Raw genomic sequence first — 57,671 nt, forward strand, 5'->3', positions numbered from 1 at the left:
GAGCAATGGCAAGAGTCGTTTTTTTCATCATATGAAACTCATGTTTGTCAGAATGACGTCATGGTATCGAACGGAAAAAAGCAAGTTGCACTGTGAGTGCGGAAATATTCTGATTGCCCATCTTCAGGATAAAATGCTGATGATTAGGCATATTGGAAAACACGTTCTAGATATACAAAAAACGCCCCTATTGGAGGGGCGTTTTACTAGGTTTGGAGCAAACTAGATTTGGTAGTTGAATTCAATTCGATGCTCACCATCTTTGAAGTTTCCATGCTCAGTCCAATTCGCAAAGTAGCGAACGTTGAAGCGTGGTGTGAACTGATAAGACGCGGCAACCTCATGAGCTAATACTGAAGATTCACCTTGGAATCCATGCTCGGTATACGCTTTTGAACCTGACAAGGTTGTCATCCACATTGGGTTATAGTTCAGCCAAATCTTGTCGGTAATTTCGATTTTGGTATAGGTACCGACCAAACCAAATGTACCCGGCACAGAGTAACCGCTAATCACTTCACCATTATCACCTTCGACGTTATTTCCAAAGGCGACACCAAGACCAGCTAATGGATAGAACTGAACTGGACCTAACTTTGGTAGTGCTTGGATAAAGCTGTAGGAGAAGGAGCCTGCTTCATTATTAAAGTCATAGTTAGCGTCAAACTGAGAGCCGCGACCATTGGTCATGTCAGCTTGAAGTCGACGAAAGCGAAGGCTATCTACACTATCGTTTGCGCTATCGCGAAAACCTAAGGTATCACCCATCGCCCCTTTGATCTCAAACACGTTCATGCCCATAGTGGTATCACTACCGGTATCGAACGTCTGACCCATTTTAAAGTTTAAACCACGATCCGTGATGCCTGCTCCTAGCTGGGTGTAAACCGCTAATGGATCGGACATGTCTTGCACTTCGTCGGCTTCACTCGCTAAAGATACAAAACTGGTGGTTGCCAACAGAGCGGCGATGGTTACGGATGTTTTCATTGATTCGGTCTCTACAGAAACGGATTTAGAGCGCTATGTTAGATTCGACCGAAAAGTGATGTTGCACAGAGAGTGCATTTTTTGAACAAAACTGATAACCGTGAGTTATCAAATAAATAACCACAACCCCATATATCATAATTTGGGGTATGTATATTCTTTACGCGTGAAACTCAAAACCGCTACGGATTGGCTCAAAAGAATCAATAAAGGCCCGCTTATGAATATCCGAAATGTTTTGAAAAATACCTATTTGATTAATGACCAACTCACCGACGACCTACTTTCGAGAGGACAGATTACGTCACTACCTAAGGGGAAGTTTCTGTTCTTTCAAGAGCAGTCTGCCGAGTACATTGCAATCCCCATAACCGGCATACTTGGTTTCTACCCTGTTGTTGAAGATGGCGCTAACGTCAGCTACAACCTCATCACGCCTGGCATCATTTTTAACGATGTTCCATATATACTTGGGGGCGGAAGCCAAGCCGATGTTCGTGCCATTTCTGACTGTAAGGTACTTCTACTCTCCTATTCACACGTTAAAGAACTAATGGACTCTTGCTGTGCATTTTCAAAAATGCTCAATCTATCGCTCGCTCGCAAGCAAAGGTTCTGTCTGACCTTGTTCAATCTCCGTGGTGAGAAAGACAAATCAGCCAAGATCCAAAAAGCGCTCGAAGCTATATCCGAAGTTACCAATGATGGCGCAATTCCTGCCAACATTGGCGTCTTGGCTTCGCTGCTCAACATGTCTCGAAACACGGTTGGTCAGTTTATTAGCCGGGCAATCGCAAATAATGAGCTAATAAAGTCTAGCTTTGGCTATCGCTTGGTTGCCAAAACTGCACTTGCTGCATAATAATTTGTTTAACAACAATAGGATGGAGATTGATTTTGGACTTAAATCTCGCAAGAACATTTGTGCTCGTTTTTCAGCATCAATCATTTACAAAAGCAGCGGATATACTGGGAGTCAGTCAACCTGCAGTAAGTAAAGCCATCCGCAAACTCGAATCAGATGTGGGTGATGCCTTATTCGTTAAGTCGGGACGAGGTATTTCCCCCACCAGCCGCGCAGTATCACTGGCTACCGACTTTCAACGAGCAATCGACATTATCGATAATGCTGTATTTTCTAAGAATCGACTCTCTATTTACTGTGTTGAAGCGCTTATGCACACTCTTGGAGATATTGAAACAGCCACGTTCAAAGTGCCTCCTTTCGATCAAGAGTTACTGTTTGATCAACTAAGGGCGCAACAAATCGATCTGGTTATCGACACGACAACCACCAAAGACTCTGCTTTTGAAATCGAATCGATCCATAGCGAACCTATCGCGGTTATTTGTCGTAAAGATCACCCTAAGATAATCGGTGATACATTTACTCGAGAGCTCTATTATCAGCTTGAGCATATCGAATACAAAGCGACCAGAGATGGGCGGTCTTTTTTAGAGGTTTTTGCAGAAGAACCGCTTGAACACAGAAACGTCGTACGCCAAGCTTCAAACCAAGCCACGATGGCAATGTTAGCCGCAAAATCTGACTGTATCGGTTTGGTATTTCAGTCTTTTGCCAAAGAGTGGGCAGATAGACTCAACCTGAAGATACTGCCTATGCCGGTAAAATGTCGAGACGTTCCTATTCACATGATTTACCACAAGCGCCGCATTCAAGATCCTCAGCATCAAGCGATTCGCGAGCTCATTAAACAGCGCATTCATAGCATTTAGGTTATGAGCCCAGTTATAAAGCAAAAGATACATTCCCACAAGGAATGTATCGCATAACCCCCACCCCATTTTTCCTTCGTCTGAATTCCTTTTTAATAGACCTATATTGGGCAGCATGGACTCACAAACGCCCATTCATCTTAAGCGAGTTGCTGTATAGGAACAGTCGCCCGCCCAAAAGAAGATAGAACCTATGATCAATAGACTCCTTAACAAAACCTCTATTGCTACATTGCTCGCTTCCGTCAGTATGTTGGCAACAACCCCTGCGCTTGCCGCCGAAGAGGAAGCAACCGTGAACTACACTGGTCGTGACAAAGTGGAATACGATTATGCTTACGCATTAGGTGTGCAAGCGACTGTTTATGGCTGGGCACCAGTAATGATGGATGTGGCGCTTGAGCTGCAAACTTCTGTTGATGCGCCAATGGATAACGGTCAAGCACCCGTCAACCAGATTGGCCCAATCACGCGTCTATGGGACCACCGTGACCGTTCATACACTACGCCAAACAATGACACGCTGTATCTTCAAGCATGGGCTGATCTAGAAGAAGAGCCTCTAGTGCTGTTTGTTCCTGAAATCAAAGATCGCTACTGGATCGAACAAATTGTCGATATGTACACAGAATCTGTTGTTGACCTAGGCAATGCAACGGTTGGCGATCAAGGTGGTTACTTTGTGCTTGCCAAGCGTGGCTACGAAGGCGAGCTGCCTGAGGGTGTTGAAGTTCATTACTCAAACACACGTTACATCTGGCTTGCAGGCCGTCTAGGTGTTGAGAACGCTCAAGACGAAGAAAAAGCACGTGAGCTGCAATCTCAGTTCCGCCTAATGCCACTATCTGAGTACCCGAACGGCGGTGTTCAACCAGAGCCAAAACACGCAACTGGCGCACCAACTGTGCAGTTCCCACAAGGTCTAGCTTGGTTCGAACGTCTAGACAAAGTACTAAACGAAAACCCACTAGCTGAAGACAAGCCAGTACTGGAATCATTCGAATATATCGGTATCGGTAACGACGGCCTTGCAAACTTAAGTGACATTCGCAAACACGCACTTGAGAATGCTTTTAAAGACGGCTTTGCCATCATCCTAGATGCTGCGATGCACAGTGACACGCCAGTGAATGGTTGGAACTGGGAATATAAAGCAGGTGCTTATGGTGCAGACTACTTGCAACGTGCAGCGATCAATATGAACTCTATTGGTCTTAACTCTCCAGAACGCGCTATGTATCCAAAGCGCTATGTAGACAGCGAAGGCGAACTACTACACGGTGAGAATAGCTACACAGTGACCTTCCCTGCAGACATGCAAGTTAATGAAGAGATCGGTGGATTCTGGTCAGTCACTATGTACGATGCGCAAGATCGCTTCATGGTTGAGAATGCGATTGACCGCTTCAAGATCGGTTCTATGACTGAAGACTTGGTGTACAACAAAGATGGTTCATTGACTATCACTATCTCTCACCAAGAACCAACTGACGCAACAGCGCGTGCGAACTGGCTACCTGCTCCAAACGACAGCTTCATGCTTCAAGTTCGTTTGTACGAACCAAAAGAGTCTGTGTACACAGGTCAGTTCTCACTACCAGAAATGTACAAAAACAACTAATCCTTGTTGATGTCAAAAGCCGCTGAAAAGCGGCTTTTTTTTCGGCTATAGAAGCGCTTTGCAACTGGAGTGCATTTCCAAATACCTTCTACCGATATACTAGTCGCACAATAGTTAATGATTCCAGTAAAGCAATTTCAGTGGTTTTTCTGGTCCATATCTTCATACGCATAACTGTTGGTCTCCACATAAAACGCACTTTTGCCATTGTCGCTCTGCGGCAATGGCTTTTTTTTATCTACAAAAACATTTACCTAGACAAACAGGTATTAGAACAATAAGAGAGTGTGGGAGAAATCGTTTGGAATTAAAGGTGAAGAGTAAACTTGGAGAGGGGAAACGCCAGTTGCTTGTACATCAGAAGATATCTAGCGCTTCCCCAAATGAAATGTGTTATTTCAGGCAAGGGAGATCATAGCGATCACGACGATAGTTATTGCACGTTCAGTGCAAAAACCGTGTAAAATTCAATAATTCTCGAAAATTAGTACAAAGTTTTTGTAATTTAGCTCTCGGTTGTCTCCAGCCCCACCAGCATCAAGTCACCAGCCATTACGCCAGTACTCGCTGTAATGCCAGCAATCAAAACAACGACAGCATATTTGCTCAATAGAATGCCGTAGCCAAGGGTATTTACGATTCGGTTCATTTGTGTGGTCCTCAAAGTTTGGTATTTTCGCTCTGTACAAAAATACCGCACTTTATTGACCTCGGATGCAACCTAGGTGCATTTACCACTTGTCTCCTCGATAACCAAATCGAGCTAAATAGTGCCAGACTTTTTTTATTTCTTGTTCGTCATAGTATTGCTCAGTTACCGCCTTCCCCAATAAGGCAGCATCTATAACACCATTGACCGCAATGAGCTTGGCAAGCTCAATGAACTCCTGACCTCGATAGTCTGGAAACTGAGCCATATGTTCTATCGTAAGCTCATACCCATCATGCCATTCGATAACAACCCCAAGGTCTCGAGCTTGCTGCTCGATTGGCGTTGAACGGAATATAGGATCGAGCACTAAGCTCTCCACGTCTTCACCAAGAGAGAGCTCGCCATGGATATGAGCCTCTATATAATCATCAAGACGATCCACTTGCGCTTGAGTCGCCATAGCAACGAGATCGCTGAGTCGATCTGAGGTCGAAAAATCTTCAGGATCAAAATAACTGTCTGGGTAACAGAAGGTGGTGCGCTCGAGTACATGAGGTTTGAGTTTAAAAAAAGCCGAGCCAAATCTTGGGGAGGCACCCATTGGATACTGACGATAGTTTAGCGCACCATACTTAGGTCTCAGGTTATCGGGAGCGTCATCGTACGCTCCATCAAATACTCTCTTTTCCCACTGCCAACGCTCACCACCTTTGTAGGCGGTTAAGCCACCGTTACTGGTTTGGGTTTCGAACTGAGACTTTAAAACACCTGATTGTGCCAACGCCAACAGCAGAGGTGTGTTGTCTGCGGTTAATCGGTCAGGGTGGAAGTTGATCGTGATAGTGAATGCTTCCTGTACGGACATCCCTGTCGATTTATTACGGACATTGGTAAGGGCTACATCGACTGGGTTACTACGGCTCATGCTTGCTCCATCTTCTATCTATCGACACTCAGTCTCTGATATTTCTTTAAGCAAAGCAACGGAGTAGATCACCTAAGATACTACCCCGCAACCATCTACTCTTTCTCTAAGTACGCTTCGTCTTGTTTCTTATAGAGCATTAACGTCGATTTAATTCCGACCGATTTGGCAGGCTCTGGAGGTAGCCACATAGGTAAACTTTCGTCAGCATGATCAAACCACGGATGAACCTTGCCTCGGTATAGAGTGGCAACAACATCACCAAATAAAAACGCCAGATTGATGCCGTGTCCATTATAACCAAGCGCGTAGTAGATGTTGCGATGCTCACCCATTACGCCTACTGCTTCTTTGCTATCGCCAGTCATGCCCAATACACCATTCCATACGCGTTCGAACTTAATGCCTTTCAACGCAGGGTACAGTGTCACAAGTTCCGTCATCATCATATCGCTGACAGCATCTAGATCGCCCTTGTAGACTAAACCGTCATTGAACTCATATTCTGCATTGCCCCCACCAATTACGATACGATAGTCTGGAGTGAGCACTAAATGAAACAGTAAATTGCGTGTATCGAAGTATGGTATTCCAGGCTGCCATTGAATGGCATCAAGCTGTTCTTTGCTTAAAGGCTCTGTCACTGCACTTTGCGCATGCACTGGGAATACTCGACCGCCAAAATAACCCAGCTTCGAAGTAAAGGCGTTGGTCGCTAATACGATATCATCGGCTGTAACCTTGTGCTTGTCAGCAACACTTAGGGTGATTTGTTTACCCTCTTGAATGTCGGTCACCGGACTGTGCTCATAAATGGTAACGCCGGCTAATTCCACCGCTTTTCTCAGTGCGTTAACCAACTTCATAGCATGCACCTGACCACCATTAGGATCGTAAACTGCCCCAACATATCGATCCGTACCGAGCTCTTCTTCAGTCTCATCTGCATTCCAATACTCAAGCGGAATACCCAAGTCGTTAGCAGTCTCTACGTACTCTTGATATTCGGCGATATCCTCTTCATCAAGAATCGCTTCTAGATATCCATCAAGAACCAGGTCAGCGTCGACACCCGTTGACTTCACCAGAGCTTCAAGCTTTTTCATACTAGTTACAGTCAGGTCATAGTGACGCTTGCTCGCCTCACCGTCTTCATAGAAGTCCATCTCTTCTGAACCAGGCAGCACCATGCCGCCATTGCGGCCAGACGCCCCACTACCCACCTGTTTTGCTTCGAAAATCACGATATTGAGAGCTGGGTTCGCCTTCGCCAAATGCCAAGCGCTTGAGAGACCACTGTAACCACCACCAATGACGGCAATGTCCACTTTGATGTCTTGGTTTAACGGCGGGTTATCTTGCTTAGGTTTTTCATCAAACCAGTAGCTGGTGTTGGGTTCAAAATCGCTTTTCGCAGGTCCACAGGCTAAGAGAAAAAAAGTACAAAGGAAAAGCGTCAAAGTGCGCTGGAAATGACTTAGGTTTGCCATCAAATTCTCCAAGTGGAATCGTAATTTCAGTAGACGATATACCAAGAATAATAGCTCTCCGTTTCCTGAAAGTCGTGTCGACAAACTTCACACCTTTCAAAATCGTTGTCAGGAATCATATCTATATATAACTAGCAATGATAAGACCTCGATTTCAACGCGATAGACCTTGGAGAACAGGGGAAAGGGTCGATAGATACAGAGTAAATAACTACTAACTACATTTTGGAAAGCGATTAAGCACACTTAACTATTCACCATCGAAATATCACCACTAAATACCGAGAGATCATAGAATCTAAATCCGTATCGATATGGTTATCTTTTCTGCACGTTCACTTTATGGAACTATACCCATCCCATTGAATATAAAACGAACTCGAAAAGCCTAGTATGCATACGTAGCTAGCTTTCCATACGATAAGGACATCAGCATGATAGGAAGAATTACCCAACTGTTTCCTGTTTGGGCAGTAATGTTTGCAGCCGCCGCTTATTTTTCACCAGAACTGTTTGTTGGTCTCAAAGCGCAAATCGTTCCACTGCTGACAATCATCATGCTTGCCATGGGGATAAGCTTGTCTCCCAAGGACTTCATTAATGTTTTTCAGTTTAAAAAAGCAGTCGGTGTCGGCGTACTATTGCAGTTTCTTGTGATGCCATTAACCGCACTTCTCATTAGTTACCTACTCGGCTTCAATACTGAGCTAACAGTCGGAATGGTTTTGGTGGGCAGCGTTGCGGGCGGAACTTCCTCCAATGTGATGGCTTTCTTAGCAAAAGGGAATGTCGCACTCTCTATTTCAATGACGGCGATATCAACGTTACTCGGCATCATATTAACGCCGTTACTGATTCAACTATTGGTCGGCGAGAGAGTGGATGTTCCGGTATCCGCGATGCTAATGAGCTTAGTGAAGATTGTCCTGCTACCCGTCGGCATTGGTCTGCTCATCAACACATTTGCTCACAAAGCCGTCGCTAAGGCAAACGCCCTACTTCCACTTATCTCCATGGTCGCCATCGTCTTAATCATTGCCATCGTAGTGGCTTTGAACTCAGAAAGCCTAAGCCAAGTCGGGCCGTTAGTCGCGCTTGCGGTGATCCTTCACAACAGCATTGGTCTTACTGCTGGTTATTACTGCTGCCGTTTGCTCGGTTTCAACGAATCCACTTGCCGCACGATCGCCTTCGAAGTTGGCTTACAGAACTCTGGCTTGGCGACCGCATTGGCAATGAAGTTTTTCTCTCCTGCGTCTGCGATAGCCGGCACTATCTTCTCGGTTTGGCACAATATTTCAGGTTCACTGCTTGCTGGGTATTGGGTCCGCAAGAAAGAAACTCCAGCTAAAGACACTGCGGCTTGCTAATAGGATGCGAGCAGTGTAACTCCCATTACGCTGCTCGCTCAAAGTCAAGATGACTCACGTCCTGAAAGACGCGTAACTCAAACAGGTTCAGAACAGAGTACAGGTGCTCAAAAATCTCGGCCTGTACCGTTTCAAAATGCCCCCAGTCTGTATTTTTTGTAAAACAGTAGACCTCAAGCGGGACACCTTTAGAAGAGCAATCTAGCTGACGAACCATCAAGGTATGGTCTCGATTTATATCGCCTCTTGAGCGCAGATATGCCTCTATATAAAGTCGAAACAATCCAGCATTGGTCAAGCAACGCTTGTTCATATTGTCACCCAACTCATGCAACTGATGAGATTCACAGAGCTCTGCTATTTGGCGACGCAGCAAAGGGACCGTCGCAAGCTGATTGACATGGTTCATGTCTAAAAACTTGATGCTATTGGCATCCAACGAAAGGCTACGTTTTATCCGTCTCCCTTGTAGAGTCATGCTTCTCCAGTTCTTAAGGCCAACATTAAGTATTTCATAAGTCGGAATGATTGAAGTCGTTTTATCCCAGTTCTCTACCGTGATTACGTTGAGAGTAATGTCTTTAATTACACCATCTGCATCGTACTTATCGACTTCTATCCAGTCTCCCTTACGTACCAGCCTATGAACATTGATCTTAATGGCCGTAACGGTTCCTAAAATACTGTCTTTGAAGATCAGTAAAAGAACAGCAGACATTGCACCAATACCGCTAACTAATGCCATCGGTGGGATATCAAGCAAAATAGCGATCATCAGCACTAACATGATCGCCGAGCTCGCTATCTTAATAAGCTCAACAAAGGGCTTGATCGGTATCCCATCTAAAGACTCACTGCGAGAGAATTGCGCTTCTAGGAAATCTAAAACCGAATGAACAACCAAAACAGAGAAAAGTAACACTCCAATCTCTGCCAGTTTGCTATACCACCCCTGCACCGAAAAGTATTGGAACCAAAAGATACTAAATACAAAACCCACTAAGTATTGAACACGATGTACAAATTTCACTTCATACTTCGCTTTCACTCTATTTGGATTCATATCTAGAAATCGAGAAAGTATTGTCCTTACAATCCAGGGGATTAGGCAAAAAGAGATGGTCGTTGCCGCAATCTGAAAGAAGTGCTTTTCCACTTCAGTCAACGACAGATAGAGTGACTTTAGAGTTTCCAAATAATCCATAATCCTTTACACCGATTTTCGCTAAGTACGAGCGCAAACTTATCTCAGCTTACTGAGTCAGTCTTTTAAGTTCGCCTTCAAGGTCCGATACCGCTTTTTGAGTTTTAAACTCTTGATACATAGCTGTTTTATCATCAGGGTCAATGTTGGTACCACTCATGCTTATCATGTCATTGAAATAGCTTTCAAGAACTCTATTATCGATGGCAGCCATTGCACAGACTTGCTTTTCACCATAGATTTCACCAACGTCAAGTTTAACGATCTTTGATTGGCGAAGTCTCGATTCAGAGATCTGCTTGCTAATCGTCACAAACGTTTCCGAAACACTCGTTCCCTGATTGTTGCTTACTAACTCAGAAACATGTCGGTCCATGGTGCTCGCTTTCATGTTAATGGATTGAATCAAACTTGATCGCGCTGCGCTTTCCGCGCGCCTTTTATCGATATTAAAGCTTCCTGAAGAAGAGGCGCAGCCCACTGCAGCGAGACCGTCTGCAAACTCTGGCTGATATACCCAGCTCTCTAAACCATCAGCGAATGCACTGAGTGGCAAACATGTTAGTGCTACTAGGGCGATATTTTGTTTTATTTGTTTAATCATTTTATCTAACCACTGTAATTGAATTGTTTGTTATCTTTCTTATCTGGAACGGACTGCCCTCAAAGAGAGATGTATCTGAGGTAAGCTCATTAGCAACAGACTGCGGCAAGGAAAAAGAACGAAACTCGATAACATTCCCTTGTTCATTACCGCCAACTTTTGGCTCTTTATACTGAGGGTTTTGGGCTAGCCAACGAGATACCTCTGGCATAGTCGCCGTGTTTGGCATTTGGACACTAATTATCTTGCCACCTCTAGCGGTCAGCGACTCAAAGCCCTTTTCGAGCATAGATTGAAAATCTTCAGCCCCGCCCTCTAAGTGCACAGATGCGAGGCGTATCTCGACGTTATCACTGTCAGGTAATGCGTATTGCTGAGGTGTATTATTCCAATGAGACAGTGGGATCCAACGCTTATCAAATAGAGTAAAAGACATTGATAGCTCGGCTCGTTTTTCTCTTTTAGTTAAAGCCGAGTCGAGCTTTAAGATCATGTCTGCATCTTCAAGCTTAAGTGCTGTCTTGACCCTAGACCTTTCCAATATTTCCAGTACCTTCGCGCGAATCTGGCTATTCTCTACATGAACGAGGACTGTCGGTTGATTGAGAAGCAAGTAGTGATTCTCTGCTATCTGTTTTAGACCTCTCAGGTCAATGGATATGTCCATCAGAGCTTTAGTTTGCTCACCCGTACTTTGGTGTTCTAGTAACACCGAGTCCTGAATAAACTGAAGGCTCGCCGAGTGAATAGCACTAGCGTGCCCAGAATCAATACCCATACCAGATAAGGCTTTTTCAATCGCTAATATCTGAGCTTTAGATTCTGCAACATGCAAAGAAGCTTTGTGCTGTGACTTTCCAGCAATGACCTCTACCCTGAATACATGATCGTCACTCGATTCATCCCATACCCAGTCACCATCATCACTATCATTTTTCAATAAGCTTGCTATGACATCGACGCAGGTTTCACTGCCTTGTAAATAGGTATCACCCATTTGAAAGTTCAAAAAACCTTTACCTGAACTGCCTGTCACTTGTTCAGACCAAAGTCCTTGCTTAATCTTTCTTTTCTGACTGTAGGACGTGCTGTCCAAAGCCTTCAAATACGATTCAACGGCGTATTTGGGTGCCTCTTCGATTGCCGATGACTTAGCGGCTGCGCCTCTGCCGTGAACACAAGATTGGTATGCAACTTTCAACTCAGGCTCTTGCCAAATGAGCTCATTTGCCATGACGCCCTGAGTCAAAAAGAGGGCGCTAGTTAGCGCCCACTTTATCGTTTCCATTACAAAACTCCACCGGATGTGATTCGGCTCGCTAGGAAGTCTTTCGGCGTACCCACGCTTACAGCGAACAGTTTCGCGTCACGAGCAGGACGGTAGATGCCTTCCTCAGCCTCTCCCTTGATGCGTTTCGCATCTTTGGAGCTCTTCCACTTAACGATTTTTCCCTGACTTTCGATGTCACTTGGGTTAACTCTCGCCACACCCACAGGTTCAGCAAACCCAAGGCTGTACTCGAATATCACCATAGTTTCGTTAGGTAAAATTCCAGCATTCTGGCCTCGGTCTAGAGAGATACGGTCACCTTTAACCCCCAATACCTGTGCAGTCGCCGGCACTTCAGATAACATTCTGCTAAGAGCGATACCGAATCCTCGCGAAGACATATCATTCAGGACCGCGGAAACTGCATTGGCATCATAGATGTCAAAACCACCTTCAATCTGACCAGATTGCATCCAGAACTGCATCTCGCTCATTGGCTTAACATCACCAGTACGAACCTTGATCTTTCCAACGTTCGGGTAACTGATTTTTTCCTGAGTGTAAGGGTCAACAAAACCGATAGAGAAATCGAGGCTCAAATCTACGAGGTTGGTAGAGCCGCCAGTGATCAACTCGCCCGTTTTAACTGCATCAATCGTCATCGCATAATCAGGGTGAAGAACACCATTTTTCATACGGCGCGCTAGCTCAGCATCTGACATCCCCGCCATGGAATCACCAAGAAACTTAACGGTTCGCTCATCGCCAGTGACAATTCTGAATCGATTCAGACCAACCAGTTGGTTCTCAAATTGATTCAATAATTGGCGGCCATCATAAGCACGAACGGAAGCCAGCCAGTCATTGGGATTTTCAGTATCAGCTGTGATTGGGTCTGCCATATACAAGCGCAGTACTTTCTTGCTTAGTGGGCAATCTGGATGTTCGTTATTTACCTCAAATGTGCACTTATCAAGCCCGCGCGTGTTGTAATAAGCGGGAAGCTCTATATCACTGTCTTGAAACTGTTCAGGAGCTTTCGCATATTCATACTCTGATGCCCCTTTGTGTGCATTGGTTTTTACACGACTCTGTGGTGCTTGAGTACTTTGACAACCCACGACTACCAAAGACAACAGGGCAACTGTAATTCCATTAAGCTTCGTCATTGCTCTGACCTATACGTTCCTTGATAGCCTTGTCCGCTGCGTCCATATCTTTGATAAACTGTTGCTCTGCGCTAATCAAGCCGTTGCTATCAGTGATTAAGCCTACTCGCGTTTGCATTTCATCTACAACGAAACCAATTGGATGTTCTTCGGGATCAATCGCTCCTTGAATAAACTTATACGCTTCAGCTTTCGCTACCGCAGTCGCGTTAGACGCGGCGAGGTTCGTCACCTCTATCGCCTGTACGCCAAGCTTGACGGCCAACTCGAGGTTAGCGTTGAAGATTTTGCTTTGAGCCTTGGTATAGTCGTTGTATTTCGATTGCATCTTAGGGTCATCATTTAGAAGCTGAACAATCTCTTCTTTTGATTTATCTGAGTGCATCGCAAAGAATTGCTGAACATCTTTGTGCTCTTTACGAATGTTTTGATACTCGCCGACTACCTCACATTGACGTTTAGTGACAGACAAAACGCCTTTTGAAGCTTGGTCGAAAGCTGGCGCATACTCGGTATAACCTTTGGTATTCTCCACACAACTTGCTTCGATATCTGCAAGTAGTTCTTCGCGGTTGTCCCACATAGAGACGTTGCTTGCACAACCAGCCAAAATAGTGCTTCCAACTAACATTGTTAATAGCTTGTATTTCAAAATTACACTCCTAGTATTTTATCAAGTGGCTCAGATCCTAGCTCTAATAAGAACTTCTCATAAATCGCGTCCTCGGCTTTTTCATAAGATTCAGATGCTGGGCTTGTATAGTTATAGTTTTTTAAAATGATCGGCTGAACCATGCCTACCTGACGAAGTTCAACGCGAATCGAACGGTTAATCCGAAACTGTCCATTTTTACTGGCTTGCTTTCGCTTACCAGATAAAACGATTTGATATTTGGTCCCGGTTTGAGAAGTCACTCCAACCTGTTGAGCAATCTCAGTCAAATAATCAGATATATCCGTCGTACTTCTATCAGAAATCACTTGGATATGAGCTCTAGACTTTTGAATTGATGCTTCATGAAGTAACGGAAGTAGCCTATCTTGGTAGTGAGAAGCGTCACTCTTTGTAATACCTTGCAACGCACTAGAAACCGTATAAAAAGATGCCAGCTCTTCTCTTATCGACAACATATGTTTTAGTGCATCAATGGGCTCACTAGTTTTTGCCAACTTAATAATGTTCTCTATTCGCGTAATATCACTATTAAGTTTCGAGTGATACGCATTTGCTAGTTGATGGGTGTCAATACTAACCAAGACCTCATACAAATCGCCGCTGACTTGCTTTTCAACTCTATAGCCATATATAGGGAGTCGGTCACTTTTCATCACCATTAGTTCACTGAACTCTTCGTTCGTTTCACCATTTTTAAACTCAACCAGTGAACGAGTTTCCACTGAAATGTTGGATACCATTTTTTGTGCAATATTCGCTACAGCGCTGCGTTCAGCTTCTTGCATACTGTGACCTGCGCCCAGTCCATAAATAGTGGAACCTGAATCAGAAGGAATATCTAAGCCAGCATTCACTGTGAGACTAAGTGATAAGGCAAACAATCCAAACAATCTCACTCAATAATCTCCGCACTGTAGTCACGCTGACGCTTAGTAACCTTCTTCAGATAATTGATGGTTTCGTCGTATGGGAGATTATTAATTAACGTGTTATAAACCTCATCCGGTGTCATGGCATTTATCTTCTTCGCCGCAGCTTTTATTCGACGCTCTCCAAATGCTTTGGCTACATTGCCCGCTCCTGTGTTATAGGCAGCGATAATGCAATACTCTCGACTTTTGGGATTAGTGATCTCTCTTAGATATCTTGTATTGAGAATATCCAAATAGCCTGTCCCAGCCTGTATATTGTATTCTGGCTTATATAAATCTCGTTCATTCATAGGTGCATCGATCTTGTGCACAAATCTATTTACATCATGTCCGGCACTTGTTGCGACAACTTGCATCAACCCAAACGCTGGTATTGGTGAGCGAGCTGCGGGATTAAAACTAGACTCTGTATGCATGACAGCCAATATCAATTCTGGCTTAATATTAAATTCTTCACTTTGCTTATAGACATCATCTAGGAAAGGTTCAATACGTCGCTCAAGACTGCTGCTCGGCATTTTGACACTAAGACTCACGACTTTCTTAGCAGCAACTGGCTGCTCTTGCGCCTCTTTGCGTTGCTTCTCATAGGTTTCATTTACCGAGGCCATGCGCTGCTTGGCTTCGACAACAAGGGCTTGCTGCTGAGCTTTAACGATTGACTCATCGACTTCTACATCAGCCTGCATAGCCAATTGGTCAGCTTGTCTTTCGATTTCGTTGAGTTGAGCTTCCGTCTGCTCTACGATTTCTCGAAGAACTTTCTTCTCATTTTCAACATCATAACTAACTACCCTCTCGACAGTGTCTATCTTCGCAGTGGATTCCAGAATATGGTGATCAACCTCAGCTCCAGCAAGCTCGGACTTGAGCAATTGAGACACTTCCTCAGCGCTAGCATTGGCATCGACTAACACCTCGACGGTGACAGTGTCGTTATCATAGTCAACGATAGTTCGCGTATCTTTCTGAGGGTCCTGCTTGACGCTGTAATGGCTGGCACCAATTTTCGTATCGCCCCAACTAACAAGAGACGCTTCACGCTCCGCATCCCATTTCTTCAAATATGCACTTCTCCAGGCCGCATATTCTTGCATGTGTGCGATATACCAAGCTTCAAATTCAGCTTGTTCTTGCTCTGGAGAAATGAAGGCTTTAGAAACTTCGTTATCTAATTCTTCAAACGGATCAATAGCTGCATTGGCATGCAAAGCGAGGCCAACACACAGGGCAATTGTGTAGTATTTCATTTTAAGCCTTTAAGAAAAGTAGGCGCTATATTCAAATTTCGATAGCAACATTTCGATAAGCAGAGGTTCGGTTAGTTCACCAATGACAAATGTATTGGCTGAACGGCTACGAATGGCACTTTTTAATTCCTGCTCTCGTTTTTCATCACCTAGAACAAATGCGTCATCCAACTTGGAAATCTTCTTATCCATGTCGCTGTCAAAGGTTATATATTGAAAAGAACCAACCATTAACGTGTTGTACATGGCATCTCGACCAAGGGATATGGAGTCAAGATAGAAGTTTGAATTCCCACTTTCAAAGTAGCTTTCATCAGGTACAGATATAACTCTGCTCAAAGATTGTTGGTCCAACTGCGCGTTGCTAAATGGTATATTTACATTAAAATCCGGCACTAAAGCTTGGATTGAATAACTTGCAACTCGCCCTTGCTTTACCGCTACGCTTAAAAGAAACTTTCGAAAGTTGTAGTAGTAGAATCGTACTTCTTCATCAATTTTTGAGCTTTTAACTGCTTGTGAAACACCCGTTAGAGAAGATAGATACTCAAAAGAGTGTCCAACATTAATCTTATCGATAAGGTTGTACTCGTTGGTATTCGTAAAGGTAGCTTCCACTCTCTGGTAGTTACTGATTATTACAGCTTCAGTGTCACTCCATGTACCAATAGATACGATAATCGCGGCAACAGAAAATGCCACAGACTTAGCCTTTGAAAGGTGCTTGCTATATTCCATTATTCAACTGAGTTGCTTATTTATATTTATGTTTTTACGTTATCAGAGCGACTACACCCATACAAGTGTTTGAACCAATGTCACAAAAATCGCCCCTTGCTCACTTTGCGACCAACCATCGAACAAAACCCTAAAAAAACCATGGTCATCGTATTTTTATATTGTTAAGTATTTTATTATTTTTGCCAAACTATAATTTTTATCCATAAAGCCAACATTAAACAAAATGATGCGCATATTATAAAGTTAATCACCGATCACATTTTGTTTGCCTTATTGTTATTAACCATCGCATATCAAATAGCCAGAGTTAGTTTGTATATAACATAAATTAGTTTATATTCATCACAAAAAGAAACCTTGAGCGATGTTAGATACATACAGAAAACAGACACACTTATTAATGGCAGTTATGCCACCTCATAAATAATAATCAAAATCGATAAGTGCTGCCTTGTTGCTGTTCGGAATAGAAGCCATTTTATGTCTATATAAACTAAACATATTCTAGTTACTCGGGCTATCTCTCTATGATGTGCCAGCACTGACTTTTTGCACAAAGAGATTTCACGAGCCGTGTTACACAATAAAAAAGCCACCCAAAAGGGTGGCAAATGAACCGAAGCAAGATGCTATCGTAAGTGGACTCGTTAAATTGAGTAGAAGAAGTACAGCTGTGATTTCATTCTCAGGATAATTCCTCGGATGACGTCAAGAAATGCAAGAAAGCCAATGGGTTTATCACCGCTAACCCAAGCGAGTCCCACTGCCCCAACCGGAATGTCATAGCCCTCTGTCTCGTGGATCTTCAAACGAACAAAATGATGCTTGTTGTTAACGTTCTGACCTGTCGTTGTTCGCACTGATTGATCCAGAGCCAACAGTGTTCCTTGAGATTCACCTGTCGCTTCAACAATACCTTCAACTTCGGCGGCAAATACATGACCGGGGTAAACCGAGGTTGAAAACTCTGCAGCTTGACCTTGATGGATATTACGAATCGCCTGATGGTTGACTCGCATCAGCACATACTTTTCATTGGTATACATCTGCAAGCGAGGCACTCGCGACAGAAGCTGACCTTCTCGAAGAATGAAGTTGGTAACAAAACCGTCCGCTGGCGCGTAAACCTTGGTACTGTCTAAGTCCCATCGGGCGCGTTCTACGTTCTCTTTCGTGTTGCGAAGCTCTGCGCGTTTGCTCTCAACAGCAAGCTCAGATTTATTGATAGCGAGCTTAGCTTTATCTGAATCCACACGTTTCTTTTCAAGTTGTGCCTCGATAGTCGTCACTTTATGACGCGCTACCTCAACCAAGCTCACCTGCTTATCAATGTCACTCTCAGTAATAGTGTTGCTCACAACCGAGTTCTGCTCTTGAAATCGTTTGAGCATTTTTGTCTGTAATTGGTAATCCACCAATGCAGCGTTTAGTTGGCTTTGAGAGGTCTCAACCGCTTTAAGTGATGATAAATACGTAGACTTCGCTATTTCAACATCTTGAATTGCACTATCAAGGGACACGTCAGCGGCATCGTGTTGGATTTCAGCTTGATCCAATGCAATCTGGTAGGGTTTTGGGTCTATTTCATAGATAAGCTGCCCTTTTTGGAGCTGCTGATTGGGCTCAATATGAAGTTTTGTCACCTTACCAGAAACATTCGATGAGTCTGGGCGCAAGTGAATATGCGGAGCTTGAACCAATGACCCACCCGATAAGTCCATCGGCGTATAGTTAATCAGCCCTACCCAAACAAACATCAACCAACCAACACCACCCACATAAGCAAAGCTTTTGGAGAATTTATTCCAGGGCATACCAATTAGCCTGAGCAAATAGATGAACAGTGCCCAAACCGCTAGACCTTCTAACATGCGTCGCTCCCCGATTTTTCGCTGTTCCAAATATCCCGTAATCGGACTATGGCTTTTTCCATATCCACAAATGCAATGATGACTGCCAATACCCAAACCCAGTGCCAGATAAAGCCAATCCAGGTGAGCGCGGTAATGAGCCCAAGTTGGTGATGGTCGCGACTATGCGCTTTGTTAATTGGAAGTTCATGGATCCGCCAAAATCCATAGATAGCAGCGCCAATACTGGCAACTAACACGACGGCTGACACAACATGAAGCGCAGTATCAGCCCCCGTTCCAACGAAAGGAACACTCACTAAACTCATTGATAGCTCTCTTAGTTAAATCGAGCTGGAAGTGTAAGTGAGGATGAAATAATTAGTTACATTGTGATAGATTCTATCAAAATACCGCCAATTTCGATGACATCAATACCAAGGGAAGATTCATGTTTCGCAACGTTCACTTTGTAAGAGTAATGGGAATCAAAGGGTTAGTTGATCGCCTTCAGCAAACTTACGGCATTACATCCGATGACCTCGGTATTCCGCGCTCTGTATTGGAATATGAGATGAACCTGATTCCGATCTCGGTCCTCAATCAGTTTTATGAAAACATAGAAGGTATTACTGGTGACCCTGATGCAGTGCTCACACTCGTGCGACAGATGGATCTCAGCAAACTGGGATCGTTGAGTCATTGGTTCTTTGCTGGACATGATTTGGCGACAACGATTCGTCGTATCAACGCTGGCATTACCTGCATTCAATCAGGCGCTTTTTTTGGTGGTGAGATCGTCGGCCCCATCGTTAAGTGGACCTATAGAAACGACTCGATAACTGCCAATGCTAAAGCTCAAGATGGCGTACGTGTGGCCAACTTCATGTTAAACGTCCTCAGGCATTATTTGGGGAAAGACTTTATACCGGATAGAGTTTGCCTTCCCGGTTCACTGGCCAACAAAAAGGAATATGAAGCCCATTTCGGTTGCAGTATGGAATGGGGTCATAACAAAACCGAGGTTTGGCTACCAAATCGCTTGCGTTTACAAGGCAATAAAGTGCCTACATTACCTGCCGAGAGACTATCAATGAGTTTTGCCGACTTAGATGGTTATCTCGACATGCCTGATCCTCAAGATCATACCAAAGTGCTCTACGAAGTCGTTAATTACTCTCGACACTTTGGTTTGCCAACGCTCGCCAAGGTATCACAGCTGTTAGGGCTATCCGAACAACAACTGCAGCGTCGGCTACAGTCTTCAGGCCTTAATTTCACCTCTATTGTGGGGTTTGTGCTTTCAGGAGAAACCGTTAAACAAATTGTGTTGGGTGTTCCATTAGAGACCATCGCAAAAAGAATGGGATATACCAATATGACGAGTTTTAGTCGTATGTTTAAAAAATACCGTGGCGTCACCCCCAAACAATACGCACAACATTACGCCGACGCTTATTGAATCACTCCGCTAGCTACCAGCACAACAATCGAGCTTTCCTATCAAAGAAATAGGGACAAGCAATCTGAGTTTTTACCGCTTCGATGCCATGCTTACAGCATAACGTAAGACCGAGTTAATGGTCATTGAGGCGCACTAAACTTACTCAGCTCATTGCTAAGCCAGTTTGGAGGAGCGCTTAACTGTTTCGCATTCAGGAGATAGATATGCACGGTGAACAAACTGGTAATGCTGGCAAATGCCCAGTAATGCATGGTGGAAATACTATGCTTGGTGGAAATACTAGGCTTGGTGGAAAAGCGACCAAAAACCTTGATTGGTGGCCTAACCAATTAAACCTAAAAATACTCCATCAGAACGACACCAAGTCAAATCCGCTTGATCAAGATTTCAATTATCAAGAAGCGTTTAAAGCGCTAAATCTCAAGGCGGTAAAAGCTGACCTCGAAGCGCTGATGACAGATTCGCAAGAATGGTGGCCAGCGGATTATGGTCACTATGGTCCCTTCATGATCCGAATGGCATGGCATGCCGCCGGGACATATCGAACTTCAGATGGACGCGGCGGCGCTAATACTGGCAATCAACGCTTTGCCCCACTCAACAGCTGGCCAGATAACGGTAACCTAGATAAGGCCCGTCGCCTACTATGGCCAATCAAAAAGAAATACGGTAACAGCCTCTCATGGGCAGACTTATTTATCCTCGCGGGTAACGTTGCTATCGAGTCAATGGGACTGCCCACTTTTGGCTTCTCTGGCGGTCGTCAAGACATTTGGGAGCCAGAAGAAGACATCTATTGGGGTGCAGAAAGCGAATGGCTTGGTGACGAACGTTATTCCGGTGACCGTGAGCTCGAGAAGCCACTGGCCGCAGTACAGATGGGACTTATCTACGTAAACCCAGAGGGACCAAACGGGGAACCCACTATCCTTGCGTCTGGTAAGGACATCCGCGATACCTTTGCTCGAATGGGTATGAACGATGAAGAAACCGTTGCGCTAGTCGCAGGTGGACACACCTTTGGTAAAACCCACGGCGCGGGCTCTGAAGAAGAAATGGGACCAGAGCCCGAAGCCGCACCTCTTGAAGAGATGGGTTTTGGCTGGAAAAACAGTTTTGGCACAGGTAAAGGTGACGACACCACAACCAGCGGCATTGAGGGTGCATGGACACCAAACCCTATCCAGTGGGATAACGGCTACTTTGACATGCTGTTTGGCTATGATTGGGACCTCGTGAAAAGCCCAGCGGGCGCATGGCAATGGGAGCCGATTGGTGTCGCCGACGATCATATGGCACCAAAAGCGCATGATGCCTCTCAAAAAGTTAAAACCATCATGACAACGGCCGACATGGCAATGCGCATGGACCCTATCTATGGTCCTATCTCAAAACGCTTCCATGAGAACCCAGATCAGTTCGCTGATGCCTTTGCGCGTGCTTGGTTTAAACTTACCCACCGCGATATGGGTCCAAAAAGCCGTTACATCGGGGAAGAAACGCCCGCTGAAGACCTGATTTGGCAAGATCCACTGCCGAAAGCGACCTTCGAAACACTCTCAGATGGAGATATCACTGAGCTAAAACGAGCGATTCTATCGACAGACCTCACGGTATCCGAACTTGTTTATACTGCATGGTCGAGCGCATCCACATACCGAGGCTCGGATTTCCGTGGCGGTGCAAACGGTGGACGTATTCGCTTAGCTCCACAAAAAGACTGGGAAGCTAATCAACCAGAACAACTCGACAAGGTACTAACAAAACTGGAGTCCGTTCGTTCCGAATTTAACACTCAGGAGCGAGGTATTTCGATTGCTGACTTAATCGTTCTTGCTGGTAATACCGCCATTGAAAAAGCGGCGCAAGATGGAGGCTTCGCGGTTGAGGTGCCCTTCTCTTCAGGTCGAGTCGATGCGAACGATGAACATACAGACACCGAATCTTTTGCGGTATTAGAGCCTGAGGCTGATGGTTTCCGTAACTTCTCGAAGAAGCTATTTACGGTGCCTGCCGAAGAAATGTTGCTTGATAAAGCACAGCTGCTTGGACTCTCTGCGCCGGAAATGACGGTACTGATTGGCGGCCTAAGAGTACTAGGTGCCAACCATAACGGTACATCACACGGTGTGCTGACTGACCGAGTCGGTGTGCTCAGCAATGATTTCTTCGTGAACTTGGTCGATATGGCGACAGAGTGGAAGCCAGTATGCCCTCACAACAGCGCTTACTTAGGCACTGACCGAGCAACAGGGGAGAAAAAATGGACAGCCACACGCGTTGATTTAGTCTTCGGCTCCAACTCTCAACTGAGAGCACTTGCTGAGCTTTATGCATGTGATGATGCCAAAGAGAAATTTGTTAGAGACTTTATCGCGGCATGGACGAAAGTCATGAATGCTGATCGATTTGATCTTAAGTAGTTTCTCATAACTCGTTGACATCAATTATTGGGGTGGCATTACGTCACCCCTTTTTTGTGTTAGCGGTTCATCACTAAGTTGTAGCCATTGCAGATACAACTGACAGGTTAGTCTTGGCGTTAAGATGGTCAATATCGAACCTTGTCCATCAACGAACTCAATAATGGACTAGGCTTAATTTCGACAACACAGTCTGACAGAGGGACAACCTATGAGTCGAAAGCTAGTAAATGCGACTAACCTTTATATGGAAGGGATCAGAGATGGACACGCACGCCAAGCCGTCACTAAATACACAGGGGTTCGCTACACCCAGCACAGTACTGGTGTAAGAAATGGCATTGAAGGCTTTGTCGAGTTCTTTGAGCCCTTTATCGAGCGCTGTCATGATAGAGATATTCGAATCGTTCGCTCGGTCGTTGATGGTCAGTATGTGTTTGTGCAAGCCTACCAAAACATTAACAAAGGCGAGGCATACTGGGTCACCACTGACCTTTTTGATACCGATGAAAATGACAAGATCATCGAGCATTGGGACGTAATCTCAGCGTATGTCGAAAACTCAAACGGTGATACGGACCAGATAGCTGGACCAACAGAGCCGAATGACCTCGATAAAACAACTGAGAATAAAGAACTGGTTCGAACATTTCTTTGTGATGTCATGGTCTTAGGTCAATCCGATGCGGCATCTAAGTATGTAGACTTTCAGAACATCCCAGTCCACTCAGAATCAACCGTCGATGAACCTCAAAAGTACGTAGGTTGCTATGACCAAGTATTCAAAATCATAGGTCAAGGCAATACTGTCGTCGCCTACAGTCGAGTCCTCTACCAAGGCCAAGAGGTCGCTCGTTTCGATATTTTTCGGGTGCAAGATGGAAAAATTGTCGAAATGTGGGTCAACCAAGAACCTGTGCCTCCAAAAGATGAATGGGTTAACGGTGGAAAGTTCTAAGCCCCTCTTATTCTGAGATTCATCCCCTGACGACTCAAGGAGAGTATGTTTCGATACAGGGGATACCTTATATCGAATGTTTGGAAAGCACCTTAGGATGACCATCTTTAGCCACTAAATATCTACTACGCGATCGCCTGTAATGATAAGATCACCGCATCAGAATTACCGAGAAACCCTATGTTTATCCATCACGTTAACGGCATCGATTGGCTAGTGATTACCGCTTTTGAAGAACTAAAACCCATGTTTATAGAAGATGCGGGGGCGATTCCCTCTTGCTTCTCGACCACCAGCGAACTGAGCTTAATTGACCAAGCTAAGCGCACTTATGGGTATTTGCCAAGGCTCGACGGGGTAATCACCGATACTGGCACGTTTCAAAGCCAGAGCAATGAAGAAGATTTGAACCCGCAGCTTGCCTGTATTGTAGAGGGGCGTGGTCGGGTGTTTATCTATCACGGTGGCTTTGTGGCGTTTGTGGATGACGAGCAAACCTTTATTACTCGATTGGGCTAAGAGTTTCCCAGCGAAATAGTATCCCTAGGAGCTCATGCGCAAGAGTTTCGTCGATTACAATTAGATTCCTACCTGAGTAGGAATCACAGCTATGAGCTAGAACTTGATGAAATGCAGATAGCAAAACGCCGCTAATAAAAGCGGCGTTTTTAATGGTGATGCTTGCAACATAAGTCTGCATAACATGACCAATCTTTCAATGAGTTACAAGGTAATTTGCAGCATAAATTCGCATAGGCTTGCATCAAAAGCCGGCAAATTGTTACCGGTCTCGAAATTACACGTAGTAAACTTACAACCATTTAAACATTACTAAAGTACCAAAATCGCTTGGTGATCACACACAAATCAATTCGCTCCCTAAATCGTTTTTGGACAAAACCTTGTTAGAGTATCGAATCTAGCTTGGTCGATATAGATTAGAACAAGCTTATTGAAAGCTTAAACACTTTTATGTTTGGAGTGGCAGTTTTGAAGATTTATAAAGAGGAGGGTTTTAGCCCTCCCCTCTAAAGGTTAAATGAACAGTACAATAACCAAAGCTGACGCTCTAATAATTGCTGCTACATCCACACTAACCTGAAAGTTCCGAGTCTTAGCAGTAAACATAAGCTTCGCCTGATAGTTCTCGGGCCGACCCAAGATGAAATCCTGAGATTTACGTGGCTGGCCACCACGCACACTAGACGATTTGCAGTCATTCCAATGCGATTTTTGCTTTTAGTACGAGTAAAAGCATCAGAGTGTCGTACCACCTAAATTTAAGGTACTAAGCCTTGCCCATCCCAGAAACCAGTGCACTCCTAGTGTCAGTCACAGCCTCGCTTTCAGACACCTAATTCGATTATACTGACTCAGAAGTCGTATGCAATTCCGTTGATAATACATAACATTATGTTCTTAGGTTTTGTAGGGAAAACTAACACACCTAGATTCTGTAGAATATTTAGCACATGGAATTTTCGAGTTAGAAAATGCCATGTGTTAAAATTCAGATTGTGATGCTTTGGGACAGAACTCTCTTAGCCGTTTTAGGCGATGGCTACCCATCGGATAGTTCAGAACGAAATCAGTCACCGTACCCTAAGGTGACTGACGTGAAAGGAAACGACAAAATCTGCGATGCTATAAAATTTTGTTTATGCAAAGTTCATGAGAAAGTACTCAGAAGATGAATAAGCTTTCAAAGCTAGATTCTGTGTTATTTATCAGTGTTTTTTAATAAAGGGGCAATAGATTCAGAATTACTCAAGTCAAGTGGCACAAAACGTCTTGAGTCGCTACGGTTAAAAACTCTTACTCTATTTGTTTGGAGGTTAAGTTGAAGGCCAATTCCCCATACATCACCAGAGTGTGGGCGATTATCCATCAACTCTCCTGTCAGTAGTTCTGATATTGCATTAAGAGGACAAAATACAAATAGGTTTGGTACGATTCGTACAAGAAGGAAAGCCTTGCTTGATAGTCGGTCAAGGTTCACTTTTCTCAGGTCAAACCAATAGCTTCCAGCAGTATTCTCAGCTACTGATGGAGAAATGATACTAATGGTTCCTCGTTGAAATACCGTAGTATTGGAGTACTTCTTAAATCCCTGCTCAGTCAGAACGCTAAGATTATGGTTTCGAGTATTCTCTTTGCTATTCATTGTTTAATGCCTCAAGCAGATTGAGTTAATAACATCATCATTCGCCTAAACAGAAACATTAAAAGGCGGTTTTGTGTATGCTGACTTCGCCCGATTGACCAGAACCAATTCTAAAAGAGGCTTCTTTACCATTTCTCAAGTCTGCTTCAACTTCAGCTAACCCTCCTGCACAAAGACCATTCGGCTGTGCGCTGATGATAAATGTATCTTTGTCCAGAAATACTATGATTTTTTCTTTTGGGTTTAAATCAGTTAATGGGATTCCATCCAAGTATACGCGGGTTGAACATGCAGCCCCCATAAACCCAGAATCGCGCTTGATAGTAACTTTCACTTTACTCGGAGAGTTCTGGGTAAATGATGTTGAATACACCTTGTTTTGCCCTACGTGTACAGATTCTGAGTTGCTTACAGGAGATGTTGCACAACCTGAAATCGACAACAATACCAATAGAACACAGCTTTCAGTCCTAGTCATATTAGCCTCTTGAGGTTAGTTGTTCTAACCTCAAGCGTAGACTAATAACTATACTCATCAATGACAATTTGGCACTTTATATCTAAGGGAGTCACAGCCAGTGACGAGTAGTGACTTTCATTAGACGTGAATAAAATAACAGAAAATTACGGATAGTAAGGAACACTAGTTTTGCACGGACTTAGGAGAAAGCTTTCATGTCTTCCTAGCCTCTGTTCCCTCAGGCAATGCCGATAAAGCAAGGACAGAGTTTATTGGCTCAAAACCTCGCTATATAGTAAAGGGGCAGAAGTGTTTTAGGGCAGTCGCACTAAGGCGCTCTTGTCCCAAAGCGTGGCTCTGTGAAACGTTTTTGGACAAAAATGTTTTAGGTGTGCAGATCTAAACCATTCCGTTCAGATTAGAAAAGGTATCTTGAAACCTTAAACGTGTACTATACACTTGCCTTTTGAAGCTCTTTTACCCTTTCAATGACTGGGGAAGTCGGACTTGATTTCGATATTATTGAAAAGTGCTTATTGACTTCGGCCACGCCCGCCTCGTCGATAATCATCTGCTTTGTAACTTTAGATTGTTCGTAGATTTTTGACTTTTCAGTAGCCTGTTCTAATTCATCTTCGATTGACAGGATATCTTCTGCGCCCATGTAAGTAGTCGCAACTTGTACCGTAAGATAATCATTTAGATAGAACCCATTTTTGTCCATGAACTGGCAAAGAGGCAATATGACAGAGCTTACAAGTTGCTGTCGTTCATCTAGGCTCAACTCTTTGTTAGCCATTACTTCATGGATAACATCACTGGCTGATACAAACATCGAGAATAGCTCTTCATGTACTTTCAACCGCCTATCAAATACTTTATGAGAATACACTTCTATCCTGTTTTTACGTCGAAAGTACTCACTTAGAAAGGCCCCAATAATGATGCCAACAAACCCGATTAATGCACTTTCCAATGTTAATTCCTCTAAGGCTGTAACGCTTTACTAACGGGCGATAATGCTATACCGCCCAACCTAAATATTGTGCCATAAACACGGAGCTAAAATTGTGACTGGAACCGACAAGCGATAGGATAGCCTATTAAGTAATTTGTTGAACGAAGCCGCTCTGCGGCAGAGTAAAGCGCACAACCCACCATACTCCTAATAACCCCATCACCCAATGGGCAACATAGGAGTAAATATCATGACACCCGCTGAACTTGAACGCTACAACTTCCTTTATGACCAACACCTTACCAATCTTAAACTGCAAGGTAAACGGCCTGCCACCATCGATGCCTACTCTCGTGCAGTACGTCGAATTACCCAGTTCTACGACTGCTGTCCCGACACCTTAACGACTGACCAACTCAAGCATTACTTCGCAAGTCTCATCGAAACCCACTCTTGGAGTACCGTAAAGCTCGACCGCTGTGGGCTGCAGTTCTTCTATCGCTATACTTTGACCAAAGAGTGGGAGTGGCTCGATATTGTCAGGCCACCTCGTACCAAAAACTGCCCGATGTCTTAACCCCACCACAGGTAGCATTGCTAATCACGATGACACGACAACGGCGCTATCAGGTGTTCTTTCTTACCTTGTATTCCATGGGGCTACGACTGAGGGAAGGGCTGAGCCTAAAGGTGCAAGATATTGATGCCCACACCATGCAGGTACATGTTCGTAATGGAAAAGGAGGCAAAGACCGGTTGGTGCCACTTCCACAGCGCACACTAAACGCACTGCGTAGCTACTGGCTGACTCACCGTCACCCACAGCTACTCTTTCCTGGTAAAGAGCTTATGACTGATAACCCTATGGACAGAGGTGGCGTACAAAAGGCCATGAAGTTGGTCCTTAAAGACTGTGGTATTAGTAAGCCCATCTCACCGCACTCGCTTCGACATTGCTTTGCAACTCACTTACTTGAGCAAGGTCTGGATTTACGCTCTCTGCAGATTTTGCTAGGACACGGTAGCCTCAACACCACGGCTCGCTATACCCGTATGACCCAACTGAAACAAAAAGATGCAGCGCTGGCAATTAACCAGCTTACCGATGCACTCGTCATTCAATGGGAGGAAGTATGAGCATCTTTATCGACCTACTCCGCGCCCATCTCGATGTTTTTGAACGTCATTACGACAACCAACTCACAGCTGACATGCGTTCAGCTATCCAAGCCATGCTCCGCTGCAAAACAGAGCAGCAAGGTCGCTCACAATGGTATTGTGCTCACTGCCATCATGACGACCGGCTGCCACTCTCATGTGGGCACCGACACTGCCCCCAGTGCCAGCACCGCACCACTTCTGATTGGCTAGAGCGCCAAAAACAGAAGTTGCTGCCTGTTCATTACTTTATGGTGACCTTCACGTTACCTTACCAGTTAAGACCGTTGGCTAGGCGAGCCCCTAAAACCCTCTACAGTGCCATGTTCCAAGTGACATCGAGTGTGCTCAAAAGCTTTGCCCAAAGACAGAACAAAGGCGCGCTCGGATTCACCGCCGTACTGCATACTCACAGCAGGCAGCGAAATCTGCATCCCCACCTACACGTGATTGTCGCAGGTGGGCGGTATGACTCATCAAGAGAAGTATGCCACAAAGATAACAAGCAATACCTGTTTAATGCCTTCGCTCTGGCTAAGGTATGGCGGGCAAGGTTGTTAGAAGTGATAGAGCAACATCCACAGTTGTGGCTCCCCAAGCGCCTCCCCCACAAATGGGTGGTTGACTGTCGATGTGTGGGAAAAGGCCAGCCAGCACTGGAGTATCTATCACGTTATCTTTACCGAGGCGTATTGCCTGATAGCGATATCATCAAGGTAGAAGAAAACACAGTGACGTTCCGATACAAAGAGAGCCAAACCCAACAATGGAAGCTGCGAACACTACCCACTCTTCAGTTCTTGATGCTCATCTTACAGCATGTACTTCCCAAAGGATTGCAACGAGTTCGTGACTATGGCTTCTTGCGAGGACAGGCTCGACAAGCACTTAGGCGTATACAGCGATTGCTGCTTGGGCTGTTTTATCAGCTCCCAAACCTTGAGCCTGTGACCAAGAATAAAGCAACACGCTTCTGCCCTTGCTGCCAGCATGAGATGGCTTGTGTTGGGGTCACTCGACCGAGATAGCCGAAAGGCAGACAGAATAAGGATAATGTTGAAGTACAAACCGGGAGAAAACGTAAACGCTAGAGACTGACGGACAACAGCTAACCTTCTGATAAAGCTATACTCTTGGCTTTATCATGGCAGCGCTCGCCTTGAAAAAATCATCAAGGTGAGAGCACCGCAGACAAAGATCGCACAATTTACTTATATAGAGGCATCGGGCTTGTTCAACACTTGGGATTAAGCGCTGGCTTCGCAGCGTTTAATCCTTATTTGTTAAGCTTTCAGCTCTTCAATAGTTTCCTTTATCGGTAGTTGGTTTTCAAAATACTGTCTAAAGGCAACATGGATATCTTGAATCCAATGCTCACTATTATTCGCTTCTAAAAACTTCATTGCTTTTTCAGGAATGGGAGCTTTTTGATAATGAAACGTGGCATTCCTAAAAAGACGTAAAGCATCTACGAAATCGTCTTGTTCCAGCAATGAATCGATTGTTTCATCGGAACAGTCTAGTTCACGATAGCCTTCAATAACAACGAAAAGTAATGAGTAAAATACTGAAATACGGCGGAAAGATGAGTGAAATTGTGAGAGCGTTTGTAATTCACTCGGAAAACCTTCGTCGACTTTGATATCAGCATTGATTACAACATTCACAGCATCAGCATTTAACCAATGTGAATGTAAAGCAACCATACATGAGTCCATACTATCTCCTTGAAACGCTTGTTGAACGAAGCCGCTCTGCGGCAGAGTAAAGCGCACAACCCACCATACTCCTAATAACCCCATCACCCAATGGGCAACATAGGAGTAAATATCATGACACCCGCTGAACTTGAACGCTACAACTTCCTTTATGACCAACACCTTACCAATCTTAAACTGCAAGGTAAACGGCCTGCCACCATCGATGCCTACTCTCGTGCAGTACGTCGAATTACCCAGTTCTACGACTGCTGTCCCGACACCTTAACGACTGACCAACTCAAGCATTACTTCGCAAGTCTCATCGAAACCCACTCTTGGAGTACCGTAAAGCTCGACCGCTGTGGGCTGCAGTTCTTCTATCGCTATACTTTGACCAAAGAGTGGGAGTGGCTCGATATTGTCAGGCCACCTCGTACCAAAAAACTGCCCGATGTCTTAACCCCACCACAGGTAGCATTGCTAATCACGATGACACGACAACGGCGCTATCAGGTGTTCTTTCTTACCTTGTATTCCATGGGGCTACGACTGAGGGAAGGGCTGAGCCTAAAGGTGCAAGATATTGATGCCCACACCATGCAGGTACATGTTCGTAATGGAAAAGGAGGCAAAGACCGGTTGGTGCCACTTCCACAGCGCACACTAAACGCACTGCGTAGCTACTGGCTGACTCACCGTCACCCACAGCTACTCTTTCCTGGTAAAGAGCTTATGACTGATAACCCTATGGACAGAGGTGGCGTACAAAAGGCCATGAAGTTGGTCCTTAAAGACTGTGGTATTAGTAAGCCCATCTCACCGCACTCGCTTCGACATTGCTTTGCAACTCACTTACTTGAGCAAGGTCTGGATTTACGCTCTCTGCAGATTTTGCTAGGACACGGTAGCCTCAACACCACGGCTCGCTATACCCGTATGACCCAACTGAAACAAAAAGATGCAGCGCTGGCAATTAACCAGCTTACCGATGCACTCGTCATTCAATGGGAGGAAGTATGAGCATCTTTATCGACCTACTCCGCGCCCATCTCGATGTTTTTGAACGTCATTACGACAACCAACTCACAGCTGACATGCGTTCAGCTATCCAAGCCATGCTCCGCTGCAAAACAGAGCAGCAAGGTCGCTCACAATGGTATTGTGCTCACTGCCATCATGACGACCGGCTGCCACTCTCATGTGGGCACCGACACTGCCCCCAGTGCCAGCACCGCACCACTTCTGATTGGCTAGAGCGCCAAAAACAGAAGTTGCTGCCTGTTCATTACTTTATGGTGACCTTCACGTTACCTTACCAGTTAAGACCGTTGGCTAGGCGAGCCCCTAAAACCCTCTACAGTGCCATGTTCCAAGTGACATCGAGTGTGCTCAAAAGCTTTGCCCAAAGACAGAACAAAGGCGCGCTCGGATTCACCGCCGTACTGCATACTCACAGCAGGCAGCGAAATCTGCATCCCCACCTACACGTGATTGTCGCAGGTGGGCGGTATGACTCATCAAGAGAAGTATGCCACAAAGATAACAAGCAATACCTGTTTAATGCCTTCGCTCTGGCTAAGGTATGGCGGGCAAGGTTGTTAGAAGTGATAGAGCAACATCCACAGTTGTGGCTCCCCAAGCGCCTCCCCCACAAATGGGTGGTTGACTGTCGATGTGTGGGAAAAGGCCAGCCAGCACTGGAGTATCTATCACGTTATCTTTACCGAGGCGTATTGCCTGATAGCGATATCATCAAGGTAGAAGAAAACACAGTGACGTTCCGATACAAAGAGAGCCAAACCCAACAATGGAAGCTGCGAACACTACCCACTCTTCAGTTCTTGATGCTCATCTTACAGCATGTACTTCCCAAAGGATTGCAACGAGTTCGTGACTATGGCTTCTTGCGAGGACAGGCTCGACAAGCACTTAGGCGTATACAGCGATTGCTGCTTGGGCTGTTTTATCAGCTCCCAAACCTTGAGCCTGTGACCAAGAATAAAGCAACACGCTTCTGCCCTTGCTGCCAGCATGAGATGGCTTGTGTTGGGGTCACTCGACCGAGATAGCCGAAAGGCAGACAGAATAAGGATAATGTTGAAGTACAAACCGGGAGAAAACGTAAACGCTAGAGACTGACGGACAACAGCTAACCTTCTGATAAAGCTATACTCTTGGCTTTATCATGGCAGCGCTCGCCTTGAAAAAATCATCAAGGTGAGAGCACCGCAGACAAAGATCGCACAATTTACTTATATAGAGGCATCGGGCTTGTTCAACACTTGGGATTAAGCGCTGGCTTCGCAGCGTTTAATCCTTATTTGTTAAGTTCCGATACCGTAGCAGTCATAACCTACAATTTTGAATAACGGTTGAAAATCTAGTGTGTTGCTATCATCAACCGCTTTCCATGATTTTTGCACTTCGTCTGGGTTCAACCCGCCAACGGTGAAAGCATTTGTCACAATTTCTCCAGTGTGTTCATCCTGAAGACCGTTCAGTTCTTCAATAGGTAAATGCCCAAGGTATAGATTTTGTTGAACAAGTAACTGCACTGTCAGTTTAACGTTCACCTTATCGCCATAACCATTATCAATAAATACTTTTTCTTCACCGAAAATAGATAGCGGTTCATGCTGTCCAGGTTCACTTGGAAGTAGCCCTTCATCCCATTTTTGTTGAGCAGTCTCGATGGCACTACCTAATATAGTTCCTTCTTCATTTGCAACACTCAGTTTATAGAATTCTTGAGGAATCATTAGCGGTTTAGGATCTGAGGAACTAATTCCGAAGGACATGTATGAGTTTCTAAAGTCACAGATAACAGGAGCTGTTACACTAGCTTTCCATTTATGATTTCCCGTAGAAACTGGCCTATATAAATCAATTTGTAATTTCTTTGCTCTTTTTAATGCAGATTTAGTAAAGCCAGAGGGACAAACAAGAGCTCCCTTTTGGGCTTTAACATCTTGAACCAAACCATGGAACTCTTCTACACCTTTAACATCAACCGGCTTAGCGTAGTCTTTGCAATCAATAACAATTCGCATTGTATATTGCCCAATACTTTGTTCGACAAGCACATCAATTTGTCGTTTTGTTTCGCTTTCAACGCCCTCGAGCATTACGTTGTGTTTTACAACAGCATCTGGAGCTAGTTGTTTCTGTATCATGACAACTAAGTTTTCCAGTGCTTTCCAATCTGGGATGCTATCTATATCCACACTAACTATTCCTTATCGTGTAATTTAAATAGGAACTTAACGCCTTGTTATGTGCGCTACTCAGCCTTTTGTTCATTAACCGAGTTTCCCGTAAAACGGTAAACACGCTTTGTCACTTTACGACCTTGACCACCTAAAGCTACGCTAAGAGAGGCACCATCTGTACTAGCGTCAAGTCCTCCTCTGCCTTCACCCTCGTAATACTCTTCTATTTCAACCTCGTTAGCATTCTCTATGCGATATGCTATGGCTAACTCTTGAGCAACCTGAGCCTGCATTTTTGCCATATGAAGTGATAGCTCTTGGCGTTTTGCCTCATCAAATAATTTTTCTAGCTCACCACTACCCGCAGCTACTTCCGTATCTTTTGTCGCGTCCAATAAAATGCTTGAAACAGCCCCAACAATTGGAGTGGAAGCTATTAATGCTTCAGCAGCTGCCTCGAGAATGGCTTGCGTTTTCGTTTTATCCATTATTCCCTCCGAGCGAATAACACTTTGTAGACGGACTTTTTTCGTCTTTGCATTCCGTCTATGTTGCTGCCGTTTACTATGAAACTCAACTAGTATCAACCTGTTATGTGAATCGACATATAGTTGTGGGGGCGAAATAAGAAAAGATTTCATATAAGAGACCAAGGTACGGATTAGGTTAACTTGGTCTATTGATGTACTGCTTCGGTGTTCCGTTTGCAGATTCTGAGACGGTTTGGGGCAACTTTACGTTAAACTCCCCAACGGTATGAAGTTCTGAAAGTGGAGCCTAATTGCCTCCACTTATTGCTATTTAGGCATTTCGCGATACTGAAATTCTTCTTCTCGAAGTTGAGCCAGTTCAGATCTCGCTTGTTCTCTAGCTTCAAAAGCCTGTCGATGATCGGCTTCATCACACTCACCAGAGTGCAGCTTTTTTACTACAGCTTTATATTCAACATTTAACTCGTTCAACTTCTTTTCAGCAGCTTCAATCCTGGCAACAGCGTCACTCGATAAATTTCGATACTTTAGAAACTTAAACATATAACCTCCTAGCTCTCCTTAGATTTAAGCTACTATGAACTAAGATCTCAAACTGAGCAAACAATCAAAAAGCGCGAGAAATCCTAACCTTAAAACGAGATTCGACAAAACCGTGTATTTGGTTATGCTAAATCAGTATTCAACGGGTTCCAGCTGTTATCAAACAGTCCAGCCATGTCCGAGAATCATAAAGGGGCACAATTTCTTCAGACTGATTTGGGCAACAGGCTGTTGCCCTATTAGGGTAAATGGCAGTTGTTGATTCTGCAACTGCTGAGGATTCCTCGGTAGTTGCTTGATGAGCAATATACATGTTTTGCACATTAGCTAATTCTGTTGCCAGTACTATGCTTTCTGAAACGTTTTGGGGCAAACGTGCGCTGCAGTTATTTATTAATAGGGAAGTGATTTTCCTCATACTCTTCAACCAACGCAGCTAGCCTTTCAAGCTCCTCAGCTTCAGGAGTGCCTGGTTCGGTTGCATCAAACAGTGATTCAACTCGCTTCAATGCGGCCCTGTAATCACTTTCAGAGATGCCAGGCCCTAACTCATCTAATGTTACCTTCGCTAGTTCGTCTCTATGCGCAGTATGAGGGGTAATCCCCTTGACCAGTTCTTTTTCAGATAAACGTTTTTTGCTCATAGCTCGTCGTTTCCATTCAAAATGCGACTAGATAATTTATAGCATACTGAGTTATCAGCTATACCGTAAGCCTTGTCCTGAAACAAGCAATTAGGCAAAAGTGTGTAGGCTCAGCTATAATTGGGTAACAACGGAATACGCAGTCATACCATCGACTAGCCCTTTTTCGACCATCTACTTCTTATTATCCTCAGTGATGTTCCATGCTGGGGCCTTACCTAAATCCTGCAAAACGTCGCTGAGACTATTCTCCACAAACAAGCTATGATAATACAGAAACACCATATTGGATTAGCAAGGAGTTTGTAATGCAGTTGGCTAGTAAGATTGTACAAAGCTATGTAAATTGGGTTGATAACCATATTGTCGAGATAGCCTACGTTGGCTCTATCTTCGCTGTTATCCTGACGTTGTTCTTGAATTTTTTGTAATCTGCTCAGTTAAAGATATCTCCGTCACCAATTACCAGTGTCCATTATGACTCAAACTGTACTAACTTCATTCTCTGTACCATCAATGCATTTTAACGATGCTTTATTTGAAAATAATTTAATTACCAAAAGCAACTAAAAGAAAAACCATCAAGCCGAAACTCAATGGTTTTGATTGTCTACTGCTTGTTCAGCAGGTAGGTTGCTTTCTTCCTGACCTATTCTTAGCTGCCTATGCGGCGGGTCACCGGGACGAATAAGAAAGGATTCGGATAGCTATTTTCTTAGCTGCCTATGCGGCGGGTCACTATAAACTATAGACCCTAATTGACTGATAAGAGTCTATTTACATCACAAAAGCCAAAATTAACCCTTTTCTACAACACCATTGTAACCCATTGTTTTTATTAATCAAAAGAATAGCTTTAGAAAAAGGGTTAAAACTGAATATCTGGCACCGTGCCGCGCCTATCTTGATTAGTAGCGAAACCATAAGTGTTAAAATTGGCCGCGTTACGTTCATCAACCCACTCTTTTTGGACATGTAAAATGAAATCCTGTTTCGACGAGCCGCTTGAAATTGGAATTCGATGAAAATGCTCAAACTCTCGCTCTTCGTCTGCGACTGGGAATGACTCTTCACCTGCCAACTCAGCTCTAGCCATGCTGCGTTTCATTCTTCGTTTTTTGGAGCCGATAAAGCTTTTTCCTATTGTCTGATTCCGAACAAACCTCACTTCAGCCACCCCCTCTGGAATCGCGCTAACGGAGAATATTTCGAAAAGTTCTTCTTGTACCATGACTGAGAAGTAAGGCTGAAAAGACAGTCCAATCAAAAGCTCTTTATCCTCGGAAACAAAAGCAATGGTGTTACCGATGGAATTGACTCCCCAGCTCGGAAAATTAACTCCAATTTGGTTCATGGCCTGTTTATTATTGACCATAAATTTGTGCATTTGGCTAATACACCGCCCAGCAAGTAGACCACAGTCTGCCTGTGTTGGAAGGTAGCGTATACAGAAGTAATATCGTTGCTTCATGCTCGCCTCACTTAGCTTTACTACTTGAACCGTTAAATAGACCACCCTTGACCAGTACAGACATAATGAAGTGAACCTCATTAGGAATAACTTGGGTTTCGTTCATTTTTTTGGTCCAAGCCTCTGTGTCTTTAATCAAATGATAGAAGTCATTTTTTAGCGCAACATGTCTTCTCGCAATCACATACTCTCGGTCAGCACCATACTCATTCACCCGCAAAGGTTTGTCTGCATCTTCATGCCACCAATCATCGATTGATTGCAGCGCTGCGCCCACTTTCTGTCCGTGAAACGCAACGGTTTCTTTACCATTTTGCAGTTCTACCGTTGCTAATTTTTTAGTCGGCACCCCATCTTCTCTGCTGTCTAGAAATTCTTGGCTCGGGTATATTTCATCTCCCCATCCAACAGACAGTTTGGCTCGAATATCCATGTAGAAATACTCAGAACGCTCTGACAACGCACGAGTAAGATAAGCCGTCAACAGCTTAAGTCTTTGCGTAGATGGTTCATCCCATTTACCATACCAAGAGAGCCTAGTAGCATCCTCCACCACTATCTTTCCATTGTCGCTCGTCGTCACCTCAATGGACAAACCTCGACACTCTTCATTTCGCCACAGCCATTTACCTGACAAAATATTTTTGGCGTAACGGTGCGCCAGCTCTTGGTAGCCATTAAGCTCTTTATAGGTAGCGGCAAGCGACAGCAACGCATCGCGAACACCATCATCATTGCAAACCTCTGGGCTTAGGGAGTTGGCTCGAATACGAAGAGAAAAAGCGCAATAAATATCATCTACCCCAGGGGTAACGTAGCACTCTTCAATATACTGAGGGTTGGCGTAAGCTAAATCTTGAGGGGCCACGTTTTTAGGAGAGAAATTACTGCCTTTATACGCTTCAGCATATCCTCCTTTTGGTGCTCGTAACCGTGTTCTATCAACACCAATAGGACACATCTCATCATTCTTTGATAAGTAGTAAAAATACGCCTTCCCTGAGGACAGAGAACGGACATAGTTAAGCTGGCTACACAAATCCATAAGCATCTAATTCCTATAGTTTTTTATAAGAATAGTTTCGCCACTGGATTCTAGCGACCAAAACGCTCGCTCAAAATAGTGACCTCGCCCACTAAATCGAACTTCGATCGGATTTACTCGCTTAGCAATCCCTAACGCATTCTCAGCATAGGCATGATGTTCTGTTATCGAGTTCGCACGAACTGTCGGTTTTTCTAACAAGTGATAACCTAGGGAAACTGGAATGTTATCGCTATCGTCGACAATCTTTTCCTCAAGTTCATCAAAGTTACTAGGTTGCTGCTCACTAGGATACAGCCAACGCCCGCAAGCCGGAGCGCCCTTGATAGTATGAAACAGTTCAGATCGGCTGCTAAACGTTGTCAACCAATTAACTTCAGCTGAAATCTGCGGCTGAAATAAATACCCTCCCGCAAAGGCCGTTGGTAACGTTGCTTTTAACTCAGATAAGTAGTCTGACAATCGCTCGCTACCATTGACTCGAATCACCATATCTATCTCTAAATCGGCTAACCTCTCACTGCGGATCGTCGACCGTTTGGCATTAGAAACCGTTCGCTTAGTTACAACAGAGTTCGGTTCGGTCAGTTTTGCTGTAGATTGGATATCTTCGCTTCGAATGAAAAATGAGAAGCTCGAAAACTCAAACGGTGAGTCGCTTCCAATCAACCGATTAAGCTCTCTTTGATAGTAGTGCATGAAGCCCCAAATGGCCGTAAGTGATGGTGCTCCACACAAATATGGGCAGCTCATCGCCACGGCATCTTGAACTCGCATGGAAGAAAGATAAATGTATTGCTCGCTTTGGACCGTCTCATCACTAGTGCTTGGTTTGCTCAATTGGCTAAGTACCCACACTATCTGAGCTTTAACAACTTGTAGCAGCCGTGGGTGGTAGGCGAACTTATGAGTAAACTTATTCTCCTGAAACGCATAGTGAAGCCGATGGTTGAATTGCGTTGCGAGTGATTTCAGCTCTACTTCAGGCAGCGTCAAAAAATCATGGGCTAAAGGATCGTCATTTTCTAAAAGCTGTTCGCTTGGGGTTAAATCTGCTCGGTCTCGCAGTTCAATCAATGGCAGCATCCACAGCGCTATCTGCTTTCTTAGGATCTTGCTTTGAACGTTACGCGCTTTGTCTCTTTGCTTTTTGGTTTTAAGGGGTTCGGCGCCAGTCATCCTATTGAGCACCTGACAAATCTGATAATTCGTCACCTGATAGTCGTCAAGGTAATACCCTGTTTTGTTACGACTTGCCGCTAGCGTCCCTTGTGGTGCTGGTTTAATCTCAAGCGGATAGTTCATCACCTTCATAAAGCCCCCAAGACTCCCACACAAGCTACCAATACTGGCAGAGTTGGGCAGTGAAGAGGTTACAAAACTAAGCTTGCTGTTTGTATCACGAGCGCGAACTTCTAACTCTCGCTGTATTGAATTATTCACAACTGGCGTGATGGAAACATAATCATCACCACACGGAAGTCGCATTTGCTTACTATACGAACTGACTGATGTTGGAAAGGTTGAATCTGGAACTTGTGCGTTAATCGCCTTTTGCAAAGAGACGAGTGATTTGACCTCCAATCCAAATTCTTGCAATAACGCCAACCAAATCGGCTGTCCTTCTCGCACTAACGTGAGAACATTGGTTGATTTGGATTGCCAACGAAAAGGGTTCAATAACCACAATACATGTCGGTAGTATGCTGAGTTGTGCGTCCAGCCTAAACTCGGTTCAAGACTTCTTCCCGAAATAAACACTTCTTCCGTTGGAAGCGGTTTTGCGATGAGCCTTTGCTCTCTTACGCGGCAGTCCGGAAACTTCAAATTGTGCGAGTGAAACCATTTCAACTCTGCCAATGACGACTCTATGTTTTCTGAATCGCTCAAATGCTGCTTCGCACGGAGTTTGTCTAACCAATCCTTGCATTTATCGCCTTTATGATGAGAGCTTAAGTTAACTAGTACCGTTAACGCCGCTTCCTCAAACCCATCAACTTCTACGTCGGCAGTGTAAGGCATAAACCATTTTTTCATTGCCGCTTGTTTTACCGCAACATCTTCGATTACCAGAAAATCTGCAAATTTAGTCATGTTTACCACTCCGGTAAATAAACGCTGAGCCCATCGGTTTCCGAGCACATTCGAGTTAACTTTGTTTCTACAACGCTTCTTAGAGTGAAGGCGGACTCATGGCTGGCTATTTTGGTGTGCATACGCGGCCTGATAGCCGCCTTGATTTCACCGAACTCATATAACCGATACACTTCATCCGTAGTGCAGGAGAGCAATGTAGAAGCTTCTAGAGGGCTTAATAGCACATCTGCGACATTTCCCTTAGATGATGCCGGATTGTCTGCCACAAGCTCTGAGAGATACTTGAACACCTCAACCAATACAACATTTTTGCTTAACTCGCGGCTCGGTAGCTGGCGACAATCTTTGAGTAAACTGCCAAACGCCTCTGTGAAAAACAGCTTTCGCCAATCCTTGGTTCGAACAACATCTGCTTTTTCAACCAACGCATCTAAATCTTGCTTCAGTTTTTCTGGCCACGCCGAGCAATATTCAATAAAGGCATCAAAGCTAATCTCACCTAACTCGCCGTATCGGTTTACATACCAAAGCAAGACACCATAACGCTCTGATACCGTTATTGCTTTGCTCATCAATCCCGTTTCAACAGAGTTCTCTCCAATTAACCATTTTGCCGTAATTAACTCAGAATTCGGTCCAGCTTCTACTTCGCTTTCTCGCAGATCGAAACCACACTCACAATGTGTGATGCTCTCGGTATTTTGATATTCAAGTAACGATTTGCACTCAGGACAGCGAGCCATCAATTCACATTGATGTTTTTCACAAGCTTGGATAGGAACAAAGTGCCAGCTTTGTCGAATATAAGGTGCTTCCGCCAAGCAAAGTGGACAGATCGGCGTAAAACGTTTTCGAAGAAAAGTGAAGGGGTAATCGATTCCAAAACGGTGAACAGCTTTATAATCAGGAGAGAATATAGATTTGGAGTGATTTAACGCAAGCCTGAGTGCGCCATGTCTATTAAGCTCTAATCGCTTTTCAAGTTGGATGAGCACTCTAACCCGCATCTGGCTTGTGGTTTGAGCGTGGTAGGTATTAACGCGATTGACCTCTAACGGGAAAGCACCGGGAATAGCCTCATGAGAGTTTAGTGTCTCATACCAAATATCTTCAGCGAAATGAGAGTAGCGCTCATAACCTTGATATTGGCTCAAGCGTAACAGAAAGCTTTCAAGCGATTCGTCAGGGTAAAGCTGAATGTCCGTATCCACATGCCACCACTAAAACTTAGAAATTCTAAGTTTTAGTATTTCAGCTAATTGCAGAAAATCAAATTCCTCTAGAGCGAATTGTGACTAAAAGCCGATCCTTAGCTTTCCACTTTAGTAGCTATTTCTGCTTCAATTAATACTTGCAAAGACCTGCTCCACTCTTTTCTCTTAACGGAACCTGAGTTTTTTAAATGCCAAACGTGTTTCGTTAGCTGATTCCTAATCGTAACCTTCCATTCTTCATCATTTGGAAGCACATCCAATATCTGTTCAAACGCAAATAGCATCTGTGCTACAAACCAACGGTACTGAATATAATCTTTTTGATTAACTTTTATCACTTGCTCATCTGCGTAAGCAAAATCAGGCGATTGTTGGCACAACTCCAAAAACTTTGAATAAGCAGAGTACGCAGTGGCTCTTCTCGCTTCCTCTTTTGAGCTGGTCCATTGCCGATAAGCAAAAAAGGCAGCTACAATTGCTACTACGCAAGCAATGATATTAGCCCAACTTACCCACAGACTAACGTCAAGCAAGGCGGCCCAACCAGTTTTAAAGCATGTCATTTTTTATCCTCTTGCATCATTACACCAGCAGGCTGTGTTTTAACAGCTTTATCTGATTTCATCCCTTTACCCACATCGTCACGCCTAAAGTCATACATATTCATTTCAAAGGTGTTAATGGATACTTGGTTATTCCCGTGACTATGAGCAATTAGGCGGTGATACGGTTCGCTGTAAGGGGCTTTTGCGCAAGAACCTCCGTACTCACCTGAGTTAACTAACACCACAGGTTGGAACATATGGTAGTGAAGTGCGTCAATCATAGTGTCAAACGTATTTACATCTCGATTTAGTGCACATACAACATAAGCATTGGACTTATCTCGTAAGTCAGCACTTAAAGATATATCTGTGGCGTCATAACAAATTGAGCCTGTTAGCATAAAGCCTGTATCGTTAGGAAACCTAGGATGCTTTAATTCAAGCATCAATTGATACGGTCGCCATGACTGAATATGACCTTTTTCAGCAGACATCATATTCTGCTTGCCTTGGAACCGAATAAGCTCCTTTTGATTAGTATTTGCCTTTGGTGGTACGATCCAGACGGCACAGTTATTTGGCCCTTGAACACCCTCCTGTTCAATAAAAACTAACCCCGCATAGATGATTGCATGACTCTTGCGCGATAGATCAATCAGAATATCCATATCATCTCGATGGACTGATAGTTCAGGCCATACGATTAAATCAATTTTTTGACCTCTCTCATTCCGTTCCTCATCAGTTACACGCTGGGCATCAATATGCTTGCAAACCAATGTAGCCACATCGGCTACGTGCCTTCGATGAATAGACTGAAACTTCTTATCATCTAACATCCAACCGTAATCATCAAAATCACGAATCCGAGGCAGCTTTGACTGAACCATTGCAACAGTTAATTCACGCTTGTCCTCCGTCCAATCAAGCATTACTGATTCAATCAAACTAGGCATATTTGAGTGCCTACAGTACATTTTTTCTAAAGTACTTAAACGTTGAACAATTAGATTTTTAAAAGAGGCGATGGTCCATTGGTTAGGCCATATATAACCTTGGTCGTTAACATTGATACCAGGCCAAATGAGAAGCTTAGATATCAATGTGGTCAACCAATGAGAAACTTGTGCAGATTCACCAACTATAGCCTGTGGTGTATTCATCATCCCCAATGTTCTTTTATCTGGACTCGTTTTAATTCCTCTATAACCAAGTTTTGCTGTTATAGATGAACCAAATCCAGACCAATCTATATTCCCAACTAATGCAGAGCGGGCGCAAATGGCGATTTTTTGGAGCACACTAACTTCAGAGGATACTCCGGTTAAGTGAGGGCTTAGCTGCGACTGAGATTCGGTAAGTGCTAGATTGACTGTTAATTTAGTATTGAACAGTTCTAGCTGAGGAGTACGATGAAAACTTGCACCTTCGAGTGCCACTTTGGTTTGCCTAACATCTATCAGTTGACTCGTATTGGCTTCAAGTAATTGCTTAGGCTCTTCCAGCAACGACAACATCAATTTGAGCAACATGACTTCATTCGCAAAAGGATTATCACTTCGTTGAATAATGCTTAGTAATGACTTTTCTCCACTGATCTTATCCAATGGTCCCAGCGAAGCTTTACAATCAATCGCATACTGCTTAGCAAGTGCTTTAGTACTCGCTTGTTTTGCCCATTCAATACCAAGAGAACGAGCATGCCTGATTAAGGCTATGAATAGAGTTAGATTTTGCGAAGCAATCTTGGTTAAGATAGCCAAGCAAACATCTGGTCTTAACTTTTCCAAAAAGCATGAAATCGAACGATTCAAAGATTTGCTGTCATCGCTAAGTTGTGCCGCAAGCAACACATTTGCTGCAACTCTAGACGCATTTACTGTACTATCGACTGAAATATCCCTAAAGCCTTTGATAAACTTAATAATCATATCGTGATCAGCATTACTCGAACTTTCTTCTAGGTTCGAATCTAGCCTACAAAGCAGTAAAAACTGTGCTTGCTCAAGCAACAGATCAAATTTGCCCTCACTATCATCTGTATCTTGGCAAACCAACATTGCTTTATGTTGAAGGTGTTCAAAATATTCGTCATATTTAGCATGACGTGGGATATATTTAGGGTCTAAACGATGAATTACAGCTGCACTATGACGAAATACTTCTGATAGGCAGTATCGCGCAACCGATTGAATTTTAATCTCAGGGTCAATTAACTTCTTGTTTAACTGCTCTAAAACAGGCTCCAACAAACGACTACATGGATAAAGCTCTAGACCTTTTTTTAGTAGTAACACGAGCGAAGGATCATGTGACCATGCTGCTATCAAGCGTCTCGCTAATCGCTCTTGTAAATAATCCCAATCACCTGCAATAACGTTTCCATTAGCATCAACTTCATGAGCGCTGAAATTACGAATGCCTTTCAGTAGCTTGGATATTTTATTGGCGGCAAAGCGCTTGATGGTATCATCACGGACATCAAGTTCGCTTTTATTTATTTGAGCGAGCCTGTTTGGAGTACATGTATCACCTTGTTCCAGTATTTGGTCATTGGCAACGATAGATAGTAAAGATTCAAGCTGACCTAGGGTTTCTTGAGACTCATCAAATGCAATTGGCCCGCTAAGTTTTTTCTGAATATGGGTAAGCTCCCTAGATATTCCCGCTACACGTGGCTGATAGCGCTGTATTTTAGTTTTAGCGTCGTTTAACTTCAGGTCATCTAATTTAGATTCTTTGATGACTTCTTTGATAGCTGCAATGACGAGCTCTTCTACATCAAATTTAGAAATCGAGGTATCAGGAATTGTAGATGTCACAGATACAACCAATCGCATGTCATCAACATATCTGCAATAATCAACCAAAGTAACTTCAATCTCAGCGTTACGGATTGTAGGCTCTAATATATTCCCAATTAAATCCCTAAGGTTTTCGTCAAACTCAAGCATGTATACGTTAGCTAAAAAGCCGCCAGCTACTAAACCCTGTGGAATTCCTTTCGGTGCAGACATCACCTCTTCATTTTTACAAACCTTATTATATTCCGTAGCAGCGAGTTTGCTCCACTCCCAAGTTTCAAAGGCTACCAGCAGTTTATTAAGATGTTTAACTTCACCTACGGGTTTAGCTTCCACGTTACCAACAGTTTTTATGAGCTCGCACAACTTTTTGCGGTTAACCAAATCAAAAAACTTGGCGAGGTCCAAATCTAGAATGAATACTTCATGGTTATCATCAAGTTCAGCTCTCGCTTTCTTTGCAAAATAGAAAGGGCGTTCTAAAAACTTTCGGTTATCAACAAAAAATTTACTGTAAGTGGTAGTGCCACCATAACTATGCTCCGCATTACCCTGTTCATCGTAGCGGCAATAAAGGCGATTACCGTAACTCACCACTTCTTTTTCATGAACAAACTCTAACTCAGTGCTGGGATCACCTTGCCTCGTTTCAACCTGATTACCTATACACATCATCAACAAAGTCATCATACTTTGTTCACGAATAGGCATATGTGCAAGTGGTCTCAGTGAAAATGCTATATCTGCAGGTTTTTCAATGATCTTTTTAATTTTTTCAGGCTTCTGATTGTACTCATCCAAAGCTTGGTTTTTCGGCTTCCATGTTAAGCATTCTTCTGAACCAAATTCTGTCTTTTTGAACTCCCAGTTATGTTGCTTAGGTGCGGGGACAAGCTCTAAAGGCTGAAAAGTCAATTCATCTTGTTGTAAATCATTGCACCACTGCTGTGCACTTTCCAACAACGATAATGCCGACAAGTCCAATTCAAAATTGTCGGCATACCAATTAGCAGTACGGATATATTGATGACTTTTTTTCCATGCAAGCGTCATCAACAAACTGTCCGTTAAGTATTCGTCATCTAAAGCAAGCTGCTCATATTTTTTTGCAATTATCGGCATGGTCTAATTCCCTAAACAGCCTGTTTAACAATAATGTCTGTGAAGTCAAATTGAGTGGTTTGAGAGTCTTTTAAGCGAGCTATGAGTTGATCGGACATGACATGAAAAGATTCACTTTGTTGACCATATCAGTTTCGATCAGCTTTGCTATATTGATGTCCTTGACCATATTGCAGACTCGAAGAAACGTATTGATGGTTCAGTATATAACAAAGTTCATATCAAACTGAATGTATTACCTTTAGAATCATCTTGTTATTTGTACTCTTGCTCACACTTTGACCTCGATTGTCCTAAGCTAACCATTTTATAGCCTGTTGAAAAATGCCGAAATGACACGCTGCCTGAATTGGCCAAGCTTTAGCTCTTCTTGCGATAGAGTTGAATTCGACAGCCCAACTGACTGTGCTCCCGAGTCGTGCCAGTTGAGATCGGAACCAGATGTTTGAAATGGAGTCTTACCTGTACTTACCCTTATGCTCACTTCTGGCTCACCAGTAAGACCACTTAGTTCCTTAGAATGTTGTTTTAGATACAAACATGTCTCTGGGATGTCTTGCTCAATTCGCTCAGCGAAACCTATTAGCTTTTCTTCAGCAAAGGTATACAACCAAGCTTCTTGGTTTGAAGCCTTGTTGACCCTCAAAATTCGCCCTAACACTTGCCTAAAATACAACTCGGTTTTTACTGCGCTCAAATGGCAGCAAACTTGCAACCTAGGAATATCTGTACCTTCACTTATCATTCCGACACTGACAATCCACTGAGTATTGGAGTGTCGAAAAACCTCTATCTCCTCCAACGGGTTCTCATGCTGGTACGTTACGATACTCGCTGATTGACCAAAATGTTGGATCAATAGTGATTGAATAGTCTTAGCATGTTGTACAGATGCCGCGACGATAAGCCCACCTGCCTCTGGAGAGCTCTGTCGAATCTCATTCAGCTTATTAACGCCTAGTTCGAGTAAGTGGGTCATCGCTGACTCGTTTTGAATCACACTACGGTAGGAAGCATTTGATTGCTTTAGCATTTCCAAAATAGATGCGTACTTTTTAACTTCAGTACCTTCCGTTAGTGAAAGCTGCTCGCTGTCTACCAAAACAATCTTGGGAGCACGGCATACTCTCTCTTGTACTGCACGTCTTAAATCGTATTGATAATCGCAAAGCAAACAACCGTCGGGGTCGGTATACTCGGCCATCGCTATAGGTACGCTATCTGAACGCCATGGGGTCCCCGATAATGCCAATGTATAGCGAGCAAGGCCCTGTATCTTAGTGATAATTTGCTCACCCCAAGCATTTGAACGACCTTCTTCATCAAATGAACAGTGATGGATCTCGTCAAAAACAACCAAGACGCGATACTTTCTTATGGTGTTCCAAAAAGCATCATCTAAAAAACGGATAGACTGGTACGTATAGGAAGCGCCCATAGCTCCCATACCACCATCAAAAGAACAATTTAAGTGCCTAGCAAACGTCTCTTTAATTCCAAGTGCGACGATGGAAGATGGGGAGAAACAGAGAACAAGGTCAATTTTGTCCTCTCGAATTAAGCACTTCGTCAGTTCAGCTGCCATCACCGTTTTACCGGCACCGGGCGTCGCTTGGCAAAAAAAGTGTCTTGTTGAAGTCATATACTTTTCGAGTGCAGCGGCAACACACTCTTCCTGCCACAACCTCAACATGAGAATGAGCCTTCTGTTTTGGACACCAATAGAACCTTAGATAAAGCATTAATCTTGCCCAACAACTTAGCTGAATACTCCTTACTTTCAGTAAACATGGTCATAAACATATCTTTTTTCTTCGGAAATCGTTCCATCAAAGATTGATACTCTTCGACTTCACTGAGCACAATAGCAAGCTCTCCTTCGTACTTACTTTTCTCTTTTTGCAAAACCCTCAAATCAACGTGTTCTAGTGTATTTGGGGCGGCTACAACTTCACTTAAATCACTTTTTAGCTTACGCGGAGTCAAAGAGAGAGACTTCATCAACTCAGTTTTTTGATACTTTTTCGATCTATTGTGCCCCCTAGATACTAACCAACCTTTGCGCTCAAACGCCAAAAGTTGCCGATAGACATACTTCCTAGCTTCTTGTTGGGTTTTAAATTCTTCGCTTAGATCCATCAAAGCATCTCTTGCCTCTGTCACCGAAAAGTTGTCCATCTCTCTTTTAATCAGTAGGTTAAACATGTAGGCATTGATTTTTTGGGGCTGTGTCATTTGATCATTCATACGCATAAAAACTTAGGATTGCTAAGTATACAAAAATCAGTAAAACTTAGACAATCTAAGTTATCGAAAGGTTGATAAGAAATGTCTAAGTGCAAAAAGACAACCCAATCCCAGCGAGGCTCAAAGCTGCGCGTAAAAAAGCCAAGATCACCCAAAAAGATTTAGGGGTGAAAATAGGTATGGAACCAAGCTCTGCTAGTGGGCGAATGAACCATTATGAGAAAGGTAGGCACGTGCCGGATATCGGTACGCTTGAACGCATGGCTGAAGAGTTAGATGTGCCGCTGAATTACTTTTTCTGTAGGAATGAATTGAGTGCTGAGTTGGCGTGTGCGATTGATAAGCTGAGTGATGAAGAGAAGAAGGCGCTACTGGAAAACCTAAATAGCGAAGGTCACCTCTAAGCTTTGAGGCCATTTTTGCTCAACAACATACTCAACGGGATAGCATCCGTAAATCGCGGAGCAAGAATCTTATCTTCCGAAGAAATCGCATTTAGGTTGTAAGACGATCCAGAGTCAATTTGGAGAAGACGAAGCTCCTCCACAGGACAATCAAAGGGATTATCCAAATAGGGAAACTTAAATGAAAACGTGCGTGACAATATCGCTTTGTCTATCGTACCAACGTTCTCATTGAAACTCATTAGTAGTGCATCTTTCAAGAAGTGCTTTAACGCTCGACACTCCCCTCTACACATAACGAACAAAGGGTATAACACTTCATTTTTTGTAAGCACTGGCGATTCATCAAAGCCCATTCTCGCACTCAAACCTGCGACAAATTTGGCAAAATGCTTTTTTTGCTCCAAGTCAAAGTTATAAGGTGCCTCTACACTCGAATGGCTGGTAGCTTTCAACAGCTTAAAATAATGAATCTTTCGTCTCCAACTTAATCGCGAATTCCATTGTGGCTCTGTCGCTATGACATCAGCATATGGCATACCAACCAACACAAACGAGACTTTTGATTCTTCACTTATATATTTGAACGTATTAACAATAGCTTGCCTTTCTTCTGCTGTAGAAAATTCTACAAGCTCTTGAATTTCATTGATGATAATTAGCTCAACGGATTTACGTTTGAGTTGCTTTACTACAGCCTCACCAAGGGCAATTTCATTATGTCGTCGGGTACTTCTTCCGCCTGACTTTCCATGTAAATCAACTAAAAATTGGGTTAGCGTGTTCTGTTCATTTAATCGGCTCGGCACTCTGGTGCTAAGAACAGGTTGTTTGCCCCAAGTTGAACTAGACGGAAAGCGTGATAGATAATTGTTAATCAAAGCCGTTTTTCCACTTCCGGCCTCACCAGTTAACAAGAAAGACTCCGGTTCACCCCCAAGGGAGTGATTAAAACGAAGTTGATCGAAAATAGAGTAGATTTCAGTTATTGCAGGGTACTCGATAAAGCAAGTTTCAAAGGATCTTAGCTGTTCAAACTGTCTAGATGTTAAGTTCAAATTAATACCCCTCAATATCTTCAAAATCATCATCAGATAACTGCTCTGAGACATCGAGCACTGCAGTGTTTTCTTGTTTAACTGGAGTCGTATTGATTGAGCTTGGCCCGTCTGAACCCACATCATTAAACTTTGCTAATTTCGAAGTGTTACCCGTTTTAGGCAGGCTAGCCCTATTACTTTTTGCACTGCGGAATCTGTCGGTTTCTTCCTGAATACGTTTTTTCATATATAGAAATGTATCGGCAAGCGCCTCATCATCAACAAGCTGCTTTGTATTGAGCCTGCGTACTTTTTGTATTCGCTCGTGTTCAAAAAGCGACAGCCTTTTTGTATATCCACTGTTGTCTACCGCTGGAACTTTTATGTACCTCTTTTCCGATTCTAGGTAAACGTGGATATAGCTGATATCAGAAGGGTCTGTTTTGGTCTTAACAAACAGCTTTTTGCCATTGTTGGACGCCCAATATTTACGGTATTCAATAAGTTCTGAGGACTGATAGCGTAGGTTATGAAGCCTAATCCCTGCAACTCCAATAGTTCGGTGTCTAAGCAAACCTAATTCAACTTTCAATTGCTCCTTCTCTGCACCACTGTAGTAAGAGGGAGTCCATTCCGATTGATTCCACTTGTGGTATGGAATGTCACGTTCTCTTGAATCAGGAGCCATATGGTAATAATCGACAATCCACTTATGAAACAACTCAAGAAACACGGAAACTCTAACCACCGCATCCTTTTTAGGGTTGTAGTCTTGAAGTTGAGTAGGATTGGTGAACGTTTTTCCAGGCAGTGCGTTCACTAACCCTTTGTTCATCTGATCAAACAGCTTTTCGATACCTGACTTTCGCCAAGGTTTAGCCGCTTGACTGTATTGGATATCAGACACTAGAGGCCGTAATGAATCTTCTAAGCTTTGGCTCCAAAACTCGGCACCATTGTCGACGACTAAACAGTCAATCTTACCTTGACAAGGCCATTCATTTTCAATGGATGGATACCTTTGTTTTACCCAACTTTTATCCAGTAGCGAGTTCAATAGCGCCTTTCTGACAGAGTCAAAACTCGGCTCTCTAAAGTTGATACTGCACCCTACGATACATTTACTGAAACGGTCATAAAGCATCGTCAGATAGGGTCGTCCCAAAGGAATATCTAGCTCGTCATCAATCAAAATTACTGGAACTGGTGTATGGTCAATTTCGACATATTCCATTGGTTTGGTCGCAGCTACTTGCTGACCAACTGAGCGAAATTCTCGGTCTGCATATCGTTTGCCAAATCTCGCAATCGCCACTTCATAAGGAGGTAACTCATTTATTCGATTATAAAATGAACGTTCAGAAATTGGCTTGATTTTGCCTTCCACAATCCCTCGATTTATTTGAATCACTCGGCTCTTATAATATCGGTATGCATCTGCAACGCTAAGTCGTTCACGAGTCAAGTATACATTCTTAATCGCCTCGTCAATCAAGGATTGCGAGTCCATTTCTTTTTGGCGATTACCCTTAAACGTATGCTTCGGAATAAGTGCACAGGGGTCTTTACCCGCTTCAAAGTAAGATTTTTTCCAAGTTGCTAAAGTCCGCCAACTCGGTGGAGTGAGCTGTAATTCCGATTCCACGAAATTTAAGATAGGGTTCAAGTTTTTCTCGGTCCATCCACCTTTTAGACGCTTCTCCACGAACGTGATGATTTTGATACGACGGATAACTTCTTGCTGTACTTTTGGTGATTGAGAATCAATAGTTGAAGAAATTTCAACAGGTTCTTGAGTTAGCTCTATTGGAAGCTGCTGAGGCTCTCCTTCTGAAGCTTCAAACTCATCAAAGAACCCAAAAATGTTATTAGAGTCCGATGACATAGTTAACACCAAACGTAGGTTTCGAGACCAAAGCCAATTCCGCTTAGGTCTGTTTTAACTTGCCCTGAAGAGATCCAAGGTAGAGTAGAGATAAGTGTGTCCTGCTCCGATAAACCGAAATACAAAGATACCTCTTGTAACTTCACCATTTGTTTACGTTGAATAAACGCCAACACTAGCTTTTGAAACTCAGTCACGGTTCGCAAGCCGGAGTAACGGTGTAGTAGCTTGAAGTTATCTAAAGTTGGTCCCATTCTAATTTGCTTCTCAGTAACTAAAACTAAACGTCTGTTAAATTCGTTGAATGCAACTCTTTGTTTCTCTTTGAATCGTTCCCTAAAGTCAGGTTTGAGAATCTGGCTGGAGTGTTTTACTTCGAAGAAAGTTGAATGGTCATCGTGATCTGTCGCCAAAAAGTCGGGGGTATATCGGCACTTTCGATTATTGAATTGATAGTGGAAGCCGAAAGGTTGGGAGGTAAAACTTTTGATTTCTGCGTTATATTCGAGGTGAAAACAGAAATCAAACTCTAAGATGGACAGAGTGCGAACAACTGCATCATTCTTCAAGCTCATGAACTTACAGATGTTATGTACGTGAGAAGACTTCTTGGTTTGGTCGAACATAGCAAAATCACTTTTGTTGTAAACCTACAACGAAAAAATAGACTATGAAGACTTATGGTGCAAATATGAAGAAAGCCTGCAATTTATGCGAACATATATTGCAGGCTTCAAATGGGTGGAGACCTCAGCCACATCCCGGCACACAAGTCACTCGCTGCGGCTGCTTCCTTCCGGACCTGACCGAGTTCACGAGCTATTGTTGCGAGAGGACCAAGACCTCCATAGATTTTTTTGCTGTTGCCTAAGTGAAGGGTCACTGCTGCAAAGCGTGGGAGGATTATCTGGTATCGCGGCGCTGAATGCAAGGGGTAGCGAGGAAAACTGTTTGCTTTATCTGTTAAGTGCTTACAGATTAATCAAAGCGCCCAACATTCCTGCGGTTGCAAGGCTGTTGAGCGCGTTTATCTATGCCATTGCTACTGACTTGTCGAAGTCAGGTCTCTTGTTGCTCATCATCGATGTTTAAGATGTAGTCGGTCATCCACGCCGTGCCAAGTAGGCATAGCCAAACTACAAAGACTGGCTTAGGAACATCGATGGTAGGCACCACCACTATCGCAGCAAAGCCGACCGTCGGAAGTGTCCAGCAAAGCAGCTTGTTCCATTTAAAGGTTTTAAGCCTGCCCAGACTTTCCATGGATGCGAGCATGCCTGTCATGCAAAGCGAGATTAGCGCTGCATATGGCAGACCAGCAGCCCATATTGGTAAGATTAAGAACAGTGACCACCAGCTGTGCTCGGTCGATCCCTTCCAGTTTTTCGCAGCGTACCAAGCAACAAAGACCGAGAATGCTTGTACCAGCGTCACCATTGGCGTGCCACCAAGTTTACCTGCAGATTGGGTCAACATAATCCCGACATTGAGCGTAAGGACGATAAGCCCGACGATGCTGACTATCCAGATATTACTGCGCTTAGAGAACGCGACCATGAAGACGGGTATTAGTATCCAGACCGCCACCGACATGGCGATAGATTGCAGAGGAAGCGTGAGACCGTAGACGACCATGGATGCGAGTAGCATCAACCCTGCAACACCACCCTGAGGCAATATCCATAGCGCAGGAATCATCACCGCAAGTACGGGAATGTCGCCTTCAATGACACCTATCGTTCTGGCACAAATCATGGCCAGTAAGCTTGTGATTATGAATTGAAACACCGAAAATACCATAGCTCCCCCAAATACCTTTCCGTGGCAAAAATGAACTAGGACAGTTTCAGTATGGATCAATTTAAGGCGCAAATCTTTGCAGTAATTCACCAAATTCCATTCGGAAAAGTAGCAACTTACGGTCAAATTGCAAAAATGGCGGGCTATCCTGGCTATGCAAGACACGTTGGTAAGGCGCTTGGTGGCTTGCCTGAAGGGAGCAGCCTACCCTGGCACCGCGTCATCAACGGTAAAGGAGAAATTTCTCTTAAGGGAGATTCGTTTTTGAGACAGAGATCGATATTAATGGAAGAAGGTGTCGAGTTTTCAGTGAAAGGGCGCGTGCGCTTGAAAGAGTTCGGTTGGCAGCCGTAAGACTGCCAACTCACTCAATTATCTTACGCCCACTAGCAGAAGGTTAACCTGCTCTGTTTTGTTTGCATCCGTGATAACTGGGTAAGAGGTATCTGAGATAAAGCGCAGCTTACCAGCCACTTCAATGCGCGCGCTCACACTGTAAGTGTGCTTAGGATTAATGTCTTTGGTGTCATAGCTCAGCTCAAAATCAAAAGGAACCTGCGCACCATCTGTGGTAAAGGTCTGCTCACTAATCACCTTTGCTGCAACATCTTGAAGCGACACATCTTGCAGTTTCACGGTAACTACCGCATCAGCAGGTAATGCGATTCGTTCACGGTAAGCTATTGTGCCTTTTACCGCTGCCATCGTCTCTTTCATCTCAGTTTGCTCACTCGCTGGGGTGGCACTTTCTGTCGATTGAGGAGCGGTTTGGCAACCCACCAAGCCCAACACCATCGCCATTGCACCAATTTGTAGTAATTTCATGAAGCCTCACTTGATAAAGCAGTTAGAGAGTATTCGGTCTGCATCATGTTTGTTAAACCGCAGACTAGGTTATGCAATAAAAGATAACAGATTTCATGAAACTCGTAGATGTTCCCTATGAGTTTTTCGGAAAAAAACACTGAATTCCTACAAAAGCAATTGCTTGACGAATCCATCAGTAAAATCCACACTTTGCCCATTGAGACCCAGAGAAAAGATCCATCTATGAGCAAACCATTAACTGAACTACTCGAACTTTTGCAATTGGAGCAATTAGAACAAGGACTGTTTAGAGGCCAGAGCCAACACTTAGGCTTACCACAAGTCTATGGTGGTCAGGTTATCGGTCAGGCACTGTCGGCAGCTCGCTATACGGTAGAAGAGGACCGCACGGTGCACTCTTTCCACAGCTACTTTCTCTATCCTGGCGATCCTCTAAAGCCGATCATCTATGATGTCGAGAACCTAAGAGATGGACGCAGCTTTAGCACACGTCGCGTCAAAGCGATTCAAAACGGCCGCCCTATTTTCTATCTCACCGCAAGCTATCACTGTGAAGCGCCAGGCTTTGAACACCAAAATACCATGCCAGAAGTCCCTGGACCGGAGAACTTTGCTTCGGAGTCCGAGTTAGCAATGCGCATTGCTGACTTTTTGCCAGAACAAATCCGTGAAGTGTTCTGCAGTGAAGAGGCGATTGAAGTTCGCCCTGTTCATGTGGTCAACCCACTGAAACCTGAGAAGATTGAGCCAAAGCAATACCTTTGGATTCGAGCAAACGGTGAAGTGCCAAATAACGAGCTGATCCACCAATACGTGCTTGGTTATGCCTCTGACTGGCGCTTCTTAACGACGGCACTCCATCCGCATGGTGTATCCATTTTCGCGCCTAAGTTTCAGATGGCGACTATCGATCACTCAATGTGGTTCCACCGCCCTGTGAACACCAACGAATGGCTGCTTTATGCCATCGACAGCCCGAATGCGAGTAACTCACGTGGCTTAGTAAGAGGTGAAATCTATAACCAGAAAGGTGAGCTCGTAGCATCGACATCGCAAGAAGGTGTGCTGCGCTTTAACGACTGAGCCTTATAAACGGTTTACTGAATAAACGCCTTATCGTCGATAAGGCGTTTTGTTTTCTAGTGAGCATGGCTTCTGATTTGAGCGTTAGCGCCAAACGAGCTGTCCACTTCGCCTTTAAAGCAGTTCAGCACCCACGGAAATGCATTCGTGACGTAGTAACCGTACTGTCCCTCCACCGTCATCCCGTTGCACTCATCAAGCGAGCCAAGTGCAACGACGTACTCGTAGTCACCACGAAATTGACCATCATAGCGGTTGCTCACCACACTGCCACCAGCAACTGGGGTGGTATATCCTGTCACTGCCTGCCTAATACCTGACTTCAACTGATAGCTCGATGTTGCTGCCTTAACAACGCCATCCGCGGGATCTCTGTAACAGCTTCCATAAATGGGAAAACCATCCGCTGCAAAGCCGATGACGGGTGATGGTTCACCTCCCTCACAATCTTGTTCAAACATCGCCATAGGATTGCCGTGATAATGGTATGTGCCGTCTGGCTGAACGTGCGCATGGTGCTCATCGGTACCGAATCGATTCAGAGAGGACATAGGGTCAAAACGCCATGGGTTATCGATCTGATCTTGGTCACATCCGGTTTTTTCATTACCGACGCCGTAGCAAGCTGCTGCTAATAGGTCGACTTTTACGCCGTTGAGCAAAATCGCTTCAGAGACAGGCAGGCTCAACTCTGTGACCGTCGCCGATACACTTGGCGAGGCATCAAACTCATATTGCTGAGATTGCTCAGAGACATTGGTAGCAAATGAGGCCGACTCGTCGTTGAAATCGTGATTAGGGATGCCATTTGACTGAACAATACAATGCGTACCGGAGGATTGAACCGAGACGTTACCTGTGAAGCTAGCGCTGCGCTGTATGTCTTCTACATTGGATGTGTAGTCACCGGTATACTGCTCACAATCACCATTAGTATTGGTAAATAGAGTGTCTGTGATGTCACTGTTAGATGCTGGCGTTTCGCCCCCCACAGTGTTGCTATTACTCGAATCATCAGAAGCACTAGAGCTTTCATCTCCACCTCCTCCGCAGCCAAGTAAGTTGCCGGCCACCAGCAAAGAGATCATTGAAAGCTTTAGGGTTCCTTGTTGCTTCTGCATATTACACGTCCTGTGTTATTGATATGTTAACGGACAGTGTAAGGGAAAAGTGACTGAGTGCCACGTTGTTTACGTCACTTTACTTAGCGACACTCAATATGGAGGTTTCTACTTATTTGCTTTGGGCTTCTTAATACTTGGATATTTGCCTAGCTTTCTATTAATCAGATAGTTAATGACTCGCTTAGCAAAACCGGAGTACGGTGAATACAAAAATCCCGTCGATGCCCATTTCCCCTGCTGCATCACCGGACGCATTTTGGAGAGGGTTTCAAAGCCTTCTTTTCCATGGTAGTGCCCCATGCCACTCGGTCCAACGCCGCCAAATGGCAGGTCGTGCTGCGCGACATGCATCATCACCTCATTGATGGTGTAGGCACCTGACATGGTGTTTTCCAGCACTGATGCCTGAAGCTCTTTATCATCAGAAAACAGATAGAGCGCGAGAGGCCGGTCTCGTTCGCCGATAAAGTGATAGACATCATCCATCGACTTGTAGGTGATGATTGGCAGAATCGGTCCAAAGATCTCCCTTGTCATTACTGCCTCATCCGCTGAAGGCTCTACGATCAAATGAAGAGGGAAACGGCGAGATTCAGGATCAGGTTCACTGGCGGGAATCAGGTTAATCACCTCACCTTGACCCTCTTTAGCCAGTTCCAGAGTCTCTTGTAGACGCTCGAACGACACCGCATCAATCACCGCAGTATAGTCCGGATGATCAATTGATTTGAATCTTCCTTTCATGATCGACTTCGCAGCCTTCACTACTTGCTTGACCTTGTCTTCAGGCACCAACAGGTAATCTGGCGCAACACAGGTCTGTCCCGCGTTGTATACCTTGCCGCCCAAGATCCGCTTCATCGCCTTTTTGATATCAAAGTCCGGACCGATAATGGTCGGTGACTTACCACCGAGCTCTAATGTAACTGGCGTTAGATTCTCAGCCGCTGCTGCCATCACTTTGCGACCCGTAACCCCTGAGCCGGTGAAGATCATATGGTCAAACGGCAGTTTTGCGAACGCTTGCCCTGTACCACCCGTTTCGGCAATAAAGCAGATTTCATCTTGCGTAAACGCCGTCGAGAAGATCTCTCCGAGCGTTTGGCAAAGGTTCATCGAGTTCTCCGACATCTTAACCATCACTCGATTACCAGCGGCCAGAGCCGCCGTCATTGGACCGATAGCTAGAAATAACGGGTAGTTCCAAGGAACGATGATACCGACCACGCCTAAAGGCTGAGGAACAACTTTGTTCTTCGCTGGCCAAAACCAAACTGAGGTATGACGCTTTTTTTCACGCATCCATTTTTTGAGCTGTTTACGTGCATCGACAATGCCTTCGATGGATGAAAACAGCTCGAGCAGAGCCGTTTCTGTTGATGACCGATGACCGAAATCTTTAGCAATCGCCTCACATATCGCTGCCTGATTATCTCGAAGCACTTTTTCAAGCTTGAGTAAGTTCGCCCTTCTGAGTTCACGACTAATAAACGGTGCCTCTTTGAACGCCGACTGCTGCTCATGGAGTCGCTCTATCATTTGTTTTTCGTCTAGGGTGACCAGGCTCATTTACTGTGCTCCTTTATCGAGTAACGCTTCTAATAGTTGCTGGCATTGTTGAACATTCATTTCTTCTGGTACTGGGTATTCGCCGAAGGCTTCTTTAATGGCTTGCTTGGCAAGAGCCGGGATGTCCTCTTTTTGAAGCTCAGCGACATATTTTGGTATATCGAGCGAGTCCAGAAGACCCTCGACCTCTTGGATGAATGCCTCACTGTGTTTATAACCTAGGGTCTGCGCTAGCGTTGTCAGTCTGGCGTTATCTCTTTGTTCAATAAACTTGAGAACATGAGGCAAAACCATGGAGTTGGCACGGCCATGAGGAACGTGGTAAAACGCACCTAACTGGTGCGCGATGGCATGTACATAACCGATGTAGGTGCGAGTAAACGCAAGCCCAGCTTCAAAGCTGGCCACTGCCATCTTTTCACGCGCCTCAGAGTCACTGCCGTCAAGGTACGCTTTAGGCAGATACTCAAATACTGCTTTAATCGCGTTTAGAGACATAATTTGAGTCTCTGCATTGGCATAGAGGCTTAAGTAAGACTCTATCGCATGGGTTAAGGCATCTACCCCAGTCTCTGCGGTAATTTGAGGCGGCAAACCCAGCATAATATCAGGGTCGAGAACCGCAGCTTTAGGCACTAAAAATGGGTCGGTAATCGCTCGCTTAGTTTTGGACTCAACATCGCTGACAACCGCTGCGACAGTCCCCTCTGAACCTGTCCCGGCCGTGGTTGGAATGGCT

At 44.2% G+C, this 57,671-nt stretch carries 54 protein-coding genes, 1 other RNA gene and 1 pseudogene (2 of these 56 running past the window's edge); 16 read left to right on the forward strand and 40 right to left on the reverse strand.

Going from position 1 to position 57,671, the window contains the following annotated elements:
- Together AC6I8U_RS11360 and AC6I8U_RS11365 are read right to left on the reverse strand one after the other, a co-directional pair.
- Positions 1–31: the beginning of an OmpP1/FadL family transporter gene (locus tag AC6I8U_RS11360; protein WP_498016929.1), read on the reverse strand. 1,136 nt of this gene lie to the left of the window's left edge; the window shows 31 of its 1,167 coding nt (coding positions 1–31); the start codon lies at positions 29–31; the stop codon falls past the left edge of the window.
- Positions 32–222: 191 nt separating this feature from the next.
- Positions 223–990 (reverse strand): hypothetical protein, encoded by a 768-nt coding sequence (locus AC6I8U_RS11365; RefSeq protein WP_498016930.1) that lies wholly within the window; start codon positions 988–990, stop codon positions 223–225.
- 220 nt (positions 991–1,210) lie between these two features.
- Here AC6I8U_RS11365 and AC6I8U_RS11370 point away from each other — a divergent pair, with 220 nt between their 5' ends.
- The 3 genes from AC6I8U_RS11370 (at position 1,211) to AC6I8U_RS11380 (ending at position 4,348) form a co-directional block, all read left to right on the forward strand.
- Positions 1,211–1,852: a Crp/Fnr family transcriptional regulator gene (locus AC6I8U_RS11370; RefSeq protein WP_498016931.1), complete on the forward strand. Its 642-nt coding sequence runs from the start codon at positions 1,211–1,213 to the stop codon at positions 1,850–1,852.
- 35 nt (positions 1,853–1,887) lie between these two features.
- Positions 1,888–2,727 (forward strand): LysR family transcriptional regulator, encoded by an 840-nt coding sequence (locus AC6I8U_RS11375; protein WP_498016932.1) that lies wholly within the window; start codon positions 1,888–1,890, stop codon positions 2,725–2,727.
- A 193-nt stretch (positions 2,728–2,920) separates the two neighbouring features.
- Positions 2,921–4,348 (forward strand): DUF1254 domain-containing protein, encoded by a 1,428-nt coding sequence (locus AC6I8U_RS11380; RefSeq protein ID WP_498016933.1) that lies wholly within the window; start codon positions 2,921–2,923, stop codon positions 4,346–4,348.
- A 505-nt stretch (positions 4,349–4,853) separates the two neighbouring features.
- On the opposite strand, the gene AC6I8U_RS11385 is transcribed toward AC6I8U_RS11380, so the two are convergent.
- The 3 genes from AC6I8U_RS11385 to AC6I8U_RS11395 form a co-directional block, all read right to left on the reverse strand.
- Complete coding sequence (locus AC6I8U_RS11385) at positions 4,854–4,997, reverse strand: hypothetical protein (protein ID WP_498016934.1); 144 nt, start codon at positions 4,995–4,997, stop codon at positions 4,854–4,856.
- Positions 4,998–5,079: 82 nt separating this feature from the next.
- Positions 5,080–5,925 (reverse strand): DUF3626 domain-containing protein, encoded by an 846-nt coding sequence (locus tag AC6I8U_RS11390; RefSeq protein ID WP_498016935.1) that lies wholly within the window; start codon positions 5,923–5,925, stop codon positions 5,080–5,082.
- 95 nt (positions 5,926–6,020) lie between these two features.
- Positions 6,021–7,415 carry an NAD(P)/FAD-dependent oxidoreductase gene (locus AC6I8U_RS11395; protein ID WP_498016936.1) on the reverse strand — a complete coding sequence of 465 codons (1,395 nt, stop codon included), beginning with the start codon at positions 7,413–7,415 and terminating at the stop codon, positions 6,021–6,023.
- Positions 7,416–7,849: 434 nt separating this feature from the next.
- Between AC6I8U_RS11395 and AC6I8U_RS11400 the strand changes: the two genes are divergently transcribed.
- The gene (locus AC6I8U_RS11400; protein WP_498016937.1) at positions 7,850–8,785 is read left to right on the forward strand and encodes a bile acid:sodium symporter family protein; all 936 of its coding nucleotides are present in this window, start codon (positions 7,850–7,852) and stop codon (positions 8,783–8,785) included.
- Between the two features lie 25 nt (positions 8,786–8,810).
- Here the strand turns inward: AC6I8U_RS11400 and AC6I8U_RS11405 are convergent, their stop codons facing one another.
- The 10 genes from AC6I8U_RS11405 to AC6I8U_RS11450 all read right to left on the reverse strand — a co-directional run bounded on the left by AC6I8U_RS11405 (position 8,811) and on the right by AC6I8U_RS11450 (position 18,810).
- Positions 8,811–9,989, reverse strand: a complete 1,179-nt coding sequence (locus AC6I8U_RS11405; RefSeq protein ID WP_498016938.1) for a mechanosensitive ion channel family protein — start codon at positions 9,987–9,989, stop codon at positions 8,811–8,813.
- A gap of 49 nt (positions 9,990–10,038) precedes the next feature.
- Complete coding sequence (locus tag AC6I8U_RS11410; RefSeq protein ID WP_234494182.1) at positions 10,039–10,593, reverse strand: hypothetical protein; 555 nt, start codon at positions 10,591–10,593, stop codon at positions 10,039–10,041.
- Position 10,594: 1 nt separating this feature from the next.
- Complete coding sequence (locus AC6I8U_RS11415; RefSeq protein ID WP_498016939.1) at positions 10,595–11,881, reverse strand: hypothetical protein; 1,287 nt, start codon at positions 11,879–11,881, stop codon at positions 10,595–10,597.
- Entirely contained in the window at positions 11,881–13,032 is a 1,152-nt protein-coding gene (locus AC6I8U_RS11420) for a hypothetical protein (RefSeq protein WP_446569133.1), read from the reverse strand. The genes AC6I8U_RS11415 and AC6I8U_RS11420 overlap by 1 nt, the downstream gene beginning before the upstream one ends.
- Positions 13,019–13,684, reverse strand: coding sequence for a hypothetical protein (locus AC6I8U_RS11425; RefSeq protein ID WP_234494185.1), 666 nt, complete (start codon positions 13,682–13,684; stop codon positions 13,019–13,021). Before AC6I8U_RS11425 ends, AC6I8U_RS11420 begins: the two co-directional genes overlap by 14 nt.
- A gap of 2 nt (positions 13,685–13,686) precedes the next feature.
- Complete coding sequence (locus tag AC6I8U_RS11430; RefSeq protein WP_498016940.1) at positions 13,687–14,598, reverse strand: hypothetical protein; 912 nt, start codon at positions 14,596–14,598, stop codon at positions 13,687–13,689.
- A gap of 2 nt (positions 14,599–14,600) precedes the next feature.
- The gene (locus tag AC6I8U_RS11435; protein ID WP_498016941.1) at positions 14,601–15,890 is read right to left on the reverse strand and encodes a transglycosylase SLT domain-containing protein; all 1,290 of its coding nucleotides are present in this window, start codon (positions 15,888–15,890) and stop codon (positions 14,601–14,603) included.
- Between the two features lie 9 nt (positions 15,891–15,899).
- Positions 15,900–16,592 carry an ETEC_3214 domain-containing protein gene (locus AC6I8U_RS11440; protein ID WP_252013910.1) on the reverse strand — a complete coding sequence of 231 codons (693 nt, stop codon included), beginning with the start codon at positions 16,590–16,592 and terminating at the stop codon, positions 15,900–15,902.
- A 686-nt stretch (positions 16,593–17,278) separates the two neighbouring features.
- Positions 17,279–18,502, reverse strand: coding sequence for an HlyD family secretion protein (locus tag AC6I8U_RS11445; protein ID WP_498016942.1), 1,224 nt, complete (start codon positions 18,500–18,502; stop codon positions 17,279–17,281).
- Positions 18,496–18,810 (reverse strand): MFS transporter, encoded by a 315-nt coding sequence (locus AC6I8U_RS11450; RefSeq protein WP_498016943.1) that lies wholly within the window; start codon positions 18,808–18,810, stop codon positions 18,496–18,498. The genes AC6I8U_RS11445 and AC6I8U_RS11450 overlap by 7 nt, the downstream gene beginning before the upstream one ends.
- Before the next feature lie 122 nt (positions 18,811–18,932).
- On the opposite strand from AC6I8U_RS11450, the gene AC6I8U_RS11455 reads away from it, so the two are divergent.
- From AC6I8U_RS11455 to AC6I8U_RS11470, 4 genes are all read left to right on the forward strand, one after another.
- Positions 18,933–19,943 carry an AraC family transcriptional regulator gene (locus AC6I8U_RS11455; RefSeq protein ID WP_498016944.1) on the forward strand — a complete coding sequence of 337 codons (1,011 nt, stop codon included), beginning with the start codon at positions 18,933–18,935 and terminating at the stop codon, positions 19,941–19,943.
- 206 nt (positions 19,944–20,149) lie between these two features.
- Positions 20,150–22,369 (forward strand): catalase/peroxidase HPI, encoded by a 2,220-nt coding sequence (katG, locus tag AC6I8U_RS11460; RefSeq protein ID WP_498016945.1) that lies wholly within the window; start codon positions 20,150–20,152, stop codon positions 22,367–22,369.
- A gap of 211 nt (positions 22,370–22,580) precedes the next feature.
- Positions 22,581–23,327: a nuclear transport factor 2 family protein gene (locus AC6I8U_RS11465; RefSeq protein WP_498016946.1), complete on the forward strand. Its 747-nt coding sequence runs from the start codon at positions 22,581–22,583 to the stop codon at positions 23,325–23,327.
- 180 nt (positions 23,328–23,507) lie between these two features.
- The gene (locus AC6I8U_RS11470) at positions 23,508–23,846 is read left to right on the forward strand and encodes a cytosolic protein (RefSeq protein ID WP_498016947.1); all 339 of its coding nucleotides are present in this window, start codon (positions 23,508–23,510) and stop codon (positions 23,844–23,846) included.
- Positions 23,847–25,047: 1,201 nt separating this feature from the next.
- Here the strand turns inward: AC6I8U_RS11470 and AC6I8U_RS11475 are convergent.
- The 3 genes from AC6I8U_RS11475 to AC6I8U_RS11485 all read right to left on the reverse strand — a co-directional run bounded on the left by AC6I8U_RS11475 (position 25,048) and on the right by AC6I8U_RS11485 (position 26,927).
- Complete coding sequence (locus AC6I8U_RS11475) at positions 25,048–25,491, reverse strand: hypothetical protein (protein WP_498016948.1); 444 nt, start codon at positions 25,489–25,491, stop codon at positions 25,048–25,050.
- 58 nt (positions 25,492–25,549) lie between these two features.
- A complete protein-coding gene (locus tag AC6I8U_RS11480) occupies positions 25,550–25,969 on the reverse strand; it encodes a hypothetical protein (protein ID WP_498016949.1) in 420 nt (139 codons plus the stop codon).
- A gap of 433 nt (positions 25,970–26,402) precedes the next feature.
- Positions 26,403–26,927, reverse strand: coding sequence for a hypothetical protein (locus tag AC6I8U_RS11485; RefSeq protein WP_498016950.1), 525 nt, complete (start codon positions 26,925–26,927; stop codon positions 26,403–26,405).
- 232 nt (positions 26,928–27,159) lie between these two features.
- On the opposite strand from AC6I8U_RS11485, the pseudogene AC6I8U_RS11490 reads away from it, so the two are divergent.
- Both AC6I8U_RS11490 and AC6I8U_RS11495 read left to right on the forward strand, forming a co-directional pair.
- Positions 27,160–28,046 (forward strand): annotated as a pseudogene (locus AC6I8U_RS11490) (site-specific integrase).
- Positions 28,043–29,095 carry an IS91 family transposase gene (locus tag AC6I8U_RS11495; protein WP_498016951.1) on the forward strand — a complete coding sequence of 351 codons (1,053 nt, stop codon included), beginning with the start codon at positions 28,043–28,045 and terminating at the stop codon, positions 29,093–29,095. The pseudogene AC6I8U_RS11490 and the gene AC6I8U_RS11495 overlap by 4 nt, the downstream one beginning before the upstream one ends.
- Before the next feature lie 255 nt (positions 29,096–29,350).
- Here the strand turns inward: AC6I8U_RS11495 and AC6I8U_RS11500 are convergent, their stop codons facing one another.
- A complete protein-coding gene (locus tag AC6I8U_RS11500) occupies positions 29,351–29,785 on the reverse strand; it encodes a hypothetical protein (RefSeq protein ID WP_498016952.1) in 435 nt (144 codons plus the stop codon).
- Positions 29,786–29,899: 114 nt separating this feature from the next.
- Here AC6I8U_RS11500 and AC6I8U_RS11505 point away from each other — a divergent pair, with 114 nt between their 5' ends.
- Positions 29,900–30,787 carry a site-specific integrase gene (locus AC6I8U_RS11505; protein WP_498016953.1) on the forward strand — a complete coding sequence of 296 codons (888 nt, stop codon included), beginning with the start codon at positions 29,900–29,902 and terminating at the stop codon, positions 30,785–30,787.
- Positions 30,784–31,836 carry an IS91 family transposase gene (locus AC6I8U_RS11510; RefSeq protein ID WP_498016951.1) on the forward strand — a complete coding sequence of 351 codons (1,053 nt, stop codon included), beginning with the start codon at positions 30,784–30,786 and terminating at the stop codon, positions 31,834–31,836. The genes AC6I8U_RS11505 and AC6I8U_RS11510 overlap by 4 nt, the downstream gene beginning before the upstream one ends.
- A gap of 255 nt (positions 31,837–32,091) precedes the next feature.
- On the opposite strand, the gene AC6I8U_RS11515 is transcribed toward AC6I8U_RS11510, so the two are convergent.
- The 4 genes from AC6I8U_RS11515 to AC6I8U_RS11530 all read right to left on the reverse strand — a co-directional run bounded on the left by AC6I8U_RS11515 (position 32,092) and on the right by AC6I8U_RS11530 (position 34,654).
- The gene (locus AC6I8U_RS11515) at positions 32,092–32,991 is read right to left on the reverse strand and encodes a restriction endonuclease (RefSeq protein ID WP_498016954.1); all 900 of its coding nucleotides are present in this window, start codon (positions 32,989–32,991) and stop codon (positions 32,092–32,094) included.
- A gap of 56 nt (positions 32,992–33,047) precedes the next feature.
- Positions 33,048–33,464 carry a hypothetical protein gene (locus AC6I8U_RS11520; protein WP_498016955.1) on the reverse strand — a complete coding sequence of 139 codons (417 nt, stop codon included), beginning with the start codon at positions 33,462–33,464 and terminating at the stop codon, positions 33,048–33,050.
- Positions 33,465–33,773: 309 nt separating this feature from the next.
- A complete protein-coding gene (locus AC6I8U_RS11525) occupies positions 33,774–34,010 on the reverse strand; it encodes a hypothetical protein (protein ID WP_498016956.1) in 237 nt (78 codons plus the stop codon).
- 386 nt (positions 34,011–34,396) lie between these two features.
- On the reverse strand, positions 34,397–34,654 hold the full coding sequence (locus AC6I8U_RS11530; RefSeq protein ID WP_498016957.1) for a hypothetical protein: 258 nt from the start codon (positions 34,652–34,654) through the stop codon (positions 34,397–34,399).
- A 308-nt stretch (positions 34,655–34,962) separates the two neighbouring features.
- Here AC6I8U_RS11530 and AC6I8U_RS11535 point away from each other — a divergent pair, with 308 nt between their 5' ends.
- Positions 34,963–35,085, forward strand: a complete 123-nt coding sequence (locus AC6I8U_RS11535) for a hypothetical protein (RefSeq protein WP_301339408.1) — start codon at positions 34,963–34,965, stop codon at positions 35,083–35,085.
- A gap of 437 nt (positions 35,086–35,522) precedes the next feature.
- Here the strand turns inward: AC6I8U_RS11535 and cas6f are convergent, their stop codons facing one another.
- The 8 genes from cas6f to AC6I8U_RS11575 all read right to left on the reverse strand — a co-directional run bounded on the left by cas6f (position 35,523) and on the right by AC6I8U_RS11575 (position 47,199).
- Positions 35,523–36,125, reverse strand: coding sequence for a type I-F CRISPR-associated endoribonuclease Cas6/Csy4 (gene cas6f, locus AC6I8U_RS11540; protein WP_498016958.1), 603 nt, complete (start codon positions 36,123–36,125; stop codon positions 35,523–35,525).
- Between the two features lie 7 nt (positions 36,126–36,132).
- On the reverse strand, positions 36,133–37,170 hold the full coding sequence (gene csy3, locus AC6I8U_RS11545; protein ID WP_498016959.1) for a type I-F CRISPR-associated protein Csy3: 1,038 nt from the start codon (positions 37,168–37,170) through the stop codon (positions 36,133–36,135).
- A gap of 6 nt (positions 37,171–37,176) precedes the next feature.
- On the reverse strand, positions 37,177–39,264 hold the full coding sequence (locus AC6I8U_RS11550) for a type I-F CRISPR-associated protein Csy2 (protein ID WP_498016960.1): 2,088 nt from the start codon (positions 39,262–39,264) through the stop codon (positions 37,177–37,179).
- Between the two features lie 2 nt (positions 39,265–39,266).
- The gene (locus AC6I8U_RS11555) at positions 39,267–40,478 is read right to left on the reverse strand and encodes a TniQ family protein (RefSeq protein ID WP_498016961.1); all 1,212 of its coding nucleotides are present in this window, start codon (positions 40,476–40,478) and stop codon (positions 39,267–39,269) included.
- Positions 40,479–40,576: 98 nt separating this feature from the next.
- Positions 40,577–41,044, reverse strand: a complete 468-nt coding sequence (locus AC6I8U_RS11560) for a hypothetical protein (protein ID WP_498016962.1) — start codon at positions 41,042–41,044, stop codon at positions 40,577–40,579.
- The gene (locus AC6I8U_RS11565; RefSeq protein WP_498016963.1) at positions 41,041–44,952 is read right to left on the reverse strand and encodes an RNA-directed DNA polymerase; all 3,912 of its coding nucleotides are present in this window, start codon (positions 44,950–44,952) and stop codon (positions 41,041–41,043) included. The genes AC6I8U_RS11560 and AC6I8U_RS11565 overlap by 4 nt, the downstream gene beginning before the upstream one ends.
- Positions 44,953–45,259: 307 nt before the next feature.
- Complete coding sequence (locus tag AC6I8U_RS11570) at positions 45,260–46,645, reverse strand: DEAD/DEAH box helicase (protein ID WP_498016964.1); 1,386 nt, start codon at positions 46,643–46,645, stop codon at positions 45,260–45,262.
- The gene (locus AC6I8U_RS11575) at positions 46,639–47,199 is read right to left on the reverse strand and encodes a VspR family transcription factor (RefSeq protein WP_498016965.1); all 561 of its coding nucleotides are present in this window, start codon (positions 47,197–47,199) and stop codon (positions 46,639–46,641) included. The genes AC6I8U_RS11570 and AC6I8U_RS11575 overlap by 7 nt, the downstream gene beginning before the upstream one ends.
- An 89-nt stretch (positions 47,200–47,288) precedes the next feature.
- Between AC6I8U_RS11575 and AC6I8U_RS11580 the strand changes: the two genes are divergently transcribed.
- Entirely contained in the window at positions 47,289–47,603 is a 315-nt protein-coding gene (locus AC6I8U_RS11580) for a helix-turn-helix domain-containing protein (protein ID WP_498016966.1), read from the forward strand.
- On the opposite strand, the gene AC6I8U_RS11585 is transcribed toward AC6I8U_RS11580, so the two are convergent.
- The 5 genes from AC6I8U_RS11585 to AC6I8U_RS11605 form a co-directional block, all read right to left on the reverse strand.
- Complete coding sequence (locus AC6I8U_RS11585) at positions 47,600–48,694, reverse strand: TniB family NTP-binding protein (RefSeq protein WP_498016967.1); 1,095 nt, start codon at positions 48,692–48,694, stop codon at positions 47,600–47,602. The two genes, AC6I8U_RS11580 and AC6I8U_RS11585, sit on opposite strands and share 4 nt — an antisense overlap.
- Positions 48,663–50,528 (reverse strand): Mu transposase C-terminal domain-containing protein, encoded by a 1,866-nt coding sequence (locus AC6I8U_RS11590; RefSeq protein WP_498016968.1) that lies wholly within the window; start codon positions 50,526–50,528, stop codon positions 48,663–48,665. Before AC6I8U_RS11590 ends, AC6I8U_RS11585 begins: the two co-directional genes overlap by 32 nt.
- Before the next feature lie 2 nt (positions 50,529–50,530).
- On the reverse strand, positions 50,531–51,154 hold the full coding sequence (locus tag AC6I8U_RS11595) for a Tn7 transposase TnsA N-terminal domain-containing protein (RefSeq protein ID WP_498016969.1): 624 nt from the start codon (positions 51,152–51,154) through the stop codon (positions 50,531–50,533).
- 119 nt (positions 51,155–51,273) lie between these two features.
- Positions 51,274–51,370, reverse strand: an RNA gene (gene ffs / locus AC6I8U_RS11600) — signal recognition particle sRNA small type.
- 217 nt (positions 51,371–51,587) lie between these two features.
- Positions 51,588–52,328 (reverse strand): VP0952 family biofilm-associated protein, encoded by a 741-nt coding sequence (locus AC6I8U_RS11605; RefSeq protein ID WP_498016970.1) that lies wholly within the window; start codon positions 52,326–52,328, stop codon positions 51,588–51,590.
- A gap of 51 nt (positions 52,329–52,379) precedes the next feature.
- On the opposite strand from AC6I8U_RS11605, the gene AC6I8U_RS11610 reads away from it, so the two are divergent.
- On the forward strand, positions 52,380–52,682 hold the full coding sequence (locus AC6I8U_RS11610; RefSeq protein ID WP_234494198.1) for an MGMT family protein: 303 nt from the start codon (positions 52,380–52,382) through the stop codon (positions 52,680–52,682).
- Positions 52,683–52,700: 18 nt separating this feature from the next.
- On the opposite strand, the gene AC6I8U_RS11615 is transcribed toward AC6I8U_RS11610, so the two are convergent.
- Positions 52,701–53,153 carry a YbaY family lipoprotein gene (locus tag AC6I8U_RS11615; protein ID WP_234494199.1) on the reverse strand — a complete coding sequence of 151 codons (453 nt, stop codon included), beginning with the start codon at positions 53,151–53,153 and terminating at the stop codon, positions 52,701–52,703.
- Between the two features lie 225 nt (positions 53,154–53,378).
- Between AC6I8U_RS11615 and tesB the strand changes: the two genes are divergently transcribed.
- Positions 53,379–54,239, forward strand: coding sequence for an acyl-CoA thioesterase II (gene tesB, locus AC6I8U_RS11620; protein WP_042474523.1), 861 nt, complete (start codon positions 53,379–53,381; stop codon positions 54,237–54,239).
- Between the two features lie 56 nt (positions 54,240–54,295).
- Here the strand turns inward: tesB and AC6I8U_RS11625 are convergent, their stop codons facing one another.
- The 3 genes from AC6I8U_RS11625 to AC6I8U_RS11635 all read right to left on the reverse strand — a co-directional run.
- The gene (locus AC6I8U_RS11625) at positions 54,296–55,360 is read right to left on the reverse strand and encodes a YHYH protein (protein WP_498016971.1); all 1,065 of its coding nucleotides are present in this window, start codon (positions 55,358–55,360) and stop codon (positions 54,296–54,298) included.
- A 108-nt stretch (positions 55,361–55,468) separates the two neighbouring features.
- Entirely contained in the window at positions 55,469–56,932 is a 1,464-nt protein-coding gene (locus AC6I8U_RS11630) for a coniferyl aldehyde dehydrogenase (RefSeq protein ID WP_498016972.1), read from the reverse strand.
- Positions 56,933–57,671, reverse strand: partial view of an iron-containing alcohol dehydrogenase gene (locus tag AC6I8U_RS11635; RefSeq protein WP_498016973.1) — the 3' portion only. It continues 437 nt past the right edge of the window; 739 of the gene's 1,176 nt are visible here — the last part of the coding sequence; the start codon falls outside the window, past its right edge — the gene reads right to left on this strand; it ends in the stop codon at positions 56,933–56,935.

It is taken from the genome of Vibrio sp. KUL80 (assembly GCF_059725495.1).

Bases quoted from the DNA above. Each gene is read 5' to 3' on its own strand.
- AC6I8U_RS11365 (WP_498016930.1), bottom strand. From the start codon at position 990: ATGAAAACATCCGTAACCATCGCCGCTCTGTTGGCAACCACCAGTTTT.
- AC6I8U_RS11370 (WP_498016931.1), top strand. From the start codon at position 1,211: ATGAATATCCGAAATGTTTTGAAAAATACCTATTTGATTAATGACCAA.
- AC6I8U_RS11380 (WP_498016933.1), top strand. From the start codon at position 2,921: ATGATCAATAGACTCCTTAACAAAACCTCTATTGCTACATTGCTCGCT.
- AC6I8U_RS11385 (WP_498016934.1), bottom strand. From the start codon at position 4,997: ATGAACCGAATCGTAAATACCCTTGGCTACGGCATTCTATTGAGCAAA.
- AC6I8U_RS11390 (WP_498016935.1), bottom strand. From the start codon at position 5,925: ATGAGCCGTAGTAACCCAGTCGATGTAGCCCTTACCAATGTCCGTAAT.
- AC6I8U_RS11395 (WP_498016936.1), bottom strand. From the start codon at position 7,415: ATGGCAAACCTAAGTCATTTCCAGCGCACTTTGACGCTTTTCCTTTGT.
- AC6I8U_RS11400 (WP_498016937.1), top strand. From the start codon at position 7,850: ATGATAGGAAGAATTACCCAACTGTTTCCTGTTTGGGCAGTAATGTTT.
- AC6I8U_RS11405 (WP_498016938.1), bottom strand. From the start codon at position 9,989: ATGGATTATTTGGAAACTCTAAAGTCACTCTATCTGTCGTTGACTGAA.
- AC6I8U_RS11410 (WP_234494182.1), bottom strand. From the start codon at position 10,593: ATGATTAAACAAATAAAACAAAATATCGCCCTAGTAGCACTAACATGT.
- AC6I8U_RS11415 (WP_498016939.1), bottom strand. From the start codon at position 11,881: ATGGAAACGATAAAGTGGGCGCTAACTAGCGCCCTCTTTTTGACTCAG.
- AC6I8U_RS11420 (WP_446569133.1), bottom strand. From the start codon at position 13,032: ATGACGAAGCTTAATGGAATTACAGTTGCCCTGTTGTCTTTGGTAGTC.
- AC6I8U_RS11435 (WP_498016941.1), bottom strand. From the start codon at position 15,890: ATGAAATACTACACAATTGCCCTGTGTGTTGGCCTCGCTTTGCATGCC.
- AC6I8U_RS11445 (WP_498016942.1), bottom strand. From the start codon at position 18,502: ATGTTAGAAGGTCTAGCGGTTTGGGCACTGTTCATCTATTTGCTCAGG.
- AC6I8U_RS11450 (WP_498016943.1), bottom strand. From the start codon at position 18,810: ATGAGTTTAGTGAGTGTTCCTTTCGTTGGAACGGGGGCTGATACTGCG.
- AC6I8U_RS11455 (WP_498016944.1), top strand. From the start codon at position 18,933: ATGTTTCGCAACGTTCACTTTGTAAGAGTAATGGGAATCAAAGGGTTA.
- katG (WP_498016945.1), top strand. From the start codon at position 20,150: ATGCACGGTGAACAAACTGGTAATGCTGGCAAATGCCCAGTAATGCAT.
- AC6I8U_RS11465 (WP_498016946.1), top strand. From the start codon at position 22,581: ATGAGTCGAAAGCTAGTAAATGCGACTAACCTTTATATGGAAGGGATC.
- AC6I8U_RS11470 (WP_498016947.1), top strand. From the start codon at position 23,508: ATGTTTATCCATCACGTTAACGGCATCGATTGGCTAGTGATTACCGCT.
- AC6I8U_RS11475 (WP_498016948.1), bottom strand. From the start codon at position 25,491: ATGAATAGCAAAGAGAATACTCGAAACCATAATCTTAGCGTTCTGACT.
- AC6I8U_RS11480 (WP_498016949.1), bottom strand. From the start codon at position 25,969: ATGACTAGGACTGAAAGCTGTGTTCTATTGGTATTGTTGTCGATTTCA.
- AC6I8U_RS11495 (WP_498016951.1), top strand. From the start codon at position 28,043: ATGAGCATCTTTATCGACCTACTCCGCGCCCATCTCGATGTTTTTGAA.
- AC6I8U_RS11500 (WP_498016952.1), bottom strand. From the start codon at position 29,785: ATGGACTCATGTATGGTTGCTTTACATTCACATTGGTTAAATGCTGAT.
- AC6I8U_RS11505 (WP_498016953.1), top strand. From the start codon at position 29,900: ATGACACCCGCTGAACTTGAACGCTACAACTTCCTTTATGACCAACAC.
- AC6I8U_RS11510 (WP_498016951.1), top strand. From the start codon at position 30,784: ATGAGCATCTTTATCGACCTACTCCGCGCCCATCTCGATGTTTTTGAA.
- AC6I8U_RS11520 (WP_498016955.1), bottom strand. From the start codon at position 33,464: ATGGATAAAACGAAAACGCAAGCCATTCTCGAGGCAGCTGCTGAAGCA.
- AC6I8U_RS11525 (WP_498016956.1), bottom strand. From the start codon at position 34,010: ATGTTTAAGTTTCTAAAGTATCGAAATTTATCGAGTGACGCTGTTGCC.
- AC6I8U_RS11530 (WP_498016957.1), bottom strand. From the start codon at position 34,654: ATGAGCAAAAAACGTTTATCTGAAAAAGAACTGGTCAAGGGGATTACC.
- AC6I8U_RS11535 (WP_301339408.1), top strand. From the start codon at position 34,963: ATGCAGTTGGCTAGTAAGATTGTACAAAGCTATGTAAATTGGGTTGAT.
- cas6f (WP_498016958.1), bottom strand. From the start codon at position 36,125: ATGAAGCAACGATATTACTTCTGTATACGCTACCTTCCAACACAGGCA.
- csy3 (WP_498016959.1), bottom strand. From the start codon at position 37,170: ATGGATTTGTGTAGCCAGCTTAACTATGTCCGTTCTCTGTCCTCAGGG.
- AC6I8U_RS11550 (WP_498016960.1), bottom strand. From the start codon at position 39,264: ATGACTAAATTTGCAGATTTTCTGGTAATCGAAGATGTTGCGGTAAAA.
- AC6I8U_RS11560 (WP_498016962.1), bottom strand. From the start codon at position 41,044: ATGACATGCTTTAAAACTGGTTGGGCCGCCTTGCTTGACGTTAGTCTG.
- AC6I8U_RS11565 (WP_498016963.1), bottom strand. From the start codon at position 44,952: ATGCCGATAATTGCAAAAAAATATGAGCAGCTTGCTTTAGATGACGAA.
- AC6I8U_RS11570 (WP_498016964.1), bottom strand. From the start codon at position 46,645: ATGTTGAGGTTGTGGCAGGAAGAGTGTGTTGCCGCTGCACTCGAAAAG.
- AC6I8U_RS11575 (WP_498016965.1), bottom strand. From the start codon at position 47,199: ATGAATGATCAAATGACACAGCCCCAAAAAATCAATGCCTACATGTTT.
- AC6I8U_RS11585 (WP_498016967.1), bottom strand. From the start codon at position 48,694: ATGATGATTTTGAAGATATTGAGGGGTATTAATTTGAACTTAACATCT.
- AC6I8U_RS11590 (WP_498016968.1), bottom strand. From the start codon at position 50,528: ATGTCATCGGACTCTAATAACATTTTTGGGTTCTTTGATGAGTTTGAA.
- AC6I8U_RS11595 (WP_498016969.1), bottom strand. From the start codon at position 51,154: ATGTTCGACCAAACCAAGAAGTCTTCTCACGTACATAACATCTGTAAG.
- AC6I8U_RS11605 (WP_498016970.1), bottom strand. From the start codon at position 52,328: ATGGTATTTTCGGTGTTTCAATTCATAATCACAAGCTTACTGGCCATG.
- AC6I8U_RS11610 (WP_234494198.1), top strand. From the start codon at position 52,380: ATGGATCAATTTAAGGCGCAAATCTTTGCAGTAATTCACCAAATTCCA.
- AC6I8U_RS11615 (WP_234494199.1), bottom strand. From the start codon at position 53,153: ATGAAATTACTACAAATTGGTGCAATGGCGATGGTGTTGGGCTTGGTG.
- tesB (WP_042474523.1), top strand. From the start codon at position 53,379: ATGAGCAAACCATTAACTGAACTACTCGAACTTTTGCAATTGGAGCAA.
- AC6I8U_RS11625 (WP_498016971.1), bottom strand. From the start codon at position 55,360: ATGCAGAAGCAACAAGGAACCCTAAAGCTTTCAATGATCTCTTTGCTG.
- AC6I8U_RS11630 (WP_498016972.1), bottom strand. From the start codon at position 56,932: ATGAGCCTGGTCACCCTAGACGAAAAACAAATGATAGAGCGACTCCAT.